The organism is Mesorhizobium sp. M1334, from assembly GCF_040317995.1.
Classification (GTDB): domain Bacteria; phylum Pseudomonadota; class Alphaproteobacteria; order Rhizobiales; family Rhizobiaceae; genus Mesorhizobium.
The window spans coordinates 115,343-170,802 of record NZ_JAMYLM010000008.1 but is presented as its reverse complement, the minus strand read 5'-3'; the positions used below and the strand labels follow the sequence as shown (position 1 = coordinate 170,802).

The window sequence follows — 55,460 nt, the reverse complement described above, 5'->3', positions numbered from 1 at the left end:
AAGCATGGCGGAGGTCTTCCTCACCCCTGAGATGCTTGACCTGGCTTGACATTCGAGACGACCTCACAGCGCGCGCAGCGGGTCGCCCTCAGCCCTCCAGCGCCTCGTGCTGGTAAAGCTCGTCCATACTGAGCGTCGCCAGCGCGGCGAAGGGTGCCTGCTTCTTCACGCGGCCGTGGCTCAGGATCACCACGTCGTCGCAGAACGAGATGGTGCTGCGATGATGGCTGATGACGATGGTGGTGCGGCGGCCGGCGCGCGACTTCAGCGTCTCGACGATCGCCGCCTCCGACAGTCCGTCCACCGCATTGGTGGCTTCGTCGAGGATCAGGATATCGGGATCGCGCACCAGGGCCCTGGCCAATGCGATCCGCTGCCGCTGTCCCGCCGAGAGATTGACGCCGCGGTAGCCGACTACGGTCCTGTAGCCTTGCGGCAGTTGCTCGATGAAGCCATGCGCTTCGGCCAGTTTTGCCGCGCGCTCGGCATCGTCGGCCGAGGCCGCGTCCTGGCCGTAGACAATGTTTTCGAAAATCGTGCCGTCGACCAGTTCCAGCTCCTGGCTGGCAAGTGCAATGTGCTTTCGCCACTGGCTGGGGTCGATGCGGTCCAGCGGCGATCCATCGACGAGGATCCTGCCGCTATCCGGTTCGACGAAGCGGCACAAAAGGTTGACGACCGTCGTCTTGCCGGCGCCCGACCGGCCGATCAGCGCGGTCGAGCGGCCGCTGCGGATATCGAAACTCGCCGCATGCAGCACCACCGCGCGCTGCTCCGAGCCGGAATAGGTAAAGGTGACGTCCTCGAACTTGATGCCTTGGCTGAGCCCGGGGAACGCCGCGTCACCTTGCGGCGGCGCGGGCTTGTCGGATGGGTCCAGCATCCACGTCACCTCTTCCAGCGATCCGCTCAGGCCCTGCAGCTGGCTCCAGGCCATTTGCAGCGACCGCATGTAGGGCTGCAGCCTGTAGAGCAGGATGACGAAGGCAACGATCAGCGGGAAGGAAACATTGGCGAACCAGGCGCCGATCACCACCGCCAGGAACAGCATGGCATGCAGGATTTCGGTCAGCGGCGGCAACGCTCCCTGACGGGTCAAAAGCACGAAGGCGGCGCGGCGCACCGCATCCGACGCCTGGTCGAATGCCGCCTTCTCGCGTTGCTCCTGGCCGAAGATGCGGATCAGCCGCCCGGCATGCACCAGATGCAGCATCTGTGAGGCGAGCTGGCTGTTACGGGAGGCGACGCTGCGGCTCGGCGCCTTCAGATTGGCGGACAGCATGGCGTGCGCGACCTGCACCAGCGCCAGGCCCAGCGTGACCAGCAACGTCATCTGCCACGACAGGAGCAGCAGGAAGGTCAGCAGGATGATCGCGGCCGATGCGTTGACGATTGCCCCCAGCGTGATCTGGATGGCATCCGAGGCCCGCCAGGATTCGTTGGAGATGATGTTGAGCAGCCGCCCAGGACTTTGCTGCAGGAAGAACGGGTAGCCTACCCTAAGCAGTTGCTCCGACAGCGCGCTGCGGATCGAATGGCTGGCCTTGCCGTAGATGAAGGTGGTCAGCAGCGTGTTGGCGTAGGCGAACAGATTTTTCAGCACGATCGAGCCGAGGATGGCGACCGATATGACGATCAGCCGGTCGCGCTCGCTCAGGCTCGCTCCGACATGCTGGAAGACGGCGGAAAAGCCGGCCATGCCGGTCTGCCCCTGTTGCCCCATGATTATGTTCAGCAACGGGATGATCAGGCCGATACCGAAGCCTTCAAGTGCCGCGCTGAGCAGCCCGAGCACCACCACGGCCGGAAGCAGGCGCAACTGCTTTTGCCCGAGCGCGCGACGCAGCATCGGCAGGCTGGGCGGCATCAGTCGCATGATAGCGGATCACCTCGCCTCGGCATTTGCCTGTTGCTCCTGTCGCATCTCCGTTGTCTTTGGCGATTTCGCCAGCAAAAGCACCGCGAACTTGGCCGCGCCGAGCAGATTCATGCCGATGATCGGCCAGTGCGACAGCTTGAGTTCACGATCGAACAGCGGGCCTTTCCTCAGTTCGCGCAAGGCTGCCCTCATCGACCAGTAGAAATGCCGAAGCAGCCACGGCGCGTGGCGGATATGCTTCAGGCAAAGCCCGCCATTGCCCATGCTGTAATCGCGATGCAGCTTTTCGATGGCCTTGCGGTCGCGCCGGCCGTGATGGTGATAGATGGTCATGTCGGGCACGTATTCGACCGGAATGCCGAGCAGCACCGCTCGGACGAGATAGTCCGTATCTTCCGCCGAGCGCAGCGGGCCGCCGGCGCCGAAGCGTTCGTCGAAACGCCCGATTCGGGCGGCAACATCGCGGTGCATCGTCATGTTGCAGCCAAGCACGAAGCCGCCGGGATGGACATCCGGCGTAAGCCGCGCGCGCACCGGCGACCGCTTGATGGTGAACGGCAGGTCGCGGGGATCGCCAAGCTCGACGCGACCGCCGCGGATGACCCGTTCGCCGGCCGCATAGTGCCGCTGCAGATCGCGCAGATAATCCTTGTGAACCGCGCAATCATCATCGACGAAGACCAGCACGCGGCCCCGCGCCCGCTCCAGCCCGGCGTTGCGCGCGGCCGCCAATCCGGGTCGCGGCTCGCAAATGGCAGTGAACGGGATGTCCGACAGTTCGGCGATGCTGGCCAGCCGTTTGGCCGTGCTGTCGGTCGAGCCGTTGTCGACAACCACCAGCTCGGCGGCAAAGTCGGCATGGGCACGACACGCGGCCTGGATCGAGCTGATGCAGGGCTCGAGTACGGCGACACGGTCGCGGGTGCAGACAATGAAGCTGACCGCCGGCACCGGTCCTTGCTGCGGCCGCGGCGACATGGCCGCCGGCATCATCGAGCGGCCGCGTTGCTGGAGCTGGTGCGATTTGACGAACATGGGTTGCTAGCTCAACTGGTTCGAAGGCAAAACCGCCGCGGCCGGCACGGACTGCAGATACCGCGACAGGGCATCCACCTGCCTGGTGACCGACATCGAGGCGAGACTGAAGCGCGGCGCGAAAGCACCGGTGCGAAACACGTACTGCTCGCGGCGCCGGATGAGTTTCCATTTCGCCGTCCGTGTCAGGAATTCGTGCATCAGCAGCGGCTGTCTTTCTCCCGATATCAGCTGATAGAGGAAATAGAACAGGTTCAGCGTGCCGGCCTGGTAGCTCGGCCTCGTCTCGACCGGAAGCGCGGCTATCCTTTCTTCCAGCGCGAGGATCCATTCGGCGGCACGGCGAATCGTCTCCATCGACAGGACCTCACCGATGGCGCGGAGGTCTTGCGTCTCTTGTACGAGCCCTTCGCGCTCTAGGTTCTCGGCGACGATCTTCAAATGCGTCCTGCGCATTTCGCGCTTGTGCCTGTTGGTCACGCTGTCGTCATGGATACGATAGGCGATGAGGCTTTCGGGGATCATTGCTGCCGGGTAGCGATCGGTCAGCCGCCTGAACAGGTCGAAATCCTCGGCGTGCTTGTAGCTCTCGTCATAATGTAGAACGCCGTCTTCGATCACCTTCCGGTTATAAACGACCGTTGAATGCATGAAGATCGTGAAGAACATCGACAATATGCGCAGGCTATTGTCCTGGAATATCGGATCGGGCGACCCCCTGACGATGCGGTTGCCGAGCAACGTGTCGAAGCTTGCACCGCATAGAGCGAGGTCAGGCTGCTGGTCGAACAGTGCTACCTGTCGCGACAGGCGCTGGGGATAGGCGATGTCGTCGGCATCCATCCTGGCGACCAGATCGCCCCGGGCAACGGCTAGGCCTTCATTGAGCGTTGCGATCAGGCCGCGGTTTTCGCGTGAGACGATCGAGACGCGGCTGTCGGCCTGGCGATATTTCCGCAGGATCTGCAGCGAGTTGTCGGTCGAGCCGTCATCGATGGCGATGACCTCAACATGCTTGTAATCCTGGCGCAGGATGCTGCCCAGCGCAGCTGCCAGATAAGGTCCCGCATTGTAGATCGGCAGCAGAACGGAGACTAAGGGAGCAGCCATGATCAGCCCCGATCGGTTCGTTGCAGCTTGCGTGGCAACGGTGAAGTGCCACCATCAAGCGGCCTGCCCAGATATGCTCCCGCCGCGAGCCATCCGGTATTGGTCGTGTCGATCCCTGCCGGGATGGTGGCGCGGCGTTTTCGAGCAACATAGGGGAAGTGGCGTTTGAGGCTGTTGAGTGGCTTCTCGAAAAGCAGCCACGAAACCGAAGCCAGCATGAGCGTTGCCGTTCCCGCCACCAGAAACCGCCCCGGCCCTTGCTCCGAGACGTTGAGCGGGATCCACGGCTGCGATTTGACGACCAGCGCCAGCACTATGGGATGGTAGAGATAGACGCCGTAGCTGATGCGGCCAAAACCGAGCAGCGGCGGCAGTTCGAGAAGTTTTCCGGCGCGCCCGCCAATGCCCGTTGAACAGCTTGCAACGATGACCACCAGAGGCGCGACAGGCAGGATCTGCAACAGCAGCCAGAGACCCCATTCCTGCACTGGGTTTTCCGGCGTCGGCGAAAACCACTGCAGAACGAAAAACGCCGCCGCGAGCCCCGGCCAGCCAACTCGAAGCCATTGCGGCAAGCCAGCAGCTCTTGACCGGTAGGCGGCGAGCAGCGCGCCTGACGCCAGTGCATCCATCGACGCCGGCGGCAGCAGGTCGCGCGCCAGGCTGGGCATTCCCGCGATCGGCCAATAAAAGCGATAGGCCAGCGACAGCGCGATAACGCCGATGCAGATTGCTTCGAGGCGCCGGCGCGGCGCCAGCAGGACTATCAGCGGCCAAGCGATATAGAACTGCTCCTCTATGCTCAGGCTCCAGAAATGGCAGAGCAGCCAGGGCGTCCATTCATTCTGCGATGCGTACCAGAAGTTCGACAGATAGAGTGCATGCCAAACCAGCGATCCTCTGGACTGCTCCAGGTCCACCAGCCAGACGAAACCCAACACCGCAAAATAGGGCGGGAATATCCGCAGCGCCCGCCTGATATAGAAGGATCTCAGCGCCGGTCCGGTTTCGAATTCGGCGGCCACTCTGGCTTCCAGCAGCAGTCGCGTGATCAGAAAGCCGCTCAGCACGAAGAACAGACGCACGCCAATATGGCCCCAGAACGAGGCCCCGCCGGCCGCGAAGAAGTGGGCGTACAGCACCATCGTCACGGCGATGGCCCTCAGCGCGTCCAATTGGGTGTCGCGCGCATTTCCCATTAGCGGCGTACGCCGGCGGGACGGCGAAACTGCCAATCGGTCAACATGGCGGCGTCGTTCACGGCGCATTTCCAATCGGTAGCGCCCCCCTCACCCAGAATAGGGCCACCATTGTGCAACGCAACACAAAAAGTTGACACATTTGAAACAGGAACGTGAGACGCGACTAATAAAGCACAAAAAACAGCGGGAACCAGCCCGAATTGTCCATCTTTGACGATTTTGACACGCTGCCTTGGCCGACCAATTTCGGCGGCAGGGGTGCTGCAATGCAACATGCTCGCCGCCGCCGCGAAGCTCGTCCGCTCGATCGGCGCCAGCGGCACCGGCGTGATCCTCGTCGCGCATGATCTCTCCACAGCGCGGGCGCTGGCCGACAGGATCGTGGCTCTCAGTCTCGGACGCGTGGCCTATGATGGATCCGCCAGGCACCTGAGCGCCGACCATTTGTGGGGTCTCATGGCGAGCGGCACCCTCGCATCCGCCGGGCAATAGGAGGGCGTGTTGAAGGAGGGGGCTGCTTCGCGGCACCCACTCACGCGCAAGCTTCCCGCCTCCGGGTTACGCCTCCTTGCTGGCATTCGCGACCACCACTGCGCGACGCTCCGGCAGCCCCATTCCGACGAGCGCACCGGCGAGTGAGAGCAGAGCGGAGACGTCGATTGCCGAGGTGAAGCCATCACTGAACGCGTCGGTGGACGCGAAGCTTCCGGTCCCGGCGAACACCGCACCGGCGATCGCGATCCCAGATACGCCACCGAGGAAGCGGAATGGGTTGAACGTGCCGGCAGCCTTGCCGACCTCCGGCCGGGCGACCGCATTGAGGACCGCATTCTGCGGGGCAGGCATGGCCATCGATACGCCTGCGCCGGTAATGACCAGCGGCGCGACGAGCTGGATGTAGGGCAGATCAGGTGCTGCGATCTGCGCCAGCCAGGCCATTCCAGCCGCTTGCAGGATCAATCCGGCCACCACAAGCCAGCGCTCGCCGACGCGCTTGATCAGGCTGCCGGCGATCGGTGCGACCACAAAAAGCGTTGCGGTCCAAGGCAGCAATCCCATGCCGGCGCCGAGCGGCCCGCGGCGCTGGGAAAACTGCAGAAACTGCGGCAACAGGAATACGAGGCCGTACATGGCGGCGCAGAGCAGGAAGTTCGCCCCTACGCCCGAGGAGAATGCGCGCGCCCGGAAAAACCGCAAAGGCAGCATGGGCTCACGGGTACGTAACTGCCAAAGGACGAATGCGATGGCGAGAAGCAGCCCGGCCCGTCAGCGCCGACAGCACTTCAGAGCTGCTCCAGCCCACGATGTTGCCGCGCATCAGACCCCAGACCACTCCAAATACCGCCGCAGTTACCAGGACGACGCCGAGGACATCGATAGCCGTGCCCGGCCCGTGACTCTCCGGAATCCGACGCAGCACCAGCGGGATGAGGATGATGCCGACCGGGACATTGAGCCAGAAGATCCAGTGCCAGGAGAGGCCTTCGGAGATTGCACCGCCGGCCATCGGGCCGATGATCAGGGCCAGGCCTGTGATGCTGCTGAAGATACCCAGCGCCTTGCCTCGTTCCTCCGGAGGAAAAGCGACGCTCAGCAGCGCCATGGCCAGTGGCATGACCATTGCGGCACCCGCGCCCTGAACCGCACGGGCCGTAATCAGCAATCCGGCATTTCCAGCGAGCGCGCAGGCAACGGACGCTGCGACGAACAGCGCCAATCCGGCGATGAAGATGCGGCGGCGGCCGAACCTGTCACCGAGCGCCGCCCCGGTCATGAGCAGGACGGCAAAACTTAAATTGTAGGCGTTCATCGTCCATTGCAGCGTCTCCAGCGAGGCATCGAGTTCGACCCGCATCGTACTTAATGCGGTCGCCACGACCATCGCATCGAGAACGACCATCAAGGAGCCTATCGAGGTGAGGGCGAGAACCCAGATCTTCGTTGATGCCGCACTTTGCTTGCTCATGACGGTGGCGCCTCCTGCTTGAACAGAGGGCCCACAAGGTTCGCAGGCCCACGATGCAGAGACGCGGAGGCACCACCAAAGGATTCCAGCTAAAGAAAGTTTTTTTCGACCGAATCCTTTTGCCGTCGTCGAGCGTCTATAGGACGCTGCCCCGATGGCGGGCGCCCTGCCTGGGAGATACGCATGAAATCGACGCTTGTGCGATGACCGGATCCGCAATCGGCACGCCAGAAGGACGGGAGCCATTTGACCGGCTGCTCGGCGAATTGCGGCCGAAACTGCACCGTTATTGCGCCCGCATGACCGGTTCGGTGATCGATGCCGAGGATGTCGTTCAGGAAGCTACGGTCAAGGCGCTCGAGGCGTTCCCCGGGACCGAGCCGATAGCCAATGTCGAGGGCTGGCTGTTCCGCATCGCGCACAATGCCGCGCTCGACCACCTGCGCCGTCGCGCCAGGGCGGATGCCACGCATGCCGTCGAGGATATCGACATGATACCTGACCCCGGCATGTCGGCCGAGGGCCGACACACTGCAGCCGCAAGCCTGCAGACCTTCATGCGGCTGCCCGCGGCGCAGCGTAGCAGCGTCATCCTCATGGATGTGCTCGGCTATACGATCGAAGAGATCGGCAACATTATCGACAGCAGCGTTCCGGCGGTGAAAGCCGCACTGCATCGCGGCCGTCTGCGCCTGCGCGAGGTCGCCGGCGAGCCAGACGATCGGCCTGTGCCGGTGTTGGCCGAGCCCGAGCGGGCGCGTCTGGCAGCCTACGTAGATCGGTTCAACGCCCGCGACTTCGATGCGATCCGCGACATGCTGGCCGAAGACGTGCGGCTTGACCTCGTCAACCGGCTCCGGGCGAGCGGCCGCGCGAAAGTGGGCCGATACTTCCACAATTACGCGGGTATCCACGATTGGCAACTGCTTCCAGGCCTGGTCGATCGGCACCCAGCCATTCTGGTGATCGATCCGGATGACCCGGCCGGACGGGCAAAATACTTCATCCTGCTGGAGTGGGCGGGCGACAGATTGGCGAGAATTCGCGATTTCCGCTATGCGCGCTACACGCTTGATGGCGCCGAAGTGGTGCCTCTGCGGGCATAGCAATTCGCGTTTCATAATGCCGAACAACACTGCCAGGATCGCGGCCGCTTGCCGTCCAAGCGGCCGCCCTTTCGTCGATCCTGCTTTAAGCCGGTTGCAACTCCCTGCGCGGCAGCGGCGGGAAGGCGATCGCAATCGCCATCGCGCCAAGCCCGACAAGGGCCGAGCCGATGAACAGCCAAGAATAGCTGGCATAGGCATCGAACACCATGCCGCCGGCGAGCGGGCCGAAAGCCATGCCGAGGCTGGACAGCATGGTTACGGCACCGAACACCGTGCCGAGGATGCGCTGGCCAAAATATTCGCGCGCCAGCACCGCATAGAGCGGCATGACGCCGCCATAGGTGGCGCCGAAGATGACGGCCAGCGTGTAGAATTGACCAAGCTCGCTGACTGCAAGATAGGCTGCGATGACCACGGCCTGTATGGCCAGCCCGGTGATCAGCACCGGCTTGACGCCCAGCCGATCGGCAAGCACGCCGTAAAGCAGCCGGCCACCCAGCCCTGCCAGGCCCTCGATGCTGTAGATGCTGACCGCTGCCATCGGCGCGATGCCGCACAGCATCGCATAGCTCACCATGTGGAAGATCGGCCCGGAATGGGCCGCGCAGCAGGCAAAGAAGGTCAGTCCCAACACGATGAATTGCGGCGAGCGCAGCGCCTGCGGAACCGTCATGCCGGCACCCTCGGCGGCAACGCTTGGGGCAGCGCCTTCGGCCGCGGGCTTGGGCGGCTGGCGTACCAGAAACGCGGCCGGCAGAAGCAGCACCCACGCGGTTATGCCGATGTCGAACATCGCGGTGCGCCAGTCGTAGGCCGAAATCAGCCAGCGCGCGAAGGGCGAGATGGTCATTGGCGCCACGCCCATGCCGGCCGAGACCAGCGAGACGGCGAGGCTGCGGTTCGTGTCGAACCAGGCGGAGGTCAGCGCGATCATCGGCGCGAAGAAGGCGCTTGCCGCGAGGCCGACGAGCACGCCGTAGGCCAACTGGAAAACGAGCAGCGAACCGGTGCGGCTGGCCAGCACCAGCGCCAGGCCGAGCAGCACGGCGCCGGTCATGACGACGATGCGGGCGCCGAAGCGGTCGTAAATGGCGCCCCAGGCGAAGCCGCCGAGGCCCATTACCAGGAAGTTCAGCGTCATCGCGCTCGATATGCCGGCGCGCGACCATTGTGTGTCGAGCGCCATCGGTTCGAGGAAGATCGCCAGCGAGAACATCGCCCCGAGAGCGACACAGGTCATCAGCGCGCCAGCCGCGACGATAACCCAACGATAGGGAAGGCTCATTTCAATTTTCTCCCATGCCGGAAGCGTTGATACGGCACGACCTTTTCGAGCTTCGCCGAGCCGCTTGCGTCCGAAGGACGTTGGAGATGTTTTGAATCCGACAATCCGGTTGCATTTTTTATCCAGTCAGAAAATTGCGCCGCTCAACTGCTCCAATGCATTGACCGTGCATCGTCCCGAGCTAGATTTCCAGCCTGGCCATCAGGAGCTATCGGGTATGGAACTTCATCGCGGCCGTCTCATCGACCACCTCCAGCTGGTGGTCAGGGATCTCAAGGCCAGCCGCCGCTTCTACGAGGCAGTTCTCAACGTGCTCGGCATACCGATCGGTGGCGCCGGCGAGGATTATTTCTGGGCCGACGAACTGTTCATTTCCAGCCCCGACAGCCCGGCGGCCCTGGGAAAGCTGACCGGGCGCCATCACCTTGCCTTCCAGGCAAAGGACCGTGCGATGGTCGATGCCTTCTACAAGGCCGGGCTTGAGGCCGGCGGCACCGACAATGGTGGGCCGGGCGAGCGATCCTACCATCCCGGCTATTACGCCGCCTTCCTGCTCGATCCCGACGGCAACAATATCGAGGCCGTCCACCACGGCCCGGCCAAACGCAGCGCCGATTCAGTGAAGATCACCTTCTAGCTTCCGGTAAAGGTGGTTCGCACCGGCCGGCACGGTTGGTCTCTGCCAAACCTGGGTGCTTGCGTCAGACCGCGTCTGCCCTATCGCGTCAGTGCCGCCATTTGGCCCACCAGAAAGTCTACGAACAGCCGCGCCCGGACCGGTAGCTGCCGCCCGTAGGCATGGACGATGTGCACCGGCATGGTCGGCATCGCCACCTCGGGCAGGATGCGGACCAAGCGGCCCGCGTCGAGATCGCCCTGCACCGCAAACCGCATCAGATGCGCTATTCCCGCACTGGCAAGTGCTGCATTGCGGATGGCGTCGCCATCATCGGTATCGAGCCGCCCATCCGGGACGATCATCGTACCGTCGGCAAAGGTGACCGGATAGGGCCGGCCGGCCATCTGGTAGCGGATGAAGTCATGGTTCGCCAGATCCTCGACCGATGCCGGACGGCCGCGCCGCTCGACATACGCCGGCGAGGCCACCAGCACGATCGGCAGATTGGCGATCTTGCGGGCAACCAGCCCCGTGTCCGACAGCGCCCCCATGCGCACGGCAACGTCATAGCCTTCGCGGATCAGATCGGCGTGCCGATCGGTGACGCTGAGCTCGACTTTCACTTCGCCATGCTGCGCAAGGAACGCCTGCGCCCATGTCGCGATGAGGCCGCGCCCGAGCTCGACCGGCGCTGTAACGCGCAGCAGGCCGCGCGCCGTATCGGCCACCTGGACGATGTCTTCGGCATCGTCCAGGGCCCTGAGCAGCGGCGCCACCCGCTCGTAGTAGGCGAGGCCTTCGCTGGTGAGCCCGAGCCGACGCGTCGAGCGCTGGATCAGCCTGACGCCGAGCCGCCGCTCGAGCCGTGCCACGCTTTTCGACACCGCCGATGGGCTCGAGCCGACCAGCCGGCTGGCGGCATGGAACGAGCCGGCATCGACGGTTCGGACGAAGGCGACGAGACCGGCGGTCTTTTCGAGGATGGTGGTCATTCCGGAGTTCCAGGCACGAAAGAATGGATCATGATGATCCTAATACGCTTTTTGATCATCATTAAATACCGCTCATCGTCGACAAAGGAGAGATTGATGAGCAAGCTGAACGGCAAGGTCGCCATCGTCACCGGCGCGTCCAAGGGTATCGGCGCCGCCATTGCCAAGGGTTTTGCCACGGCCGGTGCCGCGGTGGTCGTCAACTACGCCTCGTCACGGGAAGGCGCCGACCGCGTCGTCGCGGAGATCGAGGACCGTGGCGGCCGCGCCGTCGCCGTCCAGGGCGACGTATCGCAATCGGCCGACGTGCGCCGCCTGTTCGAGGCGGCGAAGTCGGAGTTCGGCGGGCTCGACATATTGGTCAACAATGCCGGCGTCTTCGCATTCGAGCCGCTGGAAGCGGTGACGGAGGCCGAGTTCCACCGTGAGTTCGACACCAATGTGCTGGGCATCATTCTGACCACGCAAGCAGCAGTGAGCCATTTTGGCCCGAGCGGCGGCAGCATCATCAACATAAGCTCGGTCGCCAGCCGCAATCCGCAGCCGAACTCGCTCGTCTATGCCGCCACCAAGGGCGCGGTGGACACGATCACGCTGTCGATGTCGCGGGAACTCGGCGCCCGCAATATCCGCGTCAACGCCATTGCGCCCGGCGGCGTCGACACCGAAGGCCTCGAGCGTATCGGCATCGTCGGCAGCGACTTCGAAAAACAGATCGTCGCCATGACACCGCTCGGCCGCTTCGGCCTGCCCGACGACGTCGCTCGCGTCGCGGTGTTCCTCGCTTCCGACGAAGCGTCATGGCTGACCGGCGAGCGCATCACCGCCTCGGGCGGCTGGCGATAGATATGCAGGGCGCGGACCTGCCGTTTTACGGACCAGGCCCCCGCAGCGTGACATCGAGGAACACCGCAATCGATGACGACGGGGATCCAAGCCCTATGTTTCTCAGCAAGGGAGGAGCGCCGTGCGCTATCGATGACCGCTAGATGCCAAGGAGGTAACGGATGACGGGCGACGAAAAAGCAATCCGAAGGCTGGTCGAGACGTGGATGGATGCGAGCAAGCGTGGTGACATTGCGACCGTGCTCAGCTTGATGACGGACGACGCGATCTTCATGGTTCCCGGCCGGGAACCCTTCGACAAGGAGATCTTCGCGGCAGCCGCGCGGGAGACGGCCGGCGTTCATATCGACGGCACCAGCGATATCGTGGAATTACAGCTTCTCGGCAATTGGGCCTTCATCCGCAGCCGCATCGACATGACGGCGACTCCGCCGAATGGTGAGCCGGTCCATCGATCGGGATATGCACTGACGCTGCTGCGCAAGGAGGCAGACGGTGAGTGGCGGCTCGCGCGCGACGCGAACCTGCTGACTGCGCAAGGCTAGCGCCGGTCTCCGACATCCTGCACCGGAAGGCGGGCAAAGGGAGAGCGGCCAAGGGGGACCGATAAGATGGCGAGGATGCGATGCAAGCCGCCCTGAACAGTGTTCCTCCTCTACCTGATCACACGGGCAAGAGGGCGTTCGGCTTGACATCGGCGATGGAGGCGAAAGTGTGCGTTTCGCGCACACCCGGCAGCGGCAGGATGACCCGCTGCAGGAAGTCCTGGAACACCGCCATATCGGCGATCCGCGCCTTGACCAGGTAGTCGAAGCCGCCAACCACCATATGGCACTCCAGAACCTCCGGGGCTTTCGCCACGGCTTCGGCAAAACGGTCAAAGACATGCGGCGCCGTGTGGTCAAGCCGGACCTCGATGAACACCAGCGTTCCCCGGCCGACCTTGCGCGGATCGAGCACGGCTCTGACCGCGGTGATGAACCCGTCGCGGAACAGGCGCTTCACCCGCTGGCTGGTTCCGGTCGGCGACAGCCCGATACGCCCGGCCAGATCAAGCGTCGTCCGGCGCCCGTCCTCCTGCAGCAGCCGGAGCAAGCTGCGGTCTATCTGGTCGAGGTCGTCCATTTCACAATCCACTATATCTCAGGGATTTATGTGTTGATTTCACGCAGAGATGCCAAAATCAACGTATTTCATCACATGAAACCTCGCAATAGCTTGCACTTCCCTCACCCACGCGAAGCAAACGTGGTGAGCCGATTTCGACGAACAAAGGGAGTGCAGGATGACCAAGGAAGCGTTCAGTCCAGCCGGCAAGAGTGCGGCGGAAATCAGCAAGGGAGCGACCGAGATCCTGGTGCTGAGCGAAGCCGACGTGATGGCGTGCATCGACCTCAGCCAGCTTCTCGATGTTCTGGAAGACGGCTTCAAGGCGCTGTCACAAGGTAAGGTTGTCAATCCACCCCGGCCACAGCTCGACATCCCCGGAGCCGGCTACAGCCTCGCCATGCCGGCCTGGATGGAAGGCATGAACCTGACCGTTAAGATCGTCAATGTCTTCGAAGGCAACTTGGCCAAGAACCTGCCCAGCCACCTCGCCACCATCAGCCTGTTCGATCCGCTGTCCGGCCTGCCGGTCTGCATCATGGACGGCACCTTCATAACGGCGGTGCGAACCTCCGGCTCCGCTGTGCTGTCGGTGCGCGCGCTTGCCCGCCGGGATGCCAGGATAGCGACAGTGGTCGGCGCCGGCGTGCAGGCCAACCAGCATCTCCATTTGTTGCCGCTGGTGCGGGACTTTACCGAAATCCGCGTCGCTTCGAAGAGCTTCGACGATGCGGCAGCGCTTGCCCGGCTGCACCCGTCGGTGGTGGCGGTCGCCGACCTCGAGGCGGCAGTGCGCAGTTCCGACGTGGTGTGCCTGGCGACCCACTCCTATCAGCCGGTGATCGACGCAGGCTGGGTCCAGCCGGGCACGCATGTCTCGTCGGTCGGGGTGGCGCCGCCCCGCGGTGAAATGCCGATCGAGCTCATCGCCAAATCCAGTCTTTTTGTCGAAACCAAGGATGCATTCAAACCGACCCCGGTCGGTTCCTGCGAGCTTGCCGGCTTCGACCCGGATTTCGGCACCGAGCTTGGCGCCATGCTGCTCGACCGCGCGCCGGGCCGCGTTTCGGATCAGCAGATCACCACCTACAAGGCGATGGGCATTGCGATGGAAGACATGGTCGCCGCCGACCTCGCCTATCGCTGCGCCCGGCGTCTGCGCAAGGGAAAGCTCGTCGTGCTGTAGGCGCGTGCCGCCTCACGCAGGCTCGCGCTTCAATGCCTGTGCCATGCAGTGGATGCCGCCGCCGGTCTTCGAGATTTCGCTCATGTCGATGGCCGCCACCTCGAAGCCGCGCGCTTTGAGCTGGCCGATCAGCGTCTGGCTCGAAGTCGGCGCGATCACCCTGTCCTTGCCCAGCGACATGAAGTTGCAGCCGAGCGCCATCGTGTCCTGGAACGGCACGTCGATGATCTCGTGGCCCTTGCCCTTCAGCCAGTCGACGATGCCGGGCTCCGTACAGGCAAGGCAGACGGCGGTCAGTTTCTCAGCGATCGGCACCACCATCAGGTCGATATGGACGTAATATTCGTCGATGAAGGCGATGCGTGTCTCCCAGCCCTCCTTGTCGAACCAGGCCTGCACCTGACGGGCGCCCTCCTCCTGCGTGCGGGCGCCGCCGCAGCCGATCAGCACCACGCCATCCTCGATGACATTGAAGTCGCCGCCCTCGAAGGTGCCGGCGGTGACCATGTCGTAGATCGGGATGCCGAGCTTCTCATAGGTGCGGATCGCTGCGTAGTTCTCGCCGCGCCGCCACCACTGGGCCATCGCGGTGATAATGGCGCCGTACGGCGTCATGACGCTCGAATCGCGCGAATAGACCTGCATCGGCAGCTCCGGCGTCGGCTCGTGCCAGTGGATGTTGACGCCGAAATGCTCATAGGCGGCGACCAGGTCCTTGTGCTGTGCCTGCGCGATCTGGAGGTTGCAAGGCGCCTCGCGCAGATGTTTTCGCGACAGCGAGCTGGTCGAGAGATGGCGCAGGAAATTCGGCGAGCCGAGCAGCACGTCGGTCAGCACGTCGGTCTCGTTGGCGAAACCCCAGGCGGTCAACGGCTTGGTGCCGCCCGCCGGGTTGCGGCGCTGCAGCGAAAACGGCTCGGCGACGATGCGGTCATGGACGGTCATGGGTCTCTCCTCGTGATGGGGGCGGCTGGTTGATCATGCGGCTTGGTTGCTTGGTATCCACCAATCCCGTCCGCGCGGGGTGGTGATGTATTCCGGCCAGCGAAATCCGATCGGCGGATCGTAGTCGCAGAGTGGGGCGATCCAGTTCGAGCCGCCGATGCCACCGCCGGTTCGGGCGACGAATTCGTCCATCGCCGCGTCGCGCGCAGCCTCGTCTTCCAACAAGCGAAGTGCCGCGAGCGCAATGGTCTTTGCGGCGCAGATGACCATCGGGTCGATGGTGGCAGAAATGCCGCCCAGCGCATTCATCGCCCAGCCCGGATAGGCGTGACCATTCTCCGAGCGCAGGGCCGGGCGGGCGACATAGAACCGCGCCGTCGGCGCATGCCACGACATATCCGTATAGTCGTCGGAAGTCGAATTGAGCTGCGATGGCGGCAGGTCGCGACGCAGCAGCGCCTCTGCATCCTGCGGCGCAATCAGCCGCTCCAGCTCGGCGATGAACGGTTCGTCGCTCGCCTCGCCGCCGGCATTGACCTGGATTTCGCGGGCGATCGCCTTGGCCGTCTCGTCCCAGCGCGGCGGCCCGACCGCCGCCAGCGCGTCGAAGGCAATGCCGGCCATGACGTGATTGGCCAGCCCCGGCCGCGACTTCGACACCCAGTGCCGCTCATGGCGGCAGCCGCTCATCCTGGCTGCGGCTTCCGCATTGCGGTCGAGCATGGCGGTGACCTGCTCGGCCATAGCAAGCGTCGGCACGCGGATCATGTACTGGATCTCGGCCAGCCCGGCCGGCAGATTGTCGGCGGTCGCCTGGCCCGCCGTCAGGATCGCCTCGCTGATCGACCAGCCGCCCTGATGCGGCAGCATGGAATCGCGCAGCGCCTTGGACGCCATGTACATCATCATGAGCGCGTCGTTGGCGCCGGGCGCCCTGACCGCCGAATGCGCCTGCGGGATGGGTGCTGCGGTGCCTGCCGCCCTCGCCCAATGTTCCGGCTCGTCGCAGATGAAGCGGTGGATCATCGCATAGGCCGCACCGCAATGCGTGTCCCAGCGCGCCGTGTTGCAGAGCGGCAGCATGTAGAAAGGATGGAAGGAGATCATACCCGCCAGCCCATCGTAATAGCCCTTCGCGGCATGGATCGGCTTCGATCCCCTCACCTTCTCCGCCGGCTCGCCGGTGAAGCGCAGCGTGCCTGATATGCCGTGGCGCTGCATTGCTGCCTTGGTCGCCAAAAGGCCGCCGAGGCTGGCAATGCCGAGGCCGGAATGCGGATCGGTGTGGCCGCCCGCCTGTTCGCCGAGGCCCGGACGCGGTCGCTTCACCGTTGCCGCGTCCTGGCAATTGCCCGGCACCGCGTCGTATTCGGCGTACATGCCGATCGTCGGGCCGGTCCCGTTAATCCAATGGGCGCAGAAGGCCGTTGGCATACCGCCGGAGCCTTCCTCGACCGAAAAGCCTTCGTGCTTCAACTGCTCCACATACCAGGTGGCCGACTGGTATTCGCGCCAGGCGGTCTCGCCGAAGTCGAAGATGGTCCGCGTCCACGCCGACAGGGACGGCTGGATGTCGTCCAGACAGGCAAGCGCGGTCGCTTGTGCCGAGGTCATCGGTTTCTCCATGGTGGAAAGAAAGCAGTGAAGCGCCCCGCCAAAAAGTGATATGTTTTCCCGGCTCATGCAAATTCGGTTCACCTCTTGAGAATTCCCTCGACGCAGGCGCTGCGCGCCCTCGACAGTTTTGCCCGCCACGGCAGCGTCTGGCGCGCCGCCGACGAACTGCATCTGACCCGCAGTGCGGTGAGCCATCAATTGCGCCTGCTCGAACGCGACCTCGGCTTCGATCTGCTCGAACGCATCGGCAAGGGCGTGGCGCTCACGCCACGCGGCCAGCGCTATGCCAGCGACGTGCGCAAGGCGCTGACGGTGTTGGGTGACGCGGTGACGCGCCATGCCGGCACCGGCGTCGGCGGTTCGTTCAGCGTCAGTTGCACCCCCGGCTTCGCCTCGCTTTTCCTGTGCACTCACATTGGCGAATTCCGGCAGATGTATCCCGACGTCGCGCTCCGCATCCTGACGCCGCGCCGCCTCGATGACGTCAGCAATGCCGAGGCCGACGCCTTCATCGCCTTTGGTGTCGGCAACTGGCCGAACCGCGCGGTCGAGCTGTTGTGCGAGATCTCGTTCACGCCGCTGTGCAGCCCGACGCTGCTCAACAAGATCGGCGGCTTCTCCAAGCCGGCAGACGTGCTGCGCGCCAATCTCCTGCATCTCGGTGACACCGAGGACTGGGCGCGTTGGCTGGCGCTGTCCAAAGTCGAGAACCCCGACCCGGAAGGCGGCATCTTCTTTTCCGACATGAACCTGGTCTTTTCGGCGGCGATCGCCGGCCAGGGCATCGCCATGGGCGACGAGCTGACCAGCGGCCGGGCACTGAGCGAAGGCCGGCTGGTGCGCCCCTTCGACATAGCGATCAATTCCCCGCGCTCGTATTTTCTGGTCTCGGAACATGCCAAGGCGGCGCATCCGGTGCTGGAGGCGTTTGGGCGGTGGCTGAGGTCGAAGCTGTCGGAGAACCAGCGTTAATCTCCCCCCTCGAGGGGGAGATGGCCGCGAAGCGGCCAGAGGGGGTCGGTCCGACTGGGCTCGGCCCGGTCTGATTTTCGAAGAAAGAGGAAGTTGGCGCTTCACGCGAGACGACCCCCCCTCCGTCGCCTTCGGCGACATCTCCCCAAGATTGGCGCATAGATGAATCAAATTTGCCGATCAGGCGAAAACTATTCGGTTGCGGTAAGCCGCCGCCCTGCATACGATTTCGCCTACGCTAAGGAAAGGGCAGGATGCAGCAACCCGGCCGGGCCGCAGAGATCAAGGCAATCGGGATCGGCAAGAGCTTCGGCTCGTTCCGTGCGCTGGACGATCTGACGCTCGATATCGGCCGTGGCGAGTTCCTTACCCTGCTCGGCCCCTCCGGTTCCGGCAAGACCACCTTCCTGATGATCCTTGCCGGCTTCATTCAGCCGACCGACGGTCGCCTTTACAGCGACGGCGTCGATATCACCGAGCGGCCGGCCGAGCAGCGCGCCGCCGGCATGGTTTTCCAGGGCTACGCACTGTTCCCGCATATGAGCGTCGAGGCCAATATCGCCTTCCCGCTCAAGGTGAGAAAGAAATCGGCGGCCGAGATCAAGCGCCGCGTCGGCGACATGATCGAGCGCGTCGGGCTCAAGGGCCACGAAAAGAAACTGCCGTCGCAATTGTCCGGCGGCCAGCAGCAACGCGTGGCCCTGGCCCGGGCGCTGGTCTTCGAGCCGGGCGTGCTTTTGCTTGACGAGCCGTTTTCGGCACTCGACAAGGGCCTGCGCGGCCAGATGCAGGCCGAGATGAAGCGGCTGCACCAGGAGACCGGCACCACCTTCGTCTTCGTCACCCATGACCAGAGCGAGGCGTTGGCGTTGTCGTCTCGCGTCGCCATCTTCAACCATGGCAAACTGCTGCAGGTCGGCGCGCCCGACGAGGTCTACGACCGGCCCGACAACCGCTTCGTCGCCGAGTTCCTGGGTGAGATCAACATGCTGCCGCTGAAGGGCGTGCGCCCGGCCGACAATGGCTCGACCGGCCTCTGCGAAGACCGCGCGATCAGCATGCGCTGCAAGGCCGAGAAGGTCCGTGGCGACGCCATCCTGGCGATCCGGCCCGAATACATGTCGATCGCACGCGAGGCGGCAGCGGGCGAGAACGGTATTGCCGCGACTGCCGTCGCCTCGACCTATCTCGGCGCTGCGACGCGGCTCGATCTGACGACGCGCCAAGGCGCCAAGGTCACGGTCTCGGTGCCGAACGAGGTTGCCGCTTCCGCGCTCAGCAAGGGCAATTCCGTGTGGCTGACCTGGCCGGCGGAAAAGGGTTTCCTCCTGCCGGACGGAGGACAATGACGATCGGCGTAGCGAAGCTGAATTCGCCAAGCCGACTTCCGGAAAATATCAACGACAAAAAAGGGGAACTGACATGACAAACGAAACCAAGAAACATTCCATCGAGGCGCTGTCCGCCAGGGCAGTGCGCGGCGAGATCTCGCGCCGGCAGTTCACGCAACTAGCCGCACTGGTGCTGGCCGGCACGCCGATGCTGCTGCGCTCGACCGGCGCCTTTGCCGCGGCTAAGGAACTGGTGCTGGTCAACTGGGGCGGCGACGCCATCACCGCCTATGACGCGGCTTATGGCCAAGCCTTCACCAAAGAGACGGGCATCACCGTCAAGATGGACGGCTCCGGTCCGACCGAAGGCGCGATCGCGGCGCAGTTCAAGAGCGGCGCGCCGACCTGGGACCTGGTCGACGTCGATCCGTTCTCGGCCATCACGCTCGGCGCGCAAGGCATGCTCGAGCCGATCGATTATTCGATCGTCGACAAGAAGAAGATGCGGCCGGGCTTCGGCTGGGAGTACGCCGCCTCGACCTATTTCTTCTCCTATGTCATCGCCTACGATGCCGAGAAATACGGCAGCCAGGCACCGACCGGCATGGCCGACTTCTTCGACGTGGCAAAATTCCCCGGCAAGCGCTCGCTCTACAAATGGGGCGTGTCGAGCTGGGAAGCGGCACTGCTTGCCGACGGCATCGCTCCGGCCTCGCTCTATCCGCTCGACCTCAAGCGCGCGCATGACAAGATCGCCGCCTTCAAGGAGAACGTCGTAGCCTATTGGGGTGGCGGCGCCGAAAGCCAGAGCGTGCTGCTCAATGGCGAGGCCTCGATGGCGATCGTCTGGTCGACCCGGGCTTCGCTCATCGAGCAGGATTCCGGCGGCAAGATCAAGTTCATCTGGGACCAGGGCCTGATCTCGCCCGGCGCGCTCGCCGTGCTCAAGGGCAATCCCGGCGGCAAGGACGCGGCGATGAAGTTCATCGCCAGCACCCAGGACCCGGAGAAGGAACTCATCATGTTCGACAAGCTCGGCCAAGGTCCGGCCAACCCGGCCGCCGACGCGCTGATCCCCGCCGACAAGAAGCGCATCAACCCCGTCGATCCCGAGAACATGAAAAAGCAGATCCCGCTCGACATGGATTGGTACGCCAAGAACTACGGGGCAGCACTCGACGAATACACGAAGATCATCTCCGCCTGACAAGCCGGGATAGCCGGGGGCGAGATGAGAGCACACCTCTCCGACAGGATGGGCGCGGCGCTGCTGATGGCGCCGCTGCTCCTCTTTCTTGTGCTGGCTTACGCCTGGCCATTCCTCGGCGTGGTCAAATGGAGCTTCACCCTGCCCACGCCGGGGCTGGGGCAGTACAATGCGCTGCTCACGGATCAGCTGGTGCAGTCGGTCTTCATCCGCACACTGCGCATCGCCGCGATCGTCACCATCGTTTCGGTTGCCGCCGCCTACGCCATTACCGTTGTCTGGGTGCGCGGCACGCCGGTGCAGCGCGTCGTGGCCGAGTTCTGCATCCTGGTGCCGTTCTGGATCTCGGTGCTGACGCGCGCCTTCGGCTGGGTGGCGCTTTTGTCCAATCGCGGCCTGATCAACACCTGGCTGCAGGCGGTCGGCTTCATCTCGGAGCCGCTGGCTCTGGTGCGCAACGAGTTCGGCGTTATCGTCGGCATGACGCATTTCCTCATCCCCTTCGCGGTGTTTCCACTGGCCTCTTCGATGCGAAGCCTCGACGACCGTGTGCTGCTGGCGGCGCGCGGCCTCGGCTCCAGCCGCATGCGCACCTTCTGGTCGGTGTTCGTGCCGATGACCCGCTCCGGCATCATCGGCTCGGCGCTGATCGTCTTCGTCTTTTCGCTCGGCTTCTTCGTCACGCCGGCGATTCTCGGCGGCGGCCGCAGCGTGATGATCGCCGAGCTGATCTATCTCCGCATCTTCCAGAGCCCGGACTGGGGCCTGGGTGCGGCGATCAGCGTGGTGCTGGTGCTGTTCGTCGGCGCGCTGATGGCGCTGCTTTTCCGCTATATCAGGCCGAAGCAGTTGGTGTAGCGCGATGCCGACCTACCGCCCCGGTCCCGTCTCGCTGATCCTCGCCGCCCTGGTCGCGCTATTCCTGCTGTTGCCGTTGCTCGCCGTGATCCCGGTGTCGCTGACGCCGAGCCGCATGCTGGCGATGCCGTCGGGCGAACTGTCGCTGCGCCATTACCGGGCGCTGATCGAGGATCCGCGCTGGATCAATGCGATCCTGCTCTCGATCAGGATCGGCATAGTCAGCAGCGCCTTTTCCACGGTGCTGGCGCTGGGCTTCAGCCTCGGCGTCTGGATGTTCCAGCCGCGCTTCACCGCCGCTCTCGTCGGCTTCGTGCTGCTGCCGATGGTGGTGCCGCCGGTGGTGTCGGCAATCACGCTCTATTTCCTGCTGACCTCGATCTCGGGGTTCTCGTCGTTCTTCGGCTATGACACCTGGCTGGGTGTCGCGATGGCGCATGCGGTGATGACGGTGCCCTTCGCCACGGTGCTGATCCTGGTGTCGCTCAGCCAGCTCGACCGCCGCATCGACCTCGCCGCCCGCGGCCTCGGCGCGACCGTATGGGAGCGCGCCACCCGCATCATCATGCCCAATATCAAGTTCGGCATCGTCACCGCAGCACTGCTCTCCTTCGTGCTGTCCTGGGAAGAGATCGGCGTCACCCTGTTCATCACCTCGGTCAACGCCATCACGCTGCCGCGGCTAATGTGGATGGGCCTGCGCGACAACATCGACCCGGCGATAGCAGCGCTCTCGGTGATCCTGATCGTCATCACCGTGCTGGTGCTTGTGGCGCGCAGCGTCGTGGTCAGGCTGCGCGCGGCGCAGTAGACGCGCCTCACGCCGTGGTGACTGGCGCAAATGAAACCTTGCGCTACGATTTTCGTTATAGGTAGTTCAACACGTCGAAGGCTTCGCCATGAACCAAGGATGGTTTTCCAAGCCGGTTGCGGTTGCGGTCGGCATCGTGGGAGATATCCGCAACATTTCCAATGCACGGCAGGCTGTCGAATTGCTGGAAGCCCACTGGCGCGACGCCGGCAGCGCCAAACACGGCTTGGCACTGCGCACATGCCGCCGCGCCATGAGCGACGATCGCTGGACCGAAGCCGCCAGGGACGCGTTCATCGAGGCCGCGCGGGAGGCGCACGTCCTGGTCGAGCGAGCCGTCGAACCGCAGGACCGGTCCAGGCAGGCGGGACCGTGATCGATTTATGAGAGCCTCGGTGGTTCGGCCGATCTATCGCATCTCAGGCAGCATGCAGCCTTGGAATGGCGCTGACGTCGACCTCGCGCTCCGCGTGCCACGCATCGTAAGCGGCCTGCATCCTGAGCCAGATCGCGGCGCCGTCGCCGAACATCTTTCCAAGGCGCGCCGCAACAGCCGGCGACACCGACTTCTTTTCGCGGATGATGTCATAAAGCTGCTGGCGCGAGATTCCGAGCAGATTGGCGATTTCCACCTTGGTCTTGCCGGTTGCCGGGATAATGTCGTCGAGCAACGCCCCGGGGTGGGATGGGCAGCGCTCCATCGGACGCATCGGCTCATACACGCTCATAATCGATTTCTCCAATCTAAGCCGTCTCAATGGTACTGTTCGAAATCGACGCCGACAGCATCATTGGCGTCGAATTCAAATGTGATGCACCACGGCCCGTTGACATGCACCGTGTAGCGGGTCGGGCTGAAGCCCTTCGACGCGTGGAAGTCGAAGCCGGGCAGGTCCATGTCGTCAGGCCTTTCCGAGACTTCCAAACGGTCAAGCCGGATAAGGATGCGCTTATGCATCTTGGCGTCGATCTTTCCGGTCTTTCCGGTTTGAAAGAGGTTCGCCAGCGCCTTGTGCTTAACCCATGGCGTGGCGGATTCTCTTGGACAGGCGGCTCAAAAATGCCGGTCTGGACGATGCGTCAAGCTTCCACGACAGCACCGCCGTCGCCATTTTCCGCGGCAATACCCCAACCGACAGGAACCAGGCGGCAAGGATCGCACGCCGCCGCAGGGATGCGGTCATTTCGAGGCTGGCGACGGCGCCGGCCGCCCCGAGCGCCAGCCGGGAATCGTCGGCCACGGGGTGTCGGTCTCGGTCCGCGCAAAGCGACGCCAGCCGCTCTTCCAGATGGACCGGATCGTGGCGGACGGCATCCGACGGCACGATGGTCAGGCCGATCCCGGAGGCTTGGTCGGACAGCGCCTGCATGCGGCGGAAATCGTGGGTTACCCGCCAGCGTGCCCGCTCGGCGAGCTTTTCACCGAACACCGAATGATTGGCGCCGTGGATCCGATAGGCGCCGAGGCATTCGTCGATGGACTGGACGTGCCCGTACATCGGCGCCAGCGTTGCCAGATAGCCGTCGGCGCCCTGGCGGAACTCCGGCTCCGGTATCGGCATGATCGATTCGAGCGTTGCGCGGTCAAAGGCGAGCCCGCTGGTCACGGTGGTCTGGTAGCGACCCTTGTGCAGCAGTTTCGGCATGACGTCGCCGCTGTCGAAAGGCAGTTCGGGCGGCGGAAAGACATCCTTGATGCGTTGCCCCTCGTCGACGATATGCAGTCTGGACTGGACCTGAGCGGTTGCCTCGTCCCAGGTGTCGACAATGGTGGAGACGGCGGTTGGATAAAGATAATCGTCGGCGTCGAGGAACAGGACGATCTTGCCCGAGCTCGCAGCGAAGCCGGTGTTGAATGCCGCCGCGTGTCCGCCATTTTGCGCTCGCGGGCATGCGAGGATCTCGTCGTGATACGATTCCATGATCGTCGTGGAATTGTCCTGCGATGCATCGTCGACGACGATGACCTCGACATCCGCGTAGTCCTGCTCGAGAGCGCTGTCGATGCTGCGTTTGAGGAACCGCGCGTAGTTGTAATTCGGGATGATGATGGATACCGGAAGCCGGTTTTGGACAGACTGCATCGCGTTTGACCTCGCATCTTGCTTTGGTTCGGCAAAAGCCCTCATGGGCTCGCCCTTCTTCAAGCGCCCCTCTTGACGCGCGACGAGTTCCCCGGAGGAGAAAGCTTGCGCTTTCCACGAGGAGACGGTCACGTTTCGCTTTGCGACTTCGTATTGAGGCCGCCATTGCCTTCAAGGGCTGCTGCCATGCTCAGAGGGTCGGCGGCAGCAAAAGCTCCGACGTTCGGCCAAGGTGATGTCGCAGCCGAGCCCGACGGAAATGTCTCGCCTCGCGATCAGGTCGGGAGCGAAGCGGACGGGTACCCTGAAGACATGGCGGATAGTGGCCTGCAAATGCGGCTGGAACAAGCCCCGCGTCGAAAACAGGGCCACTTCAGGTTGCGTTTCAGGCGGCATGCCGCGACCGCCGGCGCTTTTGCCCCGGAGCCGGCGAACCGCCTCCGGGGCTTATGGTCATGTGGCCTGAACAGTCAGGCGGCCTGCAAACCCGGCAGCGACAGGTCGACTTCCTCCGGTAAGTCGCCGGCCATGGCGGCGGCGAACTTCGTCTGATCGAGTTCTCCTTCCCAGCGTGCCACCACGACCGTCGCCACCGCATTGCCGATGAAGTTGGTCAGCGCCCGGCATTCCGACATGAAGCGGTCGACGCCGAGGATCAGCGCCATGCCGGCGACCGGCACGGTGGGGACGACCGAAAGCGTCGCCGCCAGGGTGATGAAGCCGGCGCCGGTGATGCCGGCGGCACCCTTGGAGCTCAGCATGGCGACCGCAAGCAGCAGGATCTGGTCGCCATAGGTGAGTGGCGTGTCGGTCGCCTGCGCGATGAACAGCGCCGCCAGCGTCATATAGATGTTGGTGCCGTCCAGATTGAAGGAATAGCCGGTCGGGATGACCAGGCCGACCACCGAGCGGTTGCAGCCGGCGCGCTCCATCTTGGCCATGAGGCCCGGCAATGCCGCTTCCGAGGACGAGGTGCCGAGCACCAGCAGCAGCTCCTCCTTGATGTAGCGGATCAGCGCCAGGATCGAGAAGCCGTTGTAGCGGGCAACCGCGCCGAGCACCACCAGCACGAACAGCAACGCGGTCAGGTAGAATGTGCCGATCAGCATGGCCAGGTTGGCGATCGAGCCGATGCCGTATTTGCCGATGGTGAAGGCCATGGCGCCAAACGCGCCGATCGGCGCGGCCTTCATCAGGATGGCGACGAGGCGGAAGATCGGCGTGGTCAGCGCCTGCAGGAAATCGACGACCGGACGGCCGCGATCGCCGACCAGCGCCAGGGCGACACCGAACAGCACCGAGAAGAACAGCACCTGCAGGATGTCGCCCTGAGCGAAGGCGCCGGTGATGGTGTCGGGGATGATGTTCATCAGGAAGCCGACGATGGTTGTGTCGTGCGCCTTCTCGGCATAGGCCGTCACCTTGGTGGTATCGAGCGTGGCCGGATTGATGTGCATGCCAGCGCCGGGCTGGACGACATTGGAGACGACCAGGCCGACGACCAGCGCCAGCGTCGAGAACACCAGGAAATAGATCATCGCCTTGCCGGCGACGCGGCCGACCTTCTGCAGGTCGGAAACGCCGGCGATACCGGTCGCCACGGTCAGGAAGATCACCGGCGCGATCACCATCTTCACCAGCTTGATGAAGGCGTCGCCGAACGGCTTCATCGCCTCGCCGGTTTCAGGATAGAAATGGCCGAGCAGCACGCCGGCGGCAATCGCCGCCAGCACCTGCACATAAAGATGCCGGTATAAGGGAAGTTTGCCGCGCGGCTCGGCGGCAGCGATTGCTGTCTGCATGACGTCCTCCATGGCGCCCCGATCGAAAGCTCGACTCCCCGGGGCAGTTGTTTTGACCAGCAGCCTCGCGACTGCTGAATTCGTGTTTGCAACAGCCGTGCCAGATACGCAGAAGAGTTATTCATCATTGATTTTATTGAGCATTCACAAACGTCCGCACAGCCGGACGCATGGTCAAGTGCGACTCTCCGCATAGGTCGAATTGTGTTTTGTGCGAGTTCATGCACAAATGGGCGATGCTGCAACGCCACGCCGGTGCCTTGTCTTCGACGCCCGAGCAACTCGCCAGGCGGGCGCGCCGAGCCTGGCTGCTGTTTGCGGCCGTCGCGCTTTTGATCGTTACGGCAGCGCTCTACGGCGCCGGCCTTTACGGCCGCACCGCCGAGATCGGGACCTTGGCGGCGCAGGGGCGTACCGACGCCAATCTGAAGGTCGCGCTGCTGCGCGCCGTGCTCGAAAGCCCGCGCGCCCTGCCCCTGCTTTTGTCCGCAGACCAGCAAGTGCGTGACGCGCTGTCGCAGAAAAACGCCGCGGCAATCGATGTGCTGAACCGCAAGCTCGACGGGCTGGTCTCCGGCACCAAGGCGTCGGTGCTCTATGTGATCGGCGCCGACGGACTGGCGATCGCCTCCAGCAACTGGCGCGAGCCGATCAGCTTCGTCGGCAATGACTATCGTTTTCGCGATTATTTCTCCGGCGCGATGCAGGCCGGAACCGCCGAATATTTTGCGCTCGGCAATGTCAGCAAGCGTCCCGGCCTCTACATTTCGCGGCGCGTCGGCGATGCCGCCGCACCGCTCGGCGTCGTCGTCGTCAAGATGGAGTTCGACCAGCTCGAAGCCGACTGGCGCGAGGCCAACCGCCCGGCCTATGTCAGCGACGAGAATGGTGTCGTGCTGATCACCAGCGTGCCGTCCTGGCGCTTCATGACAACCGCGCCGCTGGCCGCACCCAAGCAAGCCGCAATTCGCGACAGCCAACAGTTCGGCGACGCGCCGCTTGTGCCGTTGCCGATCATGCACGCGCAGGCGCTCAGCCCGGATGTGTCGCTCGTCCACGCGGTGACGCCCGGCGGCAGCGACGCGCAGTATCTCAGCCTTTCGACGCCGGTTCCTTCGACCCCCTGGCGGCTCGACTATCTGATCCCGGCTGAAGCGCCGATCGCCGCTGCCGTCCGCGAAATGCGGCTTCTGGCACTGGGTGTCGTCGTGCCGCTGCTCGGCCTGGCCGCGTATCTGTTGCGGCGCCGGCAGTCGGCGCAGATGCGGATTGCCGCCGAACAGGCGGCGCGCACCGAACTCGAACGCCGCGTTGTCGAACGCACCGAGGATCTGAGCCGAGCCCGCGACCGGTTGCAGGCCGAGATATCAGACCACCGCAGCACGGAAGCCAAGCTCCAAATCGTGCAGCAGGATCTGGTCCAGGCCAACCGCCTCGCCATCCTCGGCCAGGTCGCCGCCGGCGTCGCCCATGAGATCAACCAGCCGGTCGCCACCATCCGTGCCTATGCCGACAACGCCCGCACCTTCCTCGACCGCAAGCAGACCGGGCCGGCTGAGGAAAACCTCGGCGCCATTGCAGCCCTTACCGAACGCATCGGCTCAATTACCGAGGAGTTGAAGGCATTTGCCCGCAAGGGCCGCACAGCCGCCGAGCCTGTCGAATTGCGCGGCGTCATCGAGGGCGCCGTCATGCTGTTGAGAAGCCGCTTTGCCGGCCGGCTCGACGCATTGGTCGTCGACCTGCCGCTGCCGAGCCTCAAGGTCATGGGCAATCGGGTGCGGCTCGAACAGGTGCTGATCAATCTCTTCCAGAACGCGCTGGAGGCGCTCGACGGCCGCGACGACGCTCATGTGCAGGTCTCGGTCGAAGAGACCGCGGACGGCGTGACGATCAGCGTATCCGACAACGGGCCCGGCATTCCGCCGGCGATCCTCAAATCGCTGTTCACGCCGTTCAACACCTCCAAGGAAAAAGGCCTTGGCCTCGGCCTCGTCATCTCCAAGGACATCGTCGCCGACTATGGCGGACGCATCGAGGTTTCGAGCGGCGACAGCGGCACCCGCTTCACCATTCATCTCCAGAAAGCAGCGTAAGCCATCATGACGAACGACAATTCCGCACCGGTGGTCCTGATCGATGACGATCGCGATCTCCTCAAGGCCACCGCGCAGACGCTGGAGCTTGCCGGCTTCTCGGTCTCGGCCTTTGCGGTGGCGGCCGAGGCGCTGGCCACGCTCGACGCCGGTTTTGCCGGCGTCGTGGTGTCGGATATCCGCATGCCTCAGATCGACGGCTTGCAGCTTTTCAATCGCATCCTGCGGCTGGATGCCGACATTCCCGTCATCCTCGTCACCGGCCATGGCGACATCGCCATGGCCGTCAAGGCGATCAAGGACGGCGCCTACGACTTCATCACAAAGCCCTTCGCCGCCGACCGGCTGGTGCAGAGCGTGCGCCGCGCAGCGGAAAAGCGCCGCCTGGTAATGGAGAACCGGGCCTTGCGCGAGGCGGCCGGAGAGGCGCAGGACAGCCTGCCGCTGATCGGCCAGACGCCGGCGATGGACAGGCTGCGCCGTACGCTGCGCCAGATCGCCGATACCGACGTCGACGTGCTGGTGACCGGCGAGACCGGCTCCGGCAAGGAGGTGGTGGCAAGTCTTCTGCATCGCTGGAGCCGCCGCGCCAAAGGCAATTTCGTCGCGCTGAATTGCGGCACGCTGCCGGAGACCGTCATCGAGAGCGAGTTGTTCGGCCATGAGGCCGGCGCCTTCACCGGCGCGCAGAAGAAACGGATCGGCCGCATCGAGCACGCCAGCGGCGGCACGCTGTTCCTCGACGAGATCGAAAGCATGCCGGTCTCGACACAGGTGCAGATGCTGCGCGTGCTGGAGATGCGCGAGGTCACGCCGCTCGGCACCAACGAGGTGCGGCCGGTGGATCTGCGCGTCGTCGCCGCCGCCAAGGTCGACCTCGGCGATCCGCGCCAGCGCGGCGCTTTCCGCGAGGATCTCTATTACCGGCTCAACGTGGTGACGATCTCGATCCCGCCGCTGCGCGAGCGCCGTGACGATGTCCCCCTGCTGTTCTTCTATTTCGCCGAGCGCGCCGCCGCCCGCTTCCACCGCCCTGTGCCGGCAGTGCCGGCGACGGTGCATCGCCATCTGAGCGACCATGACTGGCCGGGCAATGTGCGCGAACTGGCGCATTTCGCCGAGCGGTTTGTGCTTGGATTGGAGGAAGGCGCCGAAGCACAACCCCCTGCCCAGGCTCAATCGAACGCCGCCATGAAGCTGCCTGAGCGGCTGGAGCGCTACGAGGCCGACATCATCCGCGAGACGCTTGGCCGCAACGACGGCGATGTCAGGCGCACGATCGAGGCGCTGGGGATTCCGCGCAAGACCTTCTACGACAAGCTCCAGCGCCACGGCATCGTGCGCAGCGATTTTTCCCGGTAATCGCCGCCGGCCTCGCGACCGGGCGGCTCGGCTATTTGGCGTCGTGGAAGATGATGCCGACAGTGTGGCGCATGCCGGAGCGTAGCCGGCTGACGCCGTGCCTGAGGTTGACGCGGTAATTGCCCTTGCTGCCCTGGACCGGACGATTGTGGACCGCGAAGGCGACTGCATCGCCCTGGCGCAGCGGCACCACCTCGACGCGGCTTTGCATGCGCGGACGCTGCTCGGTCAGCACGAACTCGCCGCCGGTGAAATCCTTGCCTGGTTCCGACAACAGGATCGCCACCTGCAGCGGGAAGGCAAGATCGCCGTAGAGATCCTGGTGCAGGCAGTTGAAGTCGCCGGGGACATATTGCAGCAGGAGCGGCGTCGGCCGCGTCTGGCCCTGCTCGTGGCATTGCTCGAGGAACGCGGCGTGTTCGTCGGGATAGCGCTGCGCGATACCCATGCGCGCGTTCCAGTCGTTGGCAACCGCGGCCAGGCGCGGATAGAGCGCGGTGCGCAAGCCGCCGATCAAGTCGGGCAAGGGATAGCGGAAATAGCGGTACTCGCCCTTGCCGAAACCATGCCGCGCCATGTGCACATGGCTGCGGAAATGGCTCTCGTCCGGATAGAGCCCGGCGATATGCCGGCACTCCTGCGGCGTCAGCAGCTTTTCCATCACCGCGCAGCCATAGCCGCTCAGCTCATCGGCCAGCGTCCGCCAATCATATCCGGCAACGCGCACCTCCGCCGATTTCACCGCCGCTTTCGCGCCTATCGAATGGATGGTCATGGCTTCGCCTCCTGTGGCTTCTCTGTCATTGAGATGGGTGAAACGGCGCGCGCGGACCACCCGTTTCTTGCCGGGTGAGGTTCGCGGGACTGGACGTCATTCGATTTCCGATTTCGTGGTCATGGGCTAAACTTGTTCCACTCAACGGGACCGCCACCTCCATGATCGTCCAGACCTGCATCAATGGCGCGCGCAGCGCCGATTTCCACCCCCGACTGCCGCTTGATCCCGAAGCCATGGCGCGAGACGGCGCGGCCTGCGTGGCCGCAGGTGCGGCCGAACTGCATGTTCATGCCCGCGGGCTCGATGGCCGCGAAAGCCTTGCGCCTGACGCGATGGACCCGACCGTGCTGGCGCTCCGCCGCGCCTGCCCGGGAACGCTGATTGGCGTGTCGACGGGTGCCTGGATCGAGAACGACGACCAGCGGACGCTGGCCGCGATCGCCGCCTGGAGCGAGCTGCCCGACTATGCCTCGGTCAATCTCAGCGAGAACGCAGCGCCCGCCGTCATGGAAAGCCTGCGCCAGCGCGGCATTGGCATCGAGGCCGGGCTCGCCTCCGTTGCCGACGCCGAACGCCTGGTGAGCCTCGACCATGGCAAACGCGTGCTGCGCATCCTGATCGAAATCTCCGAGCAGGAGCCGGACGCTGCGCTTGAGATCAGCGACGATATCGCCGCCGTGCTCGACGGCGCCGGAATGCGCCGGGCAATCCTGCTGCACGGCGCCGACGCCACGGTCTGGCCTTTCGTGCACCGGGCGGCGGAACGCCGTTGGTCGACGCGCGTCGGACTGGAAGACGGCAAGGAGCTTCCTGATGGAACAGTAGCACCCGGTAACGCTGCGCTGACAGCGGCAGCCGTCGCTATCTTCGAGACCAGTCGTTAGCACGGGGAAAGCGTCGATGGCCGCCGATCCCCCTCTTCAGGGGGGAGATAGCAAGTTTTGGCAAATAGGCAGGTCTAAGTCGGCGAACTCAAGCGTGGCAGCATTCAGTAAAATCTATATAAAACTTTACATATTAATTAAACCAGCAATTAATCAGCACATCAACGACCCCGTATGTTAGTGCTCTCCCGCACCGGGGACCATTTTTATGAAAATCATTCCGCAGAATGATCACGCCGCGCCGCGCCGGATTCAACAGTATACATCGATACAGATCCTGCGGGGGCTGGCAGCCCTCATGGTTGTTACCTATCATCTTCCGGGCGCACTGGGCATGCTCGACCTGCGTATTCCCGTTCTGAACAGTGGCGTCGACTTGTTTTTCGTCATCAGTGGTTTTGTCATGGTTCTCTCGACGGAGAACAGACGCTCAGACCACCGTGCTTTTTTGATGCAGCGGTTCACGCGCGTCGTTCCGTTCTATTGGGTTATGACCTTCGTCATGGTCGCCGCACTTTGGTTGTTTGCCGATCGTGCAGTGTCTCTTGAGCAGATCACCAATAGCCTGCTTTTCATACCCTATCTCGATACGGTCACAGGCTATGTCCAACCGGTGCTTGGCGTGGGTTGGACGCTCAATCTGGAAATCCTGTTTTACATTCTGTTCGCGGCGACTATGCGTGTCGGCACGCTGACGCAAATGGCCATGGTCGGCGTTGTCTTTGCAATCGCCGTAGCGGCGCGCATCGTCTTCAAACCCGCCGCCGACACTGTGCTGTTTTTCTACACCACGCCAATCCTGTTTGAGTTCCTTGCCGGCATGGCGCTCGGCCACCTGGTCGGCAGACTGGCGCGTCTGCCTGCCGTCCTGGGTGTCTCGGCGCTCGTGTTCGCCATCGTGTCCATGCTGGTGATGGTACTTGGCTTCAACTTGCCGCGAACCCTTGCTCAGGGACTCCCCGCGTTGATCCTTGTCGCGGCTTGCATCAGCCTGGAAAGCTACTTCCGGCTTTTTGCGCCCCGCGTGCTGGCAACATTGGGCGATGCTTCCTATTCTCTCTATCTGACGCATCCTATCGTGCTGCTTGCGACCGCTCCTGTCGTTGCAAGCGCCAATGTATCACCATGGCTTGCAGGCATGGTTCTTGTCGCCGCCTGCATTGCCGTCTCCCTGGCCAGCTATAGTTTTATTGAAAAGCCGCTTTTGGCCATTTCGCGGATGAGCCTCTCCGCCTATCAGGTGAAGGCATGAGTTGCGGCTGCGCCTCGCAACGATTTTGCGACACGACATGCACAGAACAAAGACTTAAAGGGCGTCCCAGGGTCCGTTCAAACGCGACGCGCTCAAAGTGCAAAAAAAGCTGCCCGGTTGGACCCGAAGCAGCTTATTGTTTTATGCACTTCGGCAATTTGCCAGTGGCTACTTTGCAATCATGTAGGCATCGTCAGTGTAGAGTTTGCCAACTCCACCATAGTGACCCACGCCAAACACGAATGACTGAGGTGTACCTGATCCGTCGGAATCCCGCCCGACCGGCCAGGTTGCGTTTGACGATGATTGCCAAAACACCCCGTCCAGATACCAATCGATGCATACCCCTTCATAGAGATCCGCGCGCAGCTGAAACCAGCGGCCTTTCGGTGCGGGAACATCGTTAGCCGGATTATGCACTCCGGCCGCTGCATTCTCCACATGCAGCATCACCACATCGTCAGTCGAATTGTCGGTCAGGTTGACCCACCACGTTGGGTCCTGCTTGAAAGGCGATTGCTCGGTCACCTTGAACTGGAAGATATTCGCCCAGCCGTTTCCCGCGTATTGGTAATCGGAGGGAATGAAAAACCACGCGACATAGGTTCCATCGATCCCTGACGGCGGCACCGCCTGGAGTGGACGTCCGAAAGCGTCGTTCTTGGCCAGGCCGCCTGCAAAGAGCCACTCCTTGTAGACTTTGGAGTGGGGCTTCCCGGCATTGATGGCGGCCAGCGTCGTTTCGAACTTTCCGAAGCTGTTGCCGCCGTGCGAGGATACATTCCCTGCGCCGGTCGAGACAAGGCCGCTGACAATTGCGTTCAGGCTGGGATCGGCTTGCGCGGAATCCTCCGCCTGAACGAAAGACCAGTCGGTGTAGCACGAGGCGCCGGTGCAAGGCCCCTCCTCCCAGTCCGCTCGCCAGTAGGGCGCATTCTGGGCATATGCGGCGCCAACTGGCGCCATGGCGGCGGTAATGGTGCAGATTGCCGTGAGCACCAACAGATGAAAAATCTTCTTCATGTCGATTTACCGTTCCTTTCTAAACATGAGATTCCAGGCACCTCTTGCGCCATTTGCTTCTTTCACCCTTGAACACAGCGCGTCCCGAACGGCGCTGTCCCGCCAACCTCAAGCCGGCGGCGCTGAACCTTCAAAGGTATGGGAAAACAAAAAACCCGCCTCGGGGAGGCGGGTCTTTGGAGCCAATTAGCACCATACCCAGATTAGTAGCATAGCTGCCGGCACAAAGCAAGAACAAAATGTGGCGTCCTCGACGAAACTGCCGACAGGCATAGGGGCACCGCGGACGGCGTGGCTCTTGCCATTGTTAAAAATCTCTCATAAGGTATTTTCATATCCGAAAGAAAATCCGACCGTTTATTTCCCTTTATGAAAGCATGAGCGTTTGCGGGAACATCTCGATCAGACCGACCGGCGACTGGTCAAGCTGCTGTCGCAGGATGCGCAGCTTGGCGTCAACCGCCTCGCCGAGAAGATGGCGATCTCGGTGCCGACGGTGCGCATGCGGCTGCGCAACCTGCTCGACCGCAACCTGCTCAAGATCGTCGGGCTGCTCAACCTCACCGAACGCCCCGAGCTGATCTCGGCGATCGTCGGCATCAATGCGCAGGGACGCGGCCGCGCCCGGGAACTGGCGCAGCGCATCTCCGAACTGCCTTTCGTGAACTCGGCCGCCGTTGTCACCGGACGCTTCGACATCATCGTCGACGTGACCGTGGCCGGCGATGTCGCCGATCTCTACCGCGTCACCAGCGAGCTGATCCCCGGCGCCGGTGAGCCGGGCGAAGTCGTGCGCAGCGAGACCTTCGTCGTCATGGCGTCCTGCAACAAATGGGTCAGCCTGCCGGAAGGCTGCTGGTCGGACGAGACGCGGAAGGAAATGGCATGAAGATCGCGGTTCTCGGCGGCCTCGGCCTGCAAGGCCGGGCGGCGATCGCCGACCTCGTTGCCAGCGACGGCGTCGAGCAAGTGGTCTGTGTCGACACCGCAACCGACGGCGCTGCGCGGCTTGGCGGCCTGACCGACCTTGCCCGGGTGCGTTTCGTCGTGCCGGAGGGTGCGATCGGCCCAGCATTGGCCGATGTGATGAAGGACGCCGACGCGGTCATCGACCTGTTGCCGCAACCGCTGATGCGCGAGGCGGTGCAGGTGGCGATCGCGACGCGCACGCCGCTGGTCACCACCAATTACGGCAAGGCCATCGCGGATCTCGCGCCCGAGGCCGAAAAGGCCGGCGTCTCGATCGTCACCGAATGCGGGCTCGACCCCGGCATCGACCTTGTGCTCTACGCGCGCGCCGCAAGCCAGTTCGACACCATCACCGCGATCGATTCCTACTGCGGCGGCATTCCTGAGCCGAAAGCGGTGGTCGAGCCGCTGCGCTACAAGGTGAGCTGGAATTTCGACATGGTTCTGGTCAGCCAGAACCGCGACAGTGTGCTGGTCGAGAATGGCGAACGGGTCGATGTGCCGGCCGCCCGCCAGCACGACAATCGCTTCATCCACGAGATCGAGGTGGCGGGGCTGGGCAGGCTGGAAGCCTTCCCCAATGGCGACGCGCCGCATTATGCCGGCATGCTTGCCGCCGCAAAGGGGCTGCAGCGCTCCGGCCGATATTCGCTGCGCTGGCCTGGCTGGTCGGCGTTCTGGGCGCCGCTGAAGCAGCTCGGCTTCCTGTCCGAGGAAAAGGTATCCGGCACCGGTGTCAGCCCACGCGAATTCCTCGGCCGGCTGCTTGGCCCGCAACTGCAATATGGCGCCGACGAAAAGGACCTTTGCGTCATGCGCAACGTCTTTGTCGGCAGCGAAGGCGGCCGCCGCAAGACGGTGACCTCGGAGCTGGTCATCGAACGCGACCTCGCCTCCGGCCTGTTCGGCATGAGCCTTGGCGTCGGCTATCCCGCCAGCATCGTGGCGCAGATGCTGGCACGGCGTGAGATCGCCACGCCCGGCCTGCTCAACCCGCTGCTGCATGTGCCCGATGGCCGCTTCCTCGACGAGCTGGCCAGGCGCGGCATCAAGGTTGCCGAAATGGTGAGCTGGGACTGAAGGATTTTCGAACGGTGGTTGCCGCCGGCAACGGCGCTGCCGTTCAAAAAGCACCCGATGGGGTGAAACAACAAGTGCAACAACAAACGACAACAAGGAGGAATGCCCAAATGAAGATTGCCAAGCTTTTCATCGCCGGACTTGCGCTCGCCGGCCTCACCGCTGCCGCCAGTGCCGGAACCCTCGACGAGATTACCAAGCGCGGTGAGTTGCGCGTTGCGGTGCAGACGCAAGGCCCGCCCTTTTCGCTGGTGGGTGCCGCCGGCGAACGCACCGGCAGTTCGGTCGAACTCGCCGAACTGATGGCCAAGGAAATGGGCGTCAAGATCACCTTCCTCGACTTCGACTGGGACGGCCTGATCCCGGCGCTGCTGTCGGGCAAGGCCGATCTTCTGGTCGCCGACATGACGCCGACGCTGGCGCGCGGCATGAAGGTCGCCTTTACCAAGCCTTACATGTACACGGGCAGCACCGTCTTCACCAAGGCTGGGACCGCCTTCAAGTCCACCGAGGACTGCAAGGCCAAAGGCACCAAGATCGCGGTGCTGCTCGGCGCCACCGGCGAGAAGGAAGCCAAGGCCGCCTTCCCCGATGCCGACATCAAGAGCTACAAGGGCGGCGGCCCGCTGCTGCTCGACGCCGTCAATAACGGCCAGGCCGATTGCGGCGTCAACGACGTCTCGGCGGTCAAGGGGCAGTCGACCGCTTACCCAGCCGGCAGCTTCACCATCATGCCGGATATGCTGTCGAAGGAGCCGCTGGCCTTCGCCACGCGCTATGACGAGCAGGACCTGCTGGTCTGGATGAACCTGTTCCTCGATCAGGTCAGCCTCGACGGCCGCCTGCAGAAGAACCTCGATTACTGGGTGAATTCCGACGCCTGGAAGAAAGACCACTAACGAACAGGAGTAGGGAGTAGCGAGTAGGGAGTAGAAATTAGGGAGCATGGAGTGGCTGATGGCATTCCGGACACCTTCACTACTCACTACTGCCTACTCACTACTGCCCACTCACCATGCTCGAAAACTTCAGCTTCCGCACCATTGTCGAATATCTGCCCCTGTTCGGGCAGGGCCTCGTCACGACCGTGTGGCTGTCTGTCCTGTCCTTTGCCGGCGCGCTCGCCGTCGGCATCGTGCTCGCCGCGATGAATTTGCAGCGCGGCCGGCTGTTCCGCGTCCCGGCCAAGGCCTATATCGACGCGGTGCGCGCCACGCCCTTGCTGGCGCAGCTTTATTTCCTCTATTTCGGCCTGCCGCGGCTCGGCTTTATCCTGCCCGAGTTCGTCGTCGGCATCCTCGCTTTGTCACTGAACAGCGGCGCCTATGTCGCCGAGATCATCCGTGCCGGCATCCTGTCGATCCCGCGCGGCCAGGTCGAGGCCGGCGTCGCTTCGGGCATGACCTATGTCCAGCGCATGCGTCTCGTCATCCTGCCGCAGGCGTTCAAGGTGACGATCCCGCCGCTGCTCGGCCAGGCGATCGTGCTGGTCAAGGATTCCGCCCTGTTGTCGCTGATCTCGGTTGCCGAGCTGACGCGCGCCGGACAATTGCTCGCCTCCGACCGCTTCATGCCGGCGGAAGGTTTCATCACCATCGCCGCCTTCTACCTCCTGCTCTATTACGGGCTGAAGGGGCTGGCGGCGCTCTCCGGGCGCTGGCTCGGCCTCGCGGGGGCACGGACATGATCTGGCAGCAGCTGCAAAGCATCGCCGGCAGCTACCCCCTCGCCTTGCGCGGCCTCGGCATGACCGTGGTGCTGTCGCTGATCGGCCTGGTGCTGGGCACGCTGCTCGGCTTCGGCCTCGGCATCCTGCGCACCGGCGGCAACCGGCTGATCAGCGGCGCGATCGGCGCCTGGGTCGATCTGATCCGCGGCACACCGTTCCTGGTGCAGATCTTCCTGATCTTCTTCATCCTGCCGGAACTCGGCATCGAGCTCGACGCCTTCACCGCCGGCATCATCGCGCTGACCAATCTGGCCGCCTGCTTCATCTGCGAGATCGTCGTCGCCGGCATCCGCTCGGTGCCGACCGGCCAGGTCGAGGCGGCGCTGGCGTCCGGCCTGTCGCGCTGGCAGCGCATGCGCCAGGTGGTGCTGCCGCAGGCGATGCGCATCGTGCTGCCGCCGCTGGTCGGGCAATATGTGCTGCTGATCAAGGATTCCTCGGTCGTCTCGGCCATCGGCCTGACCGACCTCACCCGCGTCGGCTGGCTGGTGGTGCAGCGTGTACCCAATGGGCTGCTGGTCTTCTTCCTCGTCGGGCTCGGTTACTTCATCGTCTGCTACCCCCTGATCATGCTGGCCCGCCGGCTGGAGCAACGCATGGGCGCGGCGCATGGCGAGGTGCAGTTGTGATGTCGAACCTTAGCAAAAATGGCACTGGCATGATCGAATTTCGCGGCGTCAACAAATGGTTCGGCCAGCTCAACGTGCTCAGGGATATCACGCTGAGCGTCGAGCCGCGCGAAGTGGTCGTCGTCTGCGGCCCGAGCGGCTCGGGCAAGAGCACCCTGATCCGCTGCATCAATGGCCTGGAGACGATCCGCGACGGCGACCTGACGGTCGACGGCCAGCGCCTCGGCGACGCCGCCACCAACATGACGCGGCTGCGCACCGAGATCGGCTTCGTCTTCCAGTCGTTCAACCTCTATCCGCACAAGACGGCGCTCGAGAACGTCACGCTGGCGCCGATCCATGTCCGCAAGATCCCGCGCACCGAGGCCGAGAAGGCCGGGCGCGAGCTGCTCGCCAAGGTGGGCCTCGCCGACAAGGTCGATGCCTATCCGGCGCAACTCTCAGGCGGCCAGCAGCAGCGCGTGGCGATCGCGCGCTGCCTCGGCATGCGGCCCAAGATCATGCTGTTCGACGAGCCGACCTCGGCGCTCGACCCCGAGATGATCTCGGAAGTGCTCGACGTCATGGTCGCCGTGGCCGAGGAAGGCATGACCATGATGGTGGTGACGCACGAGATGGGCTTTGCCCGCAAGGTCGCCCAGCGCGTCGTGTTCATGGACGCCGGCGCCATTGTCGAGAGCGGCACCCCGGACGAGTTCTTCTCGCACCCGAAGACGGACCGCAGCCGCGCCTTCCTGAGCAAGATCCTGCGGCATTAGGGTTCGAACTCAACTCAGCTGGCTGTCGTCGATGGCCGAGATGGATGGAAAGCGGCCCTTCGCTGGACGTTCCCTAATACGACAGATGCGCGCCGGGCTTCCTCTTAGGGCGGCCATTGCCGCACTTCCACCAGCCGCTTCCCTTATGCTGGCATCAAATCGATGACCCGCATGATCGCGACCGCACTGCTCGTGTTCTGGGTGCCTTCTGTCGTAGCGCCATTAGCGCAGGCCCAAACATCGCCCTTCTTGACTGTGAACTTTTGTTTGTTGTGAACGACCGAAAGTTCTCCCTCAGTCATGTGGCAGAGCATGTCGTTCTTCATCATGTTGTCAGTCGTCTTCGCTCCAGGCTGAATGACAACATCGCGCAGCTTCACCGTTGCATAGGCTGGTATGACCGACTTGCGCTCACCAAGCGCTACAACTCTGACGCCGGGTGAGACCTCCTTGCCCTCATCGGGGCCGTAAGTCTGGGCAGCTGCTGGTGTCCCCCAAGCGATCAGAGGCGTTGCGGCCAGTGTAAGACCGAGTGCAATTGTGGATCTACGATTGACGGCTTCCATGGTTTCCTCCCTGTTCAAAAGTTGGTCGGAAAGGTAGGCCAACAATCAACGATGGGCCGTTGCGGCGAAGAGTCAACTGACCTTCCGAGTTAGTTCAGTCTCGCTCGCGGCTAGCGAGTTTCACAAACCACTCGGGCCGCCGAGACGGAGAGGGGGAATTGCGCTGACCATGTCATTGCGTGCGACCTTGTCCCGCCATCAAAGACATTTCATTCTTGCGAAGGCCCTCGCTGCCAAAGACCCCTCTCCGGCCGCTTTGCGGCCACCTCTCCCTCGCCCTGCGGCGCAGGAACCCAAGCCTATTGCGCATCCGCGTGCGTGCTCAATTCGGCCCTCTTCTCATCCGAGACGACGGCGAGGTCGAGCACCTTCTGCAATTCGGCGGCATGGCGAAACGACGGCTCGGCCTGAACGCCGTTGCGCACGGCATCGACAAAGCGCTGGTAGTTGGTCGCCACCGTTCCGGCGTCCAGAACTTGCCATTTGGCGTTCTCGACATCTTCGCCGATGCAGGCTTTCAGCTCCGAGCTGGTCAGATTGTGCACGACTTCGATGCCACCCTTGTCGCCGTAGATGCGCAGGCGGAGTTCGTTGAGATGGCCCGTCGCCCAGCGGCTGGCATGAACGACACCGAAAGCACCATTGCTGAAATCCAGCGCCATGGTGAAACTGTCGTTGGCATCGAGCTCGTACTCGCCGATCCGGTTTTCGGGCGCCTTGTCGAAGGACCGCAGGCGGCAGAACACATGGTCGATGTCGAGTGCGGCGCCATAGCTGGCGAAATCGAGGATGTGGATGCCGACGTCGCCCAGCACGCCATTGGAGCCGTGGCCGCGCGACAGCCGCCACAACCATTTCGGATCGGTGCGCCAGTCGCCCCAGAACTTGGATACCAGCCAGCTCTGCAGATAGGAGGCCTCGACATGCCTGACCGTGCCGATCTCGCCAGCCAGCACCATGGCGCGCGCTCTCTGCAGCGGCGCGACATTGCGATAGGTCAGATTGACCATGTTGATGATGCCGGCTCGCTCGGCGGCATCGGCCATCTCACTGGCCTTCTCGAAGTTTTCGGCCAGCGGCTTTTCGCAAAGCACCGGCTTGCCCGCCGCGATCAGCATCATGGTGGTCGGATGGTGGATGCGATCGGGCGTCACGTTCGCCACCGCGTCGAACTTGCCCCATGCCAGCGCCTCGTCCAGCGACGCGAAGCGGTTGGGGATGCCATAGATGTCCGAAAACTTGTCGACACGCGTACGGTCGAGATCGACGGCGCCGATCAGTTCGACGCCCTCGATCTTGCCGAACTGCCTGGCATGCTCCTCCGCCATCCAGCCCGTACCGAGTATCAACAGACGCATGATTCTTATCCTTAGGACAGGGCTTTATCTTCTTGTTCGATAATGGATTTGTCGTCTAGCGGAAGCCGGTTTCGCCGGCGGAATGAAGTTTTCCGCCACGCTCGACGATCGGCTCGAGCGCCTTTTCCACCGGTACGTTCGGCGCATCGAGGATGGCCGGATTGGAGCCTTGGGGGTTGTGCGCCCATCTCACCGCATTGCGCAGCACCTTGTGGACGTTGGCGTCGTGATAGGTCGGATACGTCTCGTGGCCGGGCCTGAAATAGAAGATGTTGCCGGCGCCGCGGCGATAGGTCAGCCCCGACCGGAACACTTCGCCGCCCTGGAACCAGGAGATGAACACGGTCTCGAGCGGCTCCGGCACGGCGAACTGCTCGCCATACATCTCCTCGTTTTCGAGCTCGAAATACTCGCCGATCCCGGCAGCGATCGGGTGGTTGGGGCTGGTCACCCAGAGCCGTTCGCGCTCGCCCGCCTCGCGCCATTTCAGCGTGCACGGCGTGCCCATCAGCTTCTTGAAGATCTTCGAGAAATGGCCGGAATGGAGAACGATCAGCCCCATGCCTTCCCAGACGCGGCGCGCCACGCGCTCGACCACTTCGTCGGCGACGGCGCCATGGTCCTTGTGTCCCCACCACAGTAAGACGTCGGTCTCGGCGAGACGGTCGGCCGGCAGTCCATGCTCCTTCTGCTCCAGCGTCGCCCACGATACCGAAATCTCCGGGTCGAGCTTCAGCGCATTGGCGATCGTCGCATGCATGCCCTCGGGATAGATGCCGGCGACCACCTCGTTGGTCCGCTCATGAATATTCTCGCCCCAGACGACAGCGCGTATTGTCATGATGTCCTCGTGATTGTTTGAAGCTGGAGCCGCCCCTGCGGGTCAGTCATAATATCCTCGGCCGGGAATGAAAACCTCGAGATTGGCCCAAACGTCCCCCAGCGTCGTCATCCCAGGGCGAAGCAGGAGCGAAGCGACGTCGCGAAGACCCTGGGATCCATGCCGTGACTTCTATGCGCTGCGACGGTGCAGAACCTCGATGCAAGAGGGATAAGAGGTGAAAGGGATTGCGACAGAACGGCGTTAAATCTGCATCGTTGCATTCTTCGGCTGATGCAACGGCATGGATCCCAGGGTCTGCGCTTCCGCTTCGCGTCCGCTCCGCCCTGGGATGACGAAGCCGTAAAGGACCGCGAACGCCCTAAGCGCCGCGGCCCTCTTGGGCGACGCGTGTCAGCGGCTTCGACAGGCGCGGCACCACGACGAGCCGCTTGATCTTGCCCTTCTTGTAGGCGGCGAGAAAGCGGGCATAGTCCTTGAAGACGACGCAGCCATTGGATTCGGCGCGCCCGCCGCGCAGCATGTAGGTGTGGGCGAGCAGGCCGTCGCGGCCATATTTGTTGCTGCCGCTGGCAGGGGTGAGACGCAGGGCCTCGACGCCATGGAAGCGCGATTCCCGCAGCGTCAGATTGTAGGTGTCGGGCGGCGTCGGACCGACATTCTTCTTGTGAACGTAGCGCGGCTGGTCGACCATCGCGCCCAGTCCCGAATGTGCCTCCAGCCGTGAGCCGTCGGGCATATAGACGGTCTTGGCCGAGATGTCGTAGACGGCGACGCCGCTGCCCATGTTGGGCGTGGTGAACAGGTTCCTGAAGGCTCCGCCGAGTCCGCCGGAAGGCAAGTCGGGCTTGGCATAGGCCAGCATGTCGCCGCCCTGCGTCTTCGACCGTTTGCCCGGCTTGCCCGACACCGCCGGCACTGCCGCTTGTGACGAATTGCGCGGCGACAGGCTGCCGGGTAGCGTCTCGACCGGCGGAGCGTCGGCCGTCTGGACCTTGCTCGCCCTGGATGCCTGGGCCCTGGATTTCTGGGGCGGCTCCGTTTTTGCTGCCTGGGCCTTTGATGCCTGATCCTTTGGCGCCCGGTCTTTCGAGGCTTGAGCCTGGGGCGCCGGCTCATCGATGTCCGCCTGCGGACGCAGCGTCGGCAGCGGAACGCTGTCGGGCATGTCGTCCTGCGGCGGCAGCGAGGCCAGTTGGACCTCAGGCTCTTGCGGCTCTTGCGAAGCTGCCGGCTCGCTTGCCACGACGGCTGCCGGGAGCACGTCGATCATCTGCTCCGGCAAAGTATTCGCCAGCGCCAGAGCCAGGCGCGACGAGCGTTCGATCTCCGCCACCTCCGGCCCGAAGCGCACCGATGCCGGGCCGTTCGGGTCGGGAATGCGTACCGGCTCGGCGAACCGGGCGGCGGCCGGCAGGCTTGCGAGCATGACGGGTGAGCCGGCACGGGCAAAGGCGGCGGCAAGCTTTTGCGGCGACAGCCCTGCTTTGGCCACCACGTCGTCGAAGCTCGATTGCCGCGATGCATCGGCGACGAGCGGCACCGTATTGCGCTTGAGACGCGCCGATTTTCCCTGGTGAACGAAATTCGACGCCGACCGCAGGCAGTTGGCATCGCACCCGTGCTGCAGCAGCTTGGCCGACAGCGCTGCGTTTGTCGCGGCCCATGTCGGGGCCTGCGCCTTTGCAAGGCTGCGGCGAGGATCGGCGAGCGCGATGGTGCGCGGCGCGAGCAGGCTTTGCGGGAGACCGTTGGAAGCGGCGGTGAGCGAGGTTCCCATCGAATAAAGGCCGGCCAAGGTCGCCGCCGACCATAAAGCAATGGCTGCGCCGACGGCCGGAACCGCGACCCAGCGCAGGCCGGGCCTCATCGAAGTCAATCCAGTTGCAGGACTGTCACCCCGGGTTTTCGCACTTACAAACGCCATTCAACCACTCTCAATCGGCCGATGCCGGCTAGCGGATTTCGCAGCCGTGACATTCACAGTTCGCCTGGTGCCCCCAGCACGCTTCGCGTCTGTTGCCGATTGATTCAAAAGATGGACAAAGTTGGTTAACCAATCCCTCTACCGACCGCCGATTGGGCGACGGCCACACCGAAAAACGCCCTCCAAAACCTGCATAATTGGCAAAACTGCCCTCCAATGATGACTTTGCTGCCCGTTTTTGTCGGCCGAGTCAAGAAAGCGAAATGACTAGACCTAGCTGGGCGGAGTCGGCCATGGCTGCGAAAGTGAAGCCGGGCCGACCAGAATCTTGCGGCCGGCAGCCGCCGTCATCGAGCCCCGGCGATCGATCAGACCGGTGATTATCGACCCGGCACTTGTCGACCTGCCACTCGGGCGAATGAACGATTACCGTCTGAGAATTCGGGATAGCGGCAAGATGTTTGCCGCGCAGCAGCTGAATGTCGCCAAGTGCCTGAGCGGGATATCCAACACCTAGACCACAGCCACCACTATGTGAGCCTGAATTTTGGCAGCAACCTTGCCGCTGCCATGCCTGTCTGCAATGGCGGCTGCGGCATAGTCGGTTGCAGCGTCCAGCTTCCCCGCCTCTCTGGCCTCGATTTCGTTGCGAAGGAGAGTGCCCTGGCAATAAGCAACGGCCGGAAGGCGCGGCGAGGAGGCACGGCTTTGTTCGGCTCTCGTCTCGATCACCACACCGGAAAAACCTGCGTCCTCCAGCTCGCCACGGATCAGTGCCGTATCGTGGTAGCCATGCGGCGTGCGTGCCAGAAAGCGCGGCGGATCGTTCGGAAAAATCCTCGCCAGAGCATTCGTCACATCGTCGGCAAACACGTTCTCCTCGATGCGATCCCATACGCTGAATAGAAAATGTCCTCCGGGCTTCAGGACTCGCCCGGCTTCGCGGTAGGCAGATGAGCGGTTGGGAAAGAACATCGCGCCGAACTGACAACAAACGAGATCGAAGGCCGCATTTTCGAACGGTAGCGCCAGAGCATCAGCCTGACGCCATTTGATGCGATCGTCGGGAGCTTGCCGCGAAGCGGCGTAGTCGAGCATCGGCTGGTTGAGGTCGGTTACGACATAGCTTGCATCGGCGGACAGTTTTGGCGCCAATGCGCGGGTGACAACCCCGGTGCCCGCGGCGGTTTCCAGAACGGCGCTTGGCGACAAGGACGCTGCTCGCCGTGCAAGATCTGCGGCGAACGGCTCGAAAATCAACGGCACCATATAGCGGTCGTAGTTTTCCGGAATTGAGCCGGCGAATACCTTGTCCGTTTCCAACATTGCTATCCCCCGCCGTCCGTTTGATGGCTCGTCAGCATAGCATGGAATTGTTTGCTATTCGGTCGCATTCGACCGGGAGGCGGTTCGCTCCCGGAAGCTCCGAAACGCCGTGCTGCAATTATCTGCATATGTGTTAATATCTTGTGGTCATGCGCATTGGTGCGTGGCCAAACATAAAATGGGAGGATGCGATGAAAACCATAAGTCGCAGGTCTGCAATCGCGCTTGGCGTGACGGCGGCAGCGGTAACGCCTTTGTTCACGCTGGCGGCTGCTGCAAAGGTCAAGAAATACGGCCCGAAGGAAGGCAAGGAGATAGCCCCCGGCGTCAGATTGGTCGAGGTCGGCACCGGCAATTCCGATATCCCCGCTTACAAGAGCATCTCAATTGTCGACATAGTCTTTCAGCCCGGAGCAGCCGCCCCTCAAATGGTGATGGACAACGACATGGTGTGCACCATTGCTGCCGGTGAATTCACGATCAAGAAGGCGGACAAAGAATTCAAGCTTAGGGAAGGTGACGTGTACACCTGCTCCAAGGGCAAGACCGACGAGGCAGCCAACACCAGCAAGGTAGTCGGCATCCACCGCATCGCCGTCTTGATACCTGCCTAGCGCATGCCAGCGAAAACCGGCCCGCGTCCTCGTCCGGACGCGGGCCTTTTGATGAGGTGCGTGCTTATGAGCCGTTTCTCCCTCCGCCCGCTTTGCAAGTGTGCGCTATATTAGAAATCACGCAAGTTTCTGGATGACTGCAAACCGGTCTGCCGGCCTGCAGTGGCGCCCCTGCATCGCCGCATTCGCAGGCCGGCACCGCGCTGGGCGTTTGGCTTCACGAACCGGCGCGGTGCTCCTCCCGAGCTGCCTCCCAGACCTCGCGCGCCGCGTCTGCGTTCAGCGCCGCAATTCCGAGGCCGACGATCAGATCCGGCCATGCCGAGCGCCATAGGAAGGCAGTTATCAACCCGGCCAGTATGATCGCGATGTTGGCGACGGCGTCGTTGCGGGCCGAAAGGAATGCCGCCCTGGTAAGACCGCCGCTGTGACGGCGGTAGCGCGCCAGCATGTAGGCGCACGACAGGTTGACCGCCAAGGCGCCCAACCCCGCCAGCGTCAGCGCTGCCGGCTGCGGCGGCACCGGCATGTTGAACTTTTCCCACGCGGTCCACAGCGTCGCCAGGCCGGGCACCAGAAGGATAAGCGCCAGCGCCATGCCGACCCGCGAGCGGGCACGCAGCGACCAGCCCATGGCGAGCAGTATCAGGAGATTGACCGAGGCATCTTCCAGAAAATCGACGCTGTCGGCGAACAGCGACACCGAGCCGATCGCCAGCGCCACGGCGAATTCGATGCCGAAGTAACCGAGGTTCAGCAGCGCGACGACGAGCACCACCCGGCGAAGGCCGTCCGACGTAATGGCTTGCTGCATAGTCTGCCCCGATGTGATGGCGTTAATGTTGTTGCTGGGCGTCCCGTTCCTCGACCGTCTCGATCTCGCAGGCTTTGAGGCCAGCCTAGGCCGAACATGGCACGTCTGTCACCAAAACGCCTGCGAGCCAAAACAGGATGGCCATCCTGTTTTGGGCGTGCCCTCATGCGCGTCGCTCGTCAGGCAAAGCCGGGAACCGGCTTGGTCTTGCCGCTCAGTTGCGCGCCCAATGTCAGGGCCTGCGGGAAATTCCGGACGATCGCCGCCATTACGGTGGCGCTGCCGGGGCGAAGGGCAATTCCGGCGAGGGCCGCGGCGGCGTGGACACGTGTCGAAAACAGTCTTTTCCAGGCCGCCTCGTAGCGTCTGGCGGCGGCCTCGCGCCCCGCTTGTCCACTTGGCGCGGATGCGAGTTCGCAAGCCAGCAGCCAGCCGGACTGAAGCGCCATCGAGATGCCCTCGGCGGTGACTGGGTGAGACTCTCCGGCTGCATTGCCGACCCGGAAGATGTCCTGTTCGTAGCAGGAGCGAATTCCCGGCCGGATCGGACCCGCGGCAAGCCAGGGACCATCGAGGTGCGCCGGTTCCAGGGCGTCTCGCACGCCCCGGCATGAATTCATGAGATGGCGCGAGACCACATCGGCGGCTGACACATGGCTCCGGTGTTCGGGGTCATGTTGTTTACGCAGCCGCGCGAGCACATCGCGGCGAATGCAGCACGAGATCGACAACCGTCCATGATCCACCGAGACCATGCCACCATAGCCGCCGGGAAAAGCCAGCAGAGGCATCAAATCCGGTGCAAGCGACGACCCGGTGAAATGCGCCTTGAAGCCGAGCAGGTCCGACGGCCGATTGGTCTTTGCGAGCTGGCTGGGTAGTGGTCCCGGCTCCCAGGAGCCGTGTGCGGCGACAATCACCGGCGCACGCAACATCACCGCTTCATCCCCGGCCTGAACTCGTACACGTTGCATCTCACCATCCTGGTCGATGGCGACGGCGCGGCAGGGCTGGAAGATTTCGACGCCCGCCGATCGCGCCGCCTGTAGAAGTAGAGAGTCGAGAATGTCCCGGCCGAGCGCCCGGCCGAAGCCGTGTTTCGCACGAGACCCAGCTCCTGCACCAGGCATTGCAGCCTCGACGGAGGTCTCACCGAAAAACAAACCGACGCGGCGGATTTCGGGGCCGGCATTGGCACGCCAGGCATCGCCGATCTCCAGCTGGTCGAGAAGCGCAAGATTGCTTGCCGAGATGTATTCGCCGCAGACCTTGCGGCGCGGAAATGCGGTCTTCTCCACAATGGCCACGGCCCATCCGCGCCGGGCCAGCGTGAGCGCGACGGAGGTGCCCGCCGGGCCGGCGCCTATGATGATCGCATCATGGGCCGACAATCGCGTCATCGCTCGTCACCGGCGCTGGCGCCGACGAAGATGTGGGAAAACGGGCCAGCGCGCCGTTCCTCGACCGGTGTGCCGTTGGCCGCAAGCCAGAGGCCGGAAAGCTCGCGGCCGCGAAAGCCGGCACGCACGCTCTGAGCCGCGTCGTTTCGTGTGACGTCGTTGGCGCCGATTGCCGGGAGAAGACGGGTCGCGGCCAGCGCCAGTTTCGCCCGCAGCGGCTCCGTCGCGATGAGCAACGGGGCTTTCGGCCTGATGAGCGAAAACAGACGCACGAGCTGCGCATCGTCGAGATGATGCAGAAACAGATTGACGGTGATGGCGTCGAACCGCACGCCCTCGATCTTTCCTGCCCAATCGAAGATATCGGCGGTAACGCCTTCGGCCTTCCATCCCAGGCTGTCGAAATCACCGCGCAATTGCGCGGTGACGAGGTCGACGCGGTCGAGCATCACCAGTTCGACCCCGGGCCAATGCCTGGCCATGCGCCGCGCCACCGCCAGCATGAAGGAGCCATCACCGGCGCCGATCTCCAGGATGCGGCGTGGCGGCGTTGGCACGAACCTCCTGAGCAACGACGTCATGATCGGCGCCTGAAACATCAGCATGTTGATGCGACGAAGGTCGCGGCGCGCGACAAGCGCTCGCGGATCGTCGGCCGCAAGTCCGTCGAGGATTTCCGGCGCAAGCTGCCGACGCTCCAGGCCGCTCATGACACCGTTCGAAAGAGCATGGTTTCCGCCGTCAATCCTGGTCCGAACGACATGCCGCAACCGAGCAGGCCGGGTGGCGCCTTCAACATCTCCTTCATCACGAACATGACGGTCGCGGACGACATGTTCCCATACCGGCGCAACACCTCGCGCGATGGGTCCAGCGCGGTGGACACCAGTTTCAGGGCCCTTTCGACGGCGTCGAGAACCGAACGTCCACCCGGGTGCACGGCCCAAAGGTCGATGTCTTCCGCCGATCGACCGCCGAGGATGGCGGCCTGGTTGCTCCGCAACGCTTCATGAATGGCTGCCGGAACCTGGCCGGAAAGAACCATTTCGAAGCCGTGGTCGCGAATGTTCCAGCGCATCAGCTCCCGCCGCTCCCTCGCCACCAGACAGTGAAAGCTATCGAGCTCGATGCCGGCCGGCTCGGCGGTCACGAGCGCGGCCGCGCAGCCGTCACCCCAAAGGCAGAACGACAGCAGCTTTTCGAGTTCAGTGGTTTCGCGCAGATGCATCGTGCAGAGCTCGATATTGACCAGCAGGACCTTGGCCTGCGGGTCGGAGCGGACGATGTGGCGGGCCAGCTTGAGGCCGTTGATTGCCGCGTAACAACCCATGAACCCGATCATCGTGCGTTCGACACTGTCCGGCAGCCCGCAACGGGCAACCAGTTCGAGATCGATGCCCGGCGCCGAAAAACCGGTGCAGGTGGTGACGATCAAATGGGTGATGCGGGAAGCGTCGTCGCCAAGCTGCAATCCGTCGATGCCCTTTTGCGCCAGAACAGGTGCTGCATCGTCGAACATTGCCATTCTCATCGCCGTTCCGGGAAACGCACCGCGGATGAAGGTCCCCGCCAGGTCGGCGGATGGTCCCGCGGGGTCGGACGCCGGCGCAAAGCAGGAATAGCGGTGCTCGATGCCGGCAACATCGGCCATGCGTTCGAAGATCCTCCGGCGATCGGCCGCGAGCATCGAGGCCGCAAAACGCAGGTAGAATTGATGAACCTCGTGCTCCGGCACCGCTGTCGCGATCCGGTTGATATAGGCCTTGACGGGCATATTCTGTCTCCTCGGCGTATGCACGGTGTGCCGCCGGAGGGTCTTTGGTTATTGACACCGATGTCGAACACCGGATTGAGCTGTTCGATAAACGTTTCCGGAAACTGATTTCTTCCCGAAGGTTCAGTACGTGCTGTTGGCAGGCAAACGGTTGGAGCCGGCGGGCGGTTGCGTCGCGCATCCAAAATCGCCACATCATGTTGACCTTCCATCTACTGGAAGGTCTATTACCTCCGACAAAGGAGATTTCCGCCATGAACATCGGCGTCGCATCCGAAAAATCCGGCCTGCCGGCCAAGACGATCCGCTACTACGAGGATATTGGGCTCTTGCACCCGGCCCGGACAGACAATGGCTATCGCGATTATTCGACGGCCGATATTCACCGGCTGCGCTTCCTGCAGCGCTCGCGAAGCCTGGGGTTTTCGGTCGACGAATGCCGCCAGCTGCTGTCGCTGTACCAGGACAGGGAACGGGACAGCGCCGACGTGAAGGCGATCGCGAAGGCCAAGCTGGTGGAGATCGACAGGAAGATCGCTGAACTGGTCGGATTGCGCGGCTTGCTCCACCATCTGGTCAGTCACTGCCACGGCGACGAGCGGCCGGATTGCCCGATCATCGACGAGCTGGCGGGACAAGGCGTCGCCCAGTGAGGCACGCAGCCATTGCAACAGTGCTGTCGCTTGCCTGCCTCTCTGTCGTGCTCGCCGCCGCCCATTCGGACCGTGATGCGGTCATCGAGGCTCGCCAGACCTCGATGAAGGAAATGGCCGAGGCGGCAAAGACGATCGCCGGGATGTTCGACGGCAAGCGGGCATATGACGCCGCAGCCTTCAAGGCGGCGGCCGAGACCATCCGCGCCCGCACCGGCCCTGCCCTGATTGCCGAATTCCCCCTCGCGACGTTGGGCGCGCCTTCAGGCGCCAAGCCGGATATCGACCCCGCCCGCGCGGAGTTCGAAGCACTGGCTCGTCATATCGGGACGCTGGCCCGCGCTCTGGCCTCCGACGCCGAGCGGGCGCCGCCGCGCATCACCGACGACATGAGAATGGGGTCCGGCCTGGCGATGGGCGGTGGCAGCCTGCTTGGCAAGCGGCCGGGGCCGGCGGAAGCCGATCCCGCCAGCATTCCCGCCGAGCACCTCCTGCACCTTATCCTGCAGGATTGCTCGAGCTGTCACTCGAAGTTCCGGCAAAGGGTCGAGTGATGGCCAGCTGGACGCCAGCCGGCAAGATTCGACCATCGGTCCTGGGTCAGTTTCTGTGCCTAGTTGTGCCACCAGATCTTGTATGCCGAAATGACCAGGATTGCGGCCAAGATTGGCAAGAGGACTTGCTCCGGCACGATGCCGAGCAGCAAGCCCCCGATGAACGTTCCGACAATTGAACCCGCTGCCATGACAAGCAAGAACGTCTTGTTCCTGCCGATCACTGAAAAGCTTTGATCCCGGCTGTAGCGGGTGAAGCCCACGAGCATGGTTGGCAAGCTCACCGCAAGCGACAGAGAGCCCGCCAGCTTAATATCGGCGCCGAACAGGAGAACCAGTGTCGGGATAAGAAGCTCGCCTCCTGCCACGCCTAGCAGAGATGCCACGATGCCGATTGCAAAGCCGGCAATGATGCCGGCGACGATCAGTGCCGCACCACTGAACAGCGGTTTGCCTGTCGCGCTCGGATCGTGACCAAAGACCAGAACGATAGCGATCAACACCAGCAAACCGGCAATCACCTTGTAGAGCGTTTGCGACTTCAATTTCGTTGCCCATCCTGCTCCGAACCAAGCGCCTAGAAGGCTGCCGGCCAACAGATTGAGTATGATCGGCCATTGCGCCGCGACGGAAGGCAGCGGCACCGCCGCCGCTCGGAACGGCAATGCCGTGGCGACGACGACCAAACTCGTCGCCTTGTTCAGGATCACAGCTTCGAGGGCGGCAAAGCGAAACAGGCCAATCAGGAACGGAAGGCGGAACTCTGCCCCGCCAAGCCCAATCAGTCCACCAAGCGAACCGACGCCAGTTCCAATGATAAAGGGAAAGATTCCACGTCGAATTGTCATCCGCCCATATGCTGCGAAGGCATCGAAGTTTTCAACCAGCGCGACTTTATACGTTCCGCTCTGGCTTACTCAGCAGTCCATTCGAAGTTCCGGCAAAAGGTCGAGTGATAGCGTCAGCTCCGCAGCTGCTGATTCGCCATGAAACTGCGCCAGCCGCCAAAATGCGAGATCTCCTTTGCATCGGTGAGGCCGGCACTTTCGACGAGGAAGCCTTTTGGCGACGTTCCATCGTCGAGCAGAAGCGTCCCGATGCCGAGCGGCGGCGGGATCGCGGCGACGAAGCGCCCGAAGGCTTGCGGCGAGAGCCGCCAGACTTCGACCTCGATCGCTGTCCCCTTGCCATTGCAGGTCCGCTCGAGCCCCGGTCGCGGCACCGACTGGCCGGCAAGCGCGTAAAGCCGGTAGAGCGGCGCCGTTCTCGCAGCCCGTGCGAACATTGCGCCGAGCTGCTGCAGCTGGCCGTTCAGCGCCATGCCCGATAGATGCGCGCCGACCACGGCCAGCTCGATCGTGCCTTCATCCACGTCCGCGCGAGCATTGCCACGCGGCGGCAGCGGCCAGCCGGTAGCGCCCAGCGAAAGGCCGCTTGCCGCATGCATGTCGCGCGCAAGCGACGCCGTCAGATGGTCCTTGCCCGCCGCGGCAAGCAAGGTGATGCTCATCGGCAAACCGTCGCTACGAGTTCCGCTCGGCACCGAAATGCCGCACATGTCGAGCAGATTGACGAAATTGGTGTAAGTGCCGAGCCGGCTGTTGGTGACGATGGGGTCAGCCAACACCGCTTCAACCGTGTAATGCGTCGGCGCGGTCGGCACGCAGAAAAGATCGACCATGGCGATGACCGGCGCAACCTTGGCCTTATAGCCTTGCAAGGCATAGAGCCCGTTGAAAGCGTCCGCCGCCGAAAGCTTTCGCGCACCGCCGATGATCTGCCGCGTCACCGGATGCATGGCCGCCTCGTTGGCTTCCATGAAGTCCTCGATCGCGGCGTAACGCTCCGCCACCCAGGCGCCCTCGTAAAGCAGATTGGCGGTGGCGTAGAAATCGCCGAACGGGATTTCGACCAGCCTGCAGCCCAGCTCTTCCAGCGCGGCAAGAGCGGCCTCGAAGCCCGCCTGCATCGCCTGGTCGCCGAAGAACGTCCAGTCGGCCCTGGCCGGCACGCCGACCGTCAGCACCGGCGGGCGCGCGGCAAGGGCTTGAATGGCGAAGTCGCGCGAATAGGGATCGGCGTTGTCCTTTGCCGCCGCGATCTCGAACACCCTGTAGGCGTCGTCGACGGTGAGCGCGAACACCGAGACGCAGTCGAGTGTCCGGCAGGCCGGCACGACGCCGGCGGTCGACAGCGCGCCGACGCTCGGCTTCAGCCCGATAATGTTGTTGAGACCGGCGGGTATGCGCCCCGAGCCGGCGGTGTCGGTGCCGAGCGCGAACGAGACGATGCCGCGCGCCGTCGCCACGGCCGAGCCGCACGAGGAGCCGCCCGGCACCAGTTTTGGATCGATCGCGTTCCTCGGGATCGGATAGGGCGTGCGCACGCCGACGAGGCCGGTAGCGAACTGGTCGAGATTGCTCTTGCCGACGACCAGCGCGCCGGCGGCCTTGAGGCGTGCGACGACATTAGCGTCTTTTACCGGCAAGTAGGCATATTCCGCACATGCTGCCGTCGTCGGCATGCCGGCGACATCGATGTTGTCCTTGGCCGCGAATGGTACGCCCCACAGCGGTTTTGCCACGGGGTCGAACGGGCCGAGCTTTTCTGCTTCGGCAAGCATCTCCGCCCTGCTCGCCAGATGAATGAAGATGCCCGGATCGTCGGCTGTCGCGAGCCGCGCATGGATCGTATCGATCACCTCGCCGATGCCGACGCCGGCCTGATAGGCGGCGTGCAAGCTCGCTATATCGAAGCGGATGTCGCTCATTTGGCCTCGTCCAGAATGACTACCGGCAGGTTCCACTGGATGAGTACGACGCAGCCGTTTTTTGTCCACACCGAATGCTCGGTTCCGACCGGGTTCAGGATCACGCTGCCCGCGGCATAATCGCCGTTCTCGTCGCTCTGTGTGCCTTCCAGCACGATGATCGTTTCTAGCCCGGCATGGCGATGGCGCGGCACGCCGGCGCCCGGCCGGTAGTTCAGGATCGCCACCGACGGTTCCGTCGGTCCGCCCTTGAGCAGCCAATGCACCGCAATACCATCGCGGAAATGCTCGAACGCCAGGTCGCGCCAGCCCCCTTGAATAAGAGCCTGGTATGCAATGTTAGGCATTGGAAATTCCCTCGAGCACCTGATCGGTCGTTGCGGTCCAGCCGACGATGGCGCCCTGCGCCCTGATCATGGCCAGCGCTGCCGCCTTGAACTCCGGAAAATAGCTCTCCGTCGCATCCTCGGCGAGCAGGCATTCATAGCCGCGGTCGTTGGCCTCGCGCATCGTCGTCTGCACGCAGACCTCCGTCGTCACTCCGGCAAAGACCAGTTGCTGTGCGCCGAGCCGCTTTAGGTCGTCGCCGAAGGTGGTGGCATAGAATGCGCCCTTGCCGGGTTTTTCGATGACGATCTCGCCAGGCAGTGGCGCAAGTTCATCGAGGATCGCCGTTCCCGGCTCGCCCACGATCAGCACGCGACCCATTGGACCGACGTCGCCGATCCGCATCGATGGGTTGCCGCGGTTGCGCTTGGCCGGCGGCAGATCCGAAAGGTCTGCCTTGTGGCACTCCATCGTGTGGATCACCGGCAGGCCAGCGGTGCGGAACCCCTCGATCAGCCTCTTCACCGTCGGCACAATCGCCGTGACCCGGCTGACGTCGTTGCCGAGGCTGGCGCCGAAGCCGCCCGGCTCGGCGAAATCGCGCTGCATGTCGATGACTACCAGCGCCATCGTCTCAGACTTGAAGGCAAACGGAAACGGCAGCGCCTCAATCTCCGCCATCAATGATGTCCCGCCATGTGCTCGCCGATCGTCTGCACGCTCGCCTGCGCGATCGGCGTCTCGTAGACCAGCGCACCGTCGGACATGACGAAGATGCGGTCTGAAAGTTCAAGCAGCTCGTCGAGATCTTCCGACATCAAGAGCACCGCGGCGCCGGCATTGCGCGCCTTCATGATACGGGCGCGGATTTCGGCCACGGCGGAGAAGTCGAGGCCGAAGCACGGGTTCGAGACGATCAGAAGATCGACTTCGCCGGTCAGTTCCCGCGCCAGCACCGCGCGCTGCACATTGCCGCCCGACAGCGACGAAATCGGCGAAGCTAGGGATGCCGTCTTGACCTTGAACTGTTCGACCAGACGGGCCGCGTAGTCCCTGATCGCGCTCATCCTGATCCAACTGACCGGCTTGCCGGCCTCATCGAGGTCGAAGGTCCGGAAGGCCATGTTTTCCGCGACCGTCATCTTCGGTGCGCAGGCATTGCGCAACGGTTCCTCCGGAATGAAGCGGACATTGAGCGTGCGCGCCTCGCTGCGGCTGGCGCCATAGGGCGAGCCCTTCACCAGAATGTCGCCGGCATTGCGCGCCCGCTGTCCGGCAAGAACTTCAAGAAACTCCTTCTGGCCGTTGCCGGAGATGCCGGCAATGCCGACGATCTCGCCGGACTTCACATCGAGCTCGCCGATGTCGATGGTTTTCAAGCCGGTGCGGTCGGGCGCCTTCAGCGACTTCACCGTCAGCACCTGCCGGGCTCCGGCCGGCACCGGAGCACGACTGTCGAGCGCTGAAATCGGCTGGTCGCCGATCATCATCGCCGCCATCTGCTTGTGGGAGAGTTCGGAGACCTTCCCGGTTCCGGTCAGCCTGCCCTTGCGCAGCACTGTGATGTCGTCGGCAAACGCCGTCACCTCGTGGAATTTATGCGAGATCATCAGCACCGTAAGGTCGCCGCTCCTTGTCATGGCGCGCACCAGCCCAAGCACCTCCTGCGCCTCGCCGGGAGTGAGCACCGAGGTCGGCTCGTCGAGCACCAGGAAACTACGGCCGAGATAGAGCTGCTTGATGATTTCGAGCTTCTGCTTCTCGCCGGCCGCAAGTTCCGCCACCTTGACGTCGAGCGGCAGCTTGAACGGCATACGCTGCATGAATTGCGCAAGTGCGGCGCGCTCCTTGCGCCAGTCGATGACCCCGGGCACCTTTTCGCGCGAAATAACCAGATTCTCCGCGCCGGTCAGCGACGGGACGAGCGTGAAATGCTGATAGACCATGCCGAGCCCTAGCGCCGAAGCGTCCTTGGGACTAGCGATCGCGACCTCGCGGCCTTCGACCAGCATG

Annotated in this window: 56 protein-coding genes (1 of these 56 cut by a window edge); 25 read left to right on the top strand and 31 right to left on the bottom strand. The window is 63.4% G+C overall.

Annotated features, from left to right (window positions below; all coding sequences use genetic code 11):
* Positions 1-88 precede the first annotated feature (88 nt).
* Genes NKH17_RS17035 through NKH17_RS17020 form a run of 4 tightly spaced genes read right to left on the bottom strand, consistent with a single transcriptional unit; the run spans position 89 to position 5,223 of the window.
* Positions 89-1,876, bottom strand: coding sequence for an ABC transporter ATP-binding protein (locus NKH17_RS17035; protein ID WP_502895558.1), 1,788 nt, complete (start codon positions 1,874-1,876; stop codon positions 89-91).
* Positions 1,877-1,885: 9 nt separating this feature from the next.
* Positions 1,886-2,872 (bottom strand): glycosyltransferase family 2 protein, encoded by a 987-nt coding sequence (locus NKH17_RS17030; RefSeq protein WP_352475738.1) that lies wholly within the window; start codon positions 2,870-2,872, stop codon positions 1,886-1,888.
* Between the two features lie 48 nt (positions 2,873-2,920).
* Complete coding sequence (locus NKH17_RS17025; protein ID WP_254819424.1) at positions 2,921-4,024, bottom strand: glycosyltransferase family 2 protein; 1,104 nt, start codon at positions 4,022-4,024, stop codon at positions 2,921-2,923.
* Between the two features lie 2 nt (positions 4,025-4,026).
* Complete coding sequence (locus tag NKH17_RS17020) at positions 4,027-5,223, bottom strand: acyltransferase family protein (RefSeq protein WP_352897717.1); 1,197 nt, start codon at positions 5,221-5,223, stop codon at positions 4,027-4,029.
* Positions 5,224-5,499: 276 nt separating this feature from the next.
* Here NKH17_RS17020 and NKH17_RS17015 point away from each other — a divergent pair, with 276 nt between their 5' ends.
* Positions 5,500-5,718, top strand: coding sequence for an ATP-binding cassette domain-containing protein (locus NKH17_RS17015; RefSeq protein WP_352897716.1), 219 nt, complete (start codon positions 5,500-5,502; stop codon positions 5,716-5,718).
* A gap of 66 nt (positions 5,719-5,784) precedes the next feature.
* On the opposite strand, the gene NKH17_RS17010 is transcribed toward NKH17_RS17015, so the two are convergent.
* Together NKH17_RS17010 and NKH17_RS17005 are read right to left on the bottom strand one after the other, a co-directional pair.
* On the bottom strand, positions 5,785-6,432 hold the full coding sequence (locus NKH17_RS17010; protein ID WP_352897715.1) for an MFS transporter: 648 nt from the start codon (positions 6,430-6,432) through the stop codon (positions 5,785-5,787).
* Positions 6,433-6,436: 4 nt separating this feature from the next.
* On the bottom strand, positions 6,437-7,126 hold the full coding sequence (locus NKH17_RS17005) for an MFS transporter (RefSeq protein ID WP_352897714.1): 690 nt from the start codon (positions 7,124-7,126) through the stop codon (positions 6,437-6,439).
* Positions 7,127-7,395: 269 nt separating this feature from the next.
* Between NKH17_RS17005 and NKH17_RS17000 the strand changes: the two genes are divergently transcribed.
* A complete protein-coding gene (locus tag NKH17_RS17000; RefSeq protein WP_352897712.1) occupies positions 7,396-8,298 on the top strand; it encodes a sigma-70 family RNA polymerase sigma factor in 903 nt (300 codons plus the stop codon).
* An 85-nt stretch (positions 8,299-8,383) separates the two neighbouring features.
* On the opposite strand, the gene NKH17_RS16995 is transcribed toward NKH17_RS17000, so the two are convergent.
* Positions 8,384-9,586 (bottom strand): MFS transporter, encoded by a 1,203-nt coding sequence (locus NKH17_RS16995; RefSeq protein WP_254819429.1) that lies wholly within the window; start codon positions 9,584-9,586, stop codon positions 8,384-8,386.
* Between the two features lie 217 nt (positions 9,587-9,803).
* Between NKH17_RS16995 and NKH17_RS16990 the strand changes: the two genes are divergently transcribed.
* The gene (locus NKH17_RS16990) at positions 9,804-10,223 is read left to right on the top strand and encodes a VOC family protein (RefSeq protein WP_352897710.1); all 420 of its coding nucleotides are present in this window, start codon (positions 9,804-9,806) and stop codon (positions 10,221-10,223) included.
* Positions 10,224-10,303: 80 nt separating this feature from the next.
* Here the strand turns inward: NKH17_RS16990 and NKH17_RS16985 are convergent, their stop codons facing one another.
* On the bottom strand, positions 10,304-11,197 hold the full coding sequence (locus NKH17_RS16985; protein WP_352897708.1) for a LysR family transcriptional regulator: 894 nt from the start codon (positions 11,195-11,197) through the stop codon (positions 10,304-10,306).
* Between the two features lie 96 nt (positions 11,198-11,293).
* Between NKH17_RS16985 and NKH17_RS16980 the strand changes: the two genes are divergently transcribed.
* On the top strand, positions 11,294-12,043 hold the full coding sequence (locus NKH17_RS16980; protein ID WP_352803199.1) for an SDR family NAD(P)-dependent oxidoreductase: 750 nt from the start codon (positions 11,294-11,296) through the stop codon (positions 12,041-12,043).
* Between the two features lie 161 nt (positions 12,044-12,204).
* The gene (locus NKH17_RS16975; protein ID WP_352705684.1) at positions 12,205-12,588 is read left to right on the top strand and encodes a YybH family protein; all 384 of its coding nucleotides are present in this window, start codon (positions 12,205-12,207) and stop codon (positions 12,586-12,588) included.
* A 118-nt stretch (positions 12,589-12,706) separates the two neighbouring features.
* Here NKH17_RS16975 and NKH17_RS16970 read toward each other — a convergent pair whose 3' ends face one another.
* Entirely contained in the window at positions 12,707-13,168 is a 462-nt protein-coding gene (locus NKH17_RS16970) for an Lrp/AsnC family transcriptional regulator (RefSeq protein WP_254819434.1), read from the bottom strand.
* Between the two features lie 160 nt (positions 13,169-13,328).
* Here NKH17_RS16970 and NKH17_RS16965 point away from each other — a divergent pair, with 160 nt between their 5' ends.
* Positions 13,329-14,336 (top strand): ornithine cyclodeaminase family protein, encoded by a 1,008-nt coding sequence (locus tag NKH17_RS16965; RefSeq protein WP_352649640.1) that lies wholly within the window; start codon positions 13,329-13,331, stop codon positions 14,334-14,336.
* Between the two features lie 12 nt (positions 14,337-14,348).
* On the opposite strand, the gene NKH17_RS16960 is transcribed toward NKH17_RS16965, so the two are convergent.
* On the bottom strand, positions 14,349-15,281 hold the full coding sequence (locus NKH17_RS16960) for a dimethylarginine dimethylaminohydrolase family protein (protein WP_254819436.1): 933 nt from the start codon (positions 15,279-15,281) through the stop codon (positions 14,349-14,351).
* Positions 15,282-15,314: 33 nt separating this feature from the next.
* Positions 15,315-16,907 carry a zinc-binding metallopeptidase family protein gene (locus NKH17_RS16955; protein WP_502904666.1) on the bottom strand — a complete coding sequence of 531 codons (1,593 nt, stop codon included), beginning with the start codon at positions 16,905-16,907 and terminating at the stop codon, positions 15,315-15,317.
* Positions 16,908-16,982: 75 nt separating this feature from the next.
* Between NKH17_RS16955 and NKH17_RS16950 the strand changes: the two genes are divergently transcribed.
* The 6 genes from NKH17_RS16950 to NKH17_RS16925 all read left to right on the top strand — a co-directional run bounded on the left by NKH17_RS16950 (position 16,983) and on the right by NKH17_RS16925 (position 22,453).
* Positions 16,983-17,870, top strand: coding sequence for a LysR substrate-binding domain-containing protein (locus NKH17_RS16950; protein WP_254819437.1), 888 nt, complete (start codon positions 16,983-16,985; stop codon positions 17,868-17,870).
* A 254-nt stretch (positions 17,871-18,124) separates the two neighbouring features.
* The gene (locus NKH17_RS16945; protein ID WP_352649642.1) at positions 18,125-19,219 is read left to right on the top strand and encodes an ABC transporter ATP-binding protein; all 1,095 of its coding nucleotides are present in this window, start codon (positions 18,125-18,127) and stop codon (positions 19,217-19,219) included.
* Between the two features lie 73 nt (positions 19,220-19,292).
* Positions 19,293-20,408: an ABC transporter substrate-binding protein gene (locus NKH17_RS16940; protein ID WP_352897704.1), complete on the top strand. Its 1,116-nt coding sequence runs from the start codon at positions 19,293-19,295 to the stop codon at positions 20,406-20,408.
* Positions 20,409-20,432: 24 nt separating this feature from the next.
* Entirely contained in the window at positions 20,433-21,266 is an 834-nt protein-coding gene (locus tag NKH17_RS16935) for an ABC transporter permease (protein WP_352507128.1), read from the top strand.
* Between the two features lie 4 nt (positions 21,267-21,270).
* Positions 21,271-22,077 carry an ABC transporter permease gene (locus NKH17_RS16930; RefSeq protein ID WP_352897702.1) on the top strand — a complete coding sequence of 269 codons (807 nt, stop codon included), beginning with the start codon at positions 21,271-21,273 and terminating at the stop codon, positions 22,075-22,077.
* Between the two features lie 88 nt (positions 22,078-22,165).
* A complete protein-coding gene (locus NKH17_RS16925; RefSeq protein WP_352475640.1) occupies positions 22,166-22,453 on the top strand; it encodes a DUF982 domain-containing protein in 288 nt (95 codons plus the stop codon).
* Between the two features lie 43 nt (positions 22,454-22,496).
* Here NKH17_RS16925 and NKH17_RS16920 read toward each other — a convergent pair whose 3' ends face one another.
* The 4 genes from NKH17_RS16920 to NKH17_RS16905 all read right to left on the bottom strand — a co-directional run bounded on the left by NKH17_RS16920 (position 22,497) and on the right by NKH17_RS16905 (position 25,963).
* Positions 22,497-22,805, bottom strand: coding sequence for a HigA family addiction module antitoxin (locus tag NKH17_RS16920; RefSeq protein WP_352897700.1), 309 nt, complete (start codon positions 22,803-22,805; stop codon positions 22,497-22,499).
* A 26-nt stretch (positions 22,806-22,831) separates the two neighbouring features.
* A complete protein-coding gene (locus NKH17_RS16915; protein ID WP_352897726.1) occupies positions 22,832-23,083 on the bottom strand; it encodes a type II toxin-antitoxin system RelE/ParE family toxin in 252 nt (83 codons plus the stop codon).
* A 10-nt stretch (positions 23,084-23,093) separates the two neighbouring features.
* Positions 23,094-24,161 carry a glycosyltransferase family 2 protein gene (locus NKH17_RS16910; RefSeq protein WP_352649647.1) on the bottom strand — a complete coding sequence of 356 codons (1,068 nt, stop codon included), beginning with the start codon at positions 24,159-24,161 and terminating at the stop codon, positions 23,094-23,096.
* Between the two features lie 470 nt (positions 24,162-24,631).
* A complete protein-coding gene (locus NKH17_RS16905) occupies positions 24,632-25,963 on the bottom strand; it encodes a dicarboxylate/amino acid:cation symporter (RefSeq protein ID WP_292659748.1) in 1,332 nt (443 codons plus the stop codon).
* A gap of 221 nt (positions 25,964-26,184) precedes the next feature.
* Here NKH17_RS16905 and NKH17_RS16900 point away from each other — a divergent pair, with 221 nt between their 5' ends.
* Both NKH17_RS16900 and NKH17_RS16895 read left to right on the top strand, forming a co-directional pair.
* Positions 26,185-28,059 (top strand): sensor histidine kinase, encoded by a 1,875-nt coding sequence (locus tag NKH17_RS16900; RefSeq protein WP_352971468.1) that lies wholly within the window; start codon positions 26,185-26,187, stop codon positions 28,057-28,059.
* 6 nt (positions 28,060-28,065) lie between these two features.
* A complete protein-coding gene (locus tag NKH17_RS16895; RefSeq protein WP_352897696.1) occupies positions 28,066-29,421 on the top strand; it encodes a sigma-54-dependent transcriptional regulator in 1,356 nt (451 codons plus the stop codon).
* 31 nt (positions 29,422-29,452) lie between these two features.
* Here NKH17_RS16895 and NKH17_RS16890 read toward each other — a convergent pair whose 3' ends face one another.
* Positions 29,453-30,196 carry a 2OG-Fe(II) oxygenase gene (locus tag NKH17_RS16890; RefSeq protein ID WP_352507122.1) on the bottom strand — a complete coding sequence of 248 codons (744 nt, stop codon included), beginning with the start codon at positions 30,194-30,196 and terminating at the stop codon, positions 29,453-29,455.
* Positions 30,197-30,357: 161 nt separating this feature from the next.
* On the opposite strand from NKH17_RS16890, the gene NKH17_RS16885 reads away from it, so the two are divergent.
* Positions 30,358-31,083 carry a 3-keto-5-aminohexanoate cleavage protein gene (locus tag NKH17_RS16885; protein ID WP_352649650.1) on the top strand — a complete coding sequence of 242 codons (726 nt, stop codon included), beginning with the start codon at positions 30,358-30,360 and terminating at the stop codon, positions 31,081-31,083.
* A 208-nt stretch (positions 31,084-31,291) separates the two neighbouring features.
* On the top strand, positions 31,292-32,335 hold the full coding sequence (locus NKH17_RS16880; protein WP_352897694.1) for an acyltransferase family protein: 1,044 nt from the start codon (positions 31,292-31,294) through the stop codon (positions 32,333-32,335).
* A gap of 168 nt (positions 32,336-32,503) precedes the next feature.
* Here NKH17_RS16880 and NKH17_RS16875 read toward each other — a convergent pair whose 3' ends face one another.
* Entirely contained in the window at positions 32,504-33,358 is an 855-nt protein-coding gene (locus tag NKH17_RS16875; protein WP_352475648.1) for a hypothetical protein, read from the bottom strand.
* A gap of 385 nt (positions 33,359-33,743) precedes the next feature.
* On the opposite strand from NKH17_RS16875, the gene NKH17_RS16870 reads away from it, so the two are divergent.
* From NKH17_RS16870 to NKH17_RS16845, 6 genes are all read left to right on the top strand, one after another.
* On the top strand, positions 33,744-34,247 hold the full coding sequence (locus tag NKH17_RS16870; protein WP_023677254.1) for an Lrp/AsnC family transcriptional regulator: 504 nt from the start codon (positions 33,744-33,746) through the stop codon (positions 34,245-34,247).
* Positions 34,244-35,407, top strand: a complete 1,164-nt coding sequence (locus tag NKH17_RS16865; RefSeq protein WP_352897691.1) for a saccharopine dehydrogenase family protein — start codon at positions 34,244-34,246, stop codon at positions 35,405-35,407. Before NKH17_RS16870 ends, NKH17_RS16865 begins: the two co-directional genes overlap by 4 nt.
* Positions 35,408-35,517: 110 nt before the next feature.
* Positions 35,518-36,306: an ABC transporter substrate-binding protein gene (locus NKH17_RS16860; protein ID WP_023677252.1), complete on the top strand. Its 789-nt coding sequence runs from the start codon at positions 35,518-35,520 to the stop codon at positions 36,304-36,306.
* A gap of 116 nt (positions 36,307-36,422) precedes the next feature.
* Entirely contained in the window at positions 36,423-37,094 is a 672-nt protein-coding gene (locus tag NKH17_RS16855; RefSeq protein WP_352897689.1) for an amino acid ABC transporter permease, read from the top strand.
* Positions 37,091-37,765, top strand: a complete 675-nt coding sequence (locus tag NKH17_RS16850) for an amino acid ABC transporter permease (protein WP_352897687.1) — start codon at positions 37,091-37,093, stop codon at positions 37,763-37,765. The genes NKH17_RS16855 and NKH17_RS16850 overlap by 4 nt, the downstream gene beginning before the upstream one ends.
* A 29-nt stretch (positions 37,766-37,794) precedes the next feature.
* Positions 37,795-38,523: an amino acid ABC transporter ATP-binding protein gene (locus NKH17_RS16845; RefSeq protein ID WP_352475653.1), complete on the top strand. Its 729-nt coding sequence runs from the start codon at positions 37,795-37,797 to the stop codon at positions 38,521-38,523.
* A gap of 143 nt (positions 38,524-38,666) precedes the next feature.
* Here the strand turns inward: NKH17_RS16845 and NKH17_RS16840 are convergent, their stop codons facing one another.
* The 5 genes from NKH17_RS16840 to NKH17_RS16820 all read right to left on the bottom strand — a co-directional run bounded on the left by NKH17_RS16840 (position 38,667) and on the right by NKH17_RS16820 (position 44,541).
* Entirely contained in the window at positions 38,667-39,089 is a 423-nt protein-coding gene (locus tag NKH17_RS16840; RefSeq protein WP_352475654.1) for a hypothetical protein, read from the bottom strand.
* 299 nt (positions 39,090-39,388) lie between these two features.
* Entirely contained in the window at positions 39,389-40,447 is a 1,059-nt protein-coding gene (locus tag NKH17_RS16835; protein ID WP_352649654.1) for a Gfo/Idh/MocA family protein, read from the bottom strand.
* Positions 40,448-40,502: 55 nt separating this feature from the next.
* On the bottom strand, positions 40,503-41,288 hold the full coding sequence (locus NKH17_RS16830) for a ThuA domain-containing protein (RefSeq protein WP_352897683.1): 786 nt from the start codon (positions 41,286-41,288) through the stop codon (positions 40,503-40,505).
* Between the two features lie 361 nt (positions 41,289-41,649).
* Positions 41,650-43,158, bottom strand: a complete 1,509-nt coding sequence (locus NKH17_RS16825; RefSeq protein WP_352897681.1) for a tlde1 domain-containing protein — start codon at positions 43,156-43,158, stop codon at positions 41,650-41,652.
* Positions 43,159-43,728: 570 nt separating this feature from the next.
* The gene (locus NKH17_RS16820) at positions 43,729-44,541 is read right to left on the bottom strand and encodes a class I SAM-dependent methyltransferase (protein WP_352897679.1); all 813 of its coding nucleotides are present in this window, start codon (positions 44,539-44,541) and stop codon (positions 43,729-43,731) included.
* Between the two features lie 191 nt (positions 44,542-44,732).
* On the opposite strand from NKH17_RS16820, the gene NKH17_RS16815 reads away from it, so the two are divergent.
* The gene (locus NKH17_RS16815; protein ID WP_352649657.1) at positions 44,733-45,155 is read left to right on the top strand and encodes a hypothetical protein; all 423 of its coding nucleotides are present in this window, start codon (positions 44,733-44,735) and stop codon (positions 45,153-45,155) included.
* Between the two features lie 217 nt (positions 45,156-45,372).
* Here NKH17_RS16815 and NKH17_RS16810 read toward each other — a convergent pair whose 3' ends face one another.
* The 4 genes from NKH17_RS16810 to NKH17_RS16795 form a co-directional block, all read right to left on the bottom strand.
* Positions 45,373-45,969 carry a cation efflux transmembrane domain-containing protein gene (locus tag NKH17_RS16810; RefSeq protein WP_352897677.1) on the bottom strand — a complete coding sequence of 199 codons (597 nt, stop codon included), beginning with the start codon at positions 45,967-45,969 and terminating at the stop codon, positions 45,373-45,375.
* A gap of 179 nt (positions 45,970-46,148) precedes the next feature.
* On the bottom strand, positions 46,149-47,369 hold the full coding sequence (locus NKH17_RS16805; protein ID WP_352897675.1) for an NAD(P)/FAD-dependent oxidoreductase: 1,221 nt from the start codon (positions 47,367-47,369) through the stop codon (positions 46,149-46,151).
* Complete coding sequence (locus NKH17_RS16800) at positions 47,366-48,079, bottom strand: methyltransferase domain-containing protein (RefSeq protein ID WP_352897673.1); 714 nt, start codon at positions 48,077-48,079, stop codon at positions 47,366-47,368. Before NKH17_RS16800 ends, NKH17_RS16805 begins: the two co-directional genes overlap by 4 nt.
* Positions 48,076-49,143, bottom strand: coding sequence for a type III polyketide synthase (locus tag NKH17_RS16795; RefSeq protein ID WP_352897671.1), 1,068 nt, complete (start codon positions 49,141-49,143; stop codon positions 48,076-48,078). The genes NKH17_RS16800 and NKH17_RS16795 overlap by 4 nt, the downstream gene beginning before the upstream one ends.
* 254 nt (positions 49,144-49,397) lie before the next feature.
* On the opposite strand from NKH17_RS16795, the gene cueR reads away from it, so the two are divergent.
* Both cueR and NKH17_RS16785 read left to right on the top strand, forming a co-directional pair.
* Positions 49,398-49,796: a Cu(I)-responsive transcriptional regulator gene (gene cueR / locus NKH17_RS16790; protein ID WP_254819466.1), complete on the top strand. Its 399-nt coding sequence runs from the start codon at positions 49,398-49,400 to the stop codon at positions 49,794-49,796.
* Complete coding sequence (locus NKH17_RS16785) at positions 49,793-50,350, top strand: cytochrome c (RefSeq protein ID WP_352897668.1); 558 nt, start codon at positions 49,793-49,795, stop codon at positions 50,348-50,350. Before cueR ends, NKH17_RS16785 begins: the two co-directional genes overlap by 4 nt.
* A gap of 59 nt (positions 50,351-50,409) precedes the next feature.
* On the opposite strand, the gene NKH17_RS16780 is transcribed toward NKH17_RS16785, so the two are convergent.
* The 5 genes from NKH17_RS16780 to NKH17_RS16760 form a co-directional block, all read right to left on the bottom strand.
* On the bottom strand, positions 50,410-51,198 hold the full coding sequence (locus NKH17_RS16780; RefSeq protein ID WP_352475741.1) for a sulfite exporter TauE/SafE family protein: 789 nt from the start codon (positions 51,196-51,198) through the stop codon (positions 50,410-50,412).
* A gap of 113 nt (positions 51,199-51,311) precedes the next feature.
* Positions 51,312-53,120 carry an allophanate hydrolase gene (gene atzF / locus NKH17_RS16775; RefSeq protein WP_352897666.1) on the bottom strand — a complete coding sequence of 603 codons (1,809 nt, stop codon included), beginning with the start codon at positions 53,118-53,120 and terminating at the stop codon, positions 51,312-51,314.
* Positions 53,117-53,467 (bottom strand): cupin domain-containing protein, encoded by a 351-nt coding sequence (locus NKH17_RS16770; protein WP_352897664.1) that lies wholly within the window; start codon positions 53,465-53,467, stop codon positions 53,117-53,119. Before NKH17_RS16770 ends, atzF begins: the two co-directional genes overlap by 4 nt.
* Positions 53,460-54,128 carry a cysteine hydrolase family protein gene (locus tag NKH17_RS16765; RefSeq protein ID WP_352897662.1) on the bottom strand — a complete coding sequence of 223 codons (669 nt, stop codon included), beginning with the start codon at positions 54,126-54,128 and terminating at the stop codon, positions 53,460-53,462. The genes NKH17_RS16770 and NKH17_RS16765 overlap by 8 nt, the downstream gene beginning before the upstream one ends.
* Positions 54,128-55,460, bottom strand: partial view of an ABC transporter ATP-binding protein gene (locus NKH17_RS16760; protein ID WP_352897724.1) — the 3' portion only. Its footprint extends 152 nt past the window's final position; 1,333 of the gene's 1,485 nt are visible here — the last part of the coding sequence; the start codon falls outside the window, past its right edge; the stop codon is at positions 54,128-54,130. The genes NKH17_RS16765 and NKH17_RS16760 overlap by 1 nt, the downstream gene beginning before the upstream one ends.

Bases quoted from the DNA above. Each gene is read 5' to 3' on its own strand.
- NKH17_RS17035 (WP_502895558.1), bottom strand. From the start codon at position 1,876: ATGCGACTGATGCCGCCCAGCCTGCCGATGCTGCGTCGCGCGCTCGGG.
- cueR (WP_254819466.1), top strand. From the start codon at position 49,398: ATGAACATCGGCGTCGCATCCGAAAAATCCGGCCTGCCGGCCAAGACG.
- NKH17_RS16825 (WP_352897681.1), bottom strand. From the start codon at position 43,158: ATGAGGCCCGGCCTGCGCTGGGTCGCGGTTCCGGCCGTCGGCGCAGCC.
- NKH17_RS17010 (WP_352897715.1), bottom strand. From the start codon at position 6,432: ATGCTGCCTTTGCGGTTTTTCCGGGCGCGCGCATTCTCCTCGGGCGTA.
- NKH17_RS17030 (WP_352475738.1), bottom strand. From the start codon at position 2,872: ATGATGCCGGCGGCCATGTCGCCGCGGCCGCAGCAAGGACCGGTGCCG.
- NKH17_RS16810 (WP_352897677.1), bottom strand. From the start codon at position 45,969: ATGCAGCAAGCCATTACGTCGGACGGCCTTCGCCGGGTGGTGCTCGTC.
- NKH17_RS16815 (WP_352649657.1), top strand. From the start codon at position 44,733: ATGAAAACCATAAGTCGCAGGTCTGCAATCGCGCTTGGCGTGACGGCG.
- NKH17_RS16890 (WP_352507122.1), bottom strand. From the start codon at position 30,196: ATGACCATCCATTCGATAGGCGCGAAAGCGGCGGTGAAATCGGCGGAG.
- NKH17_RS16995 (WP_254819429.1), bottom strand. From the start codon at position 9,586: ATGAGCCTTCCCTATCGTTGGGTTATCGTCGCGGCTGGCGCGCTGATG.
- NKH17_RS17020 (WP_352897717.1), bottom strand. From the start codon at position 5,223: ATGGGAAATGCGCGCGACACCCAATTGGACGCGCTGAGGGCCATCGCC.
- NKH17_RS16975 (WP_352705684.1), top strand. From the start codon at position 12,205: ATGACGGGCGACGAAAAAGCAATCCGAAGGCTGGTCGAGACGTGGATG.
- NKH17_RS16865 (WP_352897691.1), top strand. From the start codon at position 34,244: ATGAAGATCGCGGTTCTCGGCGGCCTCGGCCTGCAAGGCCGGGCGGCG.
- NKH17_RS16840 (WP_352475654.1), bottom strand. From the start codon at position 39,089: ATGGAAGCCGTCAATCGTAGATCCACAATTGCACTCGGTCTTACACTG.
- NKH17_RS16850 (WP_352897687.1), top strand. From the start codon at position 37,091: ATGATCTGGCAGCAGCTGCAAAGCATCGCCGGCAGCTACCCCCTCGCC.
- NKH17_RS16770 (WP_352897664.1), bottom strand. From the start codon at position 53,467: ATGCCTAACATTGCATACCAGGCTCTTATTCAAGGGGGCTGGCGCGAC.
- NKH17_RS17015 (WP_352897716.1), top strand. From the start codon at position 5,500: ATGCTCGCCGCCGCCGCGAAGCTCGTCCGCTCGATCGGCGCCAGCGGC.
- NKH17_RS16875 (WP_352475648.1), bottom strand. From the start codon at position 33,358: ATGAAGAAGATTTTTCATCTGTTGGTGCTCACGGCAATCTGCACCATT.
- NKH17_RS16835 (WP_352649654.1), bottom strand. From the start codon at position 40,447: ATGCGTCTGTTGATACTCGGTACGGGCTGGATGGCGGAGGAGCATGCC.
- NKH17_RS16855 (WP_352897689.1), top strand. From the start codon at position 36,423: ATGCTCGAAAACTTCAGCTTCCGCACCATTGTCGAATATCTGCCCCTG.
- NKH17_RS16935 (WP_352507128.1), top strand. From the start codon at position 20,433: ATGAGAGCACACCTCTCCGACAGGATGGGCGCGGCGCTGCTGATGGCG.
- NKH17_RS16795 (WP_352897671.1), bottom strand. From the start codon at position 49,143: ATGCCCGTCAAGGCCTATATCAACCGGATCGCGACAGCGGTGCCGGAG.
- NKH17_RS16965 (WP_352649640.1), top strand. From the start codon at position 13,329: ATGACCAAGGAAGCGTTCAGTCCAGCCGGCAAGAGTGCGGCGGAAATC.
- NKH17_RS16920 (WP_352897700.1), bottom strand. From the start codon at position 22,805: ATGAGCGTGTATGAGCCGATGCGTCCGATGGAGCGCTGCCCATCCCAC.
- NKH17_RS16860 (WP_023677252.1), top strand. From the start codon at position 35,518: ATGAAGATTGCCAAGCTTTTCATCGCCGGACTTGCGCTCGCCGGCCTC.
- NKH17_RS16780 (WP_352475741.1), bottom strand. From the start codon at position 51,198: ATGACAATTCGACGTGGAATCTTTCCCTTTATCATTGGAACTGGCGTC.
- NKH17_RS16930 (WP_352897702.1), top strand. From the start codon at position 21,271: ATGCCGACCTACCGCCCCGGTCCCGTCTCGCTGATCCTCGCCGCCCTG.
- atzF (WP_352897666.1), bottom strand. From the start codon at position 53,120: ATGAGCGACATCCGCTTCGATATAGCGAGCTTGCACGCCGCCTATCAG.
- NKH17_RS16960 (WP_254819436.1), bottom strand. From the start codon at position 15,281: ATGACCGTCCATGACCGCATCGTCGCCGAGCCGTTTTCGCTGCAGCGC.
- NKH17_RS16980 (WP_352803199.1), top strand. From the start codon at position 11,294: ATGAGCAAGCTGAACGGCAAGGTCGCCATCGTCACCGGCGCGTCCAAG.
- NKH17_RS16895 (WP_352897696.1), top strand. From the start codon at position 28,066: ATGACGAACGACAATTCCGCACCGGTGGTCCTGATCGATGACGATCGC.
- NKH17_RS16885 (WP_352649650.1), top strand. From the start codon at position 30,358: ATGATCGTCCAGACCTGCATCAATGGCGCGCGCAGCGCCGATTTCCAC.
- NKH17_RS16955 (WP_502904666.1), bottom strand. From the start codon at position 16,907: ATGGAGAAACCGATGACCTCGGCACAAGCGACCGCGCTTGCCTGTCTG.
- NKH17_RS16805 (WP_352897675.1), bottom strand. From the start codon at position 47,369: ATGACGCGATTGTCGGCCCATGATGCGATCATCATAGGCGCCGGCCCG.
- NKH17_RS16765 (WP_352897662.1), bottom strand. From the start codon at position 54,128: ATGGCGGAGATTGAGGCGCTGCCGTTTCCGTTTGCCTTCAAGTCTGAG.
- NKH17_RS16880 (WP_352897694.1), top strand. From the start codon at position 31,292: ATGAAAATCATTCCGCAGAATGATCACGCCGCGCCGCGCCGGATTCAA.
- NKH17_RS17005 (WP_352897714.1), bottom strand. From the start codon at position 7,126: ATGGTCGTTCTCGATGCGATGGTCGTGGCGACCGCATTAAGTACGATG.
- NKH17_RS16990 (WP_352897710.1), top strand. From the start codon at position 9,804: ATGGAACTTCATCGCGGCCGTCTCATCGACCACCTCCAGCTGGTGGTC.
- NKH17_RS16905 (WP_292659748.1), bottom strand. From the start codon at position 25,963: ATGCAGACAGCAATCGCTGCCGCCGAGCCGCGCGGCAAACTTCCCTTA.
- NKH17_RS16800 (WP_352897673.1), bottom strand. From the start codon at position 48,079: ATGAGCGGCCTGGAGCGTCGGCAGCTTGCGCCGGAAATCCTCGACGGA.
- NKH17_RS16985 (WP_352897708.1), bottom strand. From the start codon at position 11,197: ATGACCACCATCCTCGAAAAGACCGCCGGTCTCGTCGCCTTCGTCCGA.
- NKH17_RS16900 (WP_352971468.1), top strand. From the start codon at position 26,185: ATGCACAAATGGGCGATGCTGCAACGCCACGCCGGTGCCTTGTCTTCG.
- NKH17_RS16910 (WP_352649647.1), bottom strand. From the start codon at position 24,161: ATGCAGTCTGTCCAAAACCGGCTTCCGGTATCCATCATCATCCCGAAT.
- NKH17_RS16925 (WP_352475640.1), top strand. From the start codon at position 22,166: ATGAACCAAGGATGGTTTTCCAAGCCGGTTGCGGTTGCGGTCGGCATC.
- NKH17_RS16845 (WP_352475653.1), top strand. From the start codon at position 37,795: ATGATCGAATTTCGCGGCGTCAACAAATGGTTCGGCCAGCTCAACGTG.
- NKH17_RS16820 (WP_352897679.1), bottom strand. From the start codon at position 44,541: ATGTTGGAAACGGACAAGGTATTCGCCGGCTCAATTCCGGAAAACTAC.
- NKH17_RS17025 (WP_254819424.1), bottom strand. From the start codon at position 4,024: ATGGCTGCTCCCTTAGTCTCCGTTCTGCTGCCGATCTACAATGCGGGA.
- NKH17_RS16945 (WP_352649642.1), top strand. From the start codon at position 18,125: ATGCAGCAACCCGGCCGGGCCGCAGAGATCAAGGCAATCGGGATCGGC.
- NKH17_RS16830 (WP_352897683.1), bottom strand. From the start codon at position 41,288: ATGACAATACGCGCTGTCGTCTGGGGCGAGAATATTCATGAGCGGACC.
- NKH17_RS16970 (WP_254819434.1), bottom strand. From the start codon at position 13,168: ATGGACGACCTCGACCAGATAGACCGCAGCTTGCTCCGGCTGCTGCAG.
- NKH17_RS16940 (WP_352897704.1), top strand. From the start codon at position 19,293: ATGACAAACGAAACCAAGAAACATTCCATCGAGGCGCTGTCCGCCAGG.
- NKH17_RS17000 (WP_352897712.1), top strand. From the start codon at position 7,396: ATGACCGGATCCGCAATCGGCACGCCAGAAGGACGGGAGCCATTTGAC.